This window comes from Hymenobacter sp. 102 (assembly GCF_049949205.1).
Classification (GTDB): Bacteria; Bacteroidota; Bacteroidia; order Cytophagales; family Hymenobacteraceae; genus Hymenobacter.
In genome coordinates, this window is the sequence record NZ_CP188172.1 from 3,730,936 (window position 1) to 3,788,312 (window position 57,377).

Sequence of the window (57,377 nt, forward strand, 5' to 3'; positions counted from 1 at the left end):
GGAGTTCCCGGCTCGTATTGGCGAGCTGATTGACAACTACCGCTTCCGCGACGCGCTGAACGAGCTGATGAACCTCTCGCGCCTTGGCAACAAGTACCTGGCCGATCAGGAGCCCTGGAAGCTCATCAAAACCGACGAGGCCCGCACCGGTACCGTGCTGCATGTGTCGCTGCAGCTGGCCGCCGCCCTCGTAACGCTGCTGGAGCCTTTCCTGCCCGAAGCCGCCGCCCGCCTGGGCCGGATGCTGAACACCGAGAAAGGCCCCTGGTCCCAGGCCGGCCGCCCCGATGCCCTGCCCGCCGGCCACCAGCTGGCCGAAGCCGCGCTGCTGTTCACCAAAATCGAGGACGCTACCGTGGAAGCCCAGGTGCAGAAGCTGCTCGACACCAAGAAAGCCAACGAGCTGGCCGCCGCCGTAGCCGCTCCCGCCAAGGACGACGTGAGCTTCGAGCAGTTCCAGCAGATGGACCTGCGCATCGGCACCATTGTGGCCGCCGAGAAGGTCGCCAAAACCAAAAAGCTGCTCAAACTCAGCGTAGACCTCGGTTTCGAGGAGCCCCGCACCATCGTCTCGGGCATTGCCGAGCACTTCCTGCCCGAGGCCCTCATCGGCCAGCAGGTGCAGGTGCTGCTCAACCTCGCCCCCCGCGAAATCAAAGGCATCCAAAGCCAGGGCATGCTCCTGATGGCCGAAAACGCCGACGGCGTGCTTAGCCTCATGCAGCCCAGCAGCCCCGTGCGCCCTGGTTCCGGCGTAGCGTAGGAAGCCTGTCATTGCGAGCGGAGCGAAGCAATCCTTCCTCCGCAACGTGCCAAGCTTGGAGTAAACAGAAAGCCCCTTGCGGACTAACGCAAGGGGCTTTCTGTTTGCAGATTAAAAAGGGTGTCAAATTCCAGCGGAGTTACATCAGTTAAACCCCAGTAAAGCATTTTAAAATTTGATACACTACCCCGTTTTAAGTATATCCGCGCTATACTTATTGGGTCAACCTGTTTCCCTTCTTTGATAGATAGTATGGGAACGACGTAACTGTTGTAAAGCACTTTTCTTTTAATGCTCCAATCAACAGTGTAGCTTTCGATAATGAACTTAGCCATAGCTAGGCCGAAACAGCACATGAGTTTATCCTTCGTCTCAAGGTCGATACTTTTCTTTCGGATACACTTTGCTACTTGTGTATAGCCGTTGGAGCAATCTTCAATGTTTCTGAAGGGAGTTTCTATCCCGGTAATTGCTGCTAAGGGACCCAAATAAAATGAGCTCTCATTCAGAAAATTTGGCATTTCTGAAGCGTAGTCCTCAATCCATTGCTTGAAAGCCATTGTGCAGCTGCTTAACTAGTTGTGATATAAAGGATATTATTTTACGTTCACCACGTTCATGGCCCGCTCTACGCCCAGCGCGCCAAATGCCAGCACCGCCTCGGCGGCTTTTTCCAGGCGGCTTTCCAAGTCGATTTGCTCGTCGGCGGAGAAGGGGCTAAGCACGTAATCCACCTGCCGGCCCTTCGAGAAGCTGGAGTCGATGCCGAAGCGCAGGCGGGCGTACTCGTCGGAACCCAGGGTTTCCTGGATGTGCTTAAGGCCGTTCTGGCCGCCGGCCGAGCCTTTAGCTTTCAGCCGCAGCTTACCGAAGGGCAGGGCTAGGTCGTCGGTGACGACCAGCATGTTTTCTTTGGTCAGCTTGAGCGTGCTCAGCCAGTGGGCCGCCGCTTTGCCGCTCAGGTTCATGTAGGTAGTGGGTTTCACCAGCACGTAGGTGTGGCCCTTGTGCTTGATTTCGGTGGTGAAGGCGTGGCGGCCCAGCTGCCAGGGCGCGGCGTCGTGCTTGCGGGCCAGGTAGTCGCCCACCATAAAGCCCACATTGTGGCGCGTATCGGCATATTCCGGCCCGATGTTGCCCAGGCACAGCACAAGAAACTTGCTCACGGATTTGTAGCGGATTAGAGTCGGATTTTTGCGGATTTGGTAGCCGAAAGATATTCAGCCCGCCGCAATCAAACAGCACGTAACGGATGCCCCGTGCCTATAAAAAAAGGCTGCCCTGCGAACAGGACAGCCTTTTTAATAAGATTATTCCAGAAAATCGTCCGCGAAATCCGTAGAAGTCCGACGCTGATCCGAAAAAATCCGTGAGCCTTATTTGTCAGCCTGCAGCTGGCCTTTGAGGGCACGCGGGATGGTAACGGTGGCAATGGGAGCCAAGGCGTTGGTGAGGATGGTGTAGCCTTTGGGCTCCACTTTGTTCACCTTGATGGATTTACCGAGGCCCAGGTCCGAAATGTCCACTTCCACGTAATCGGGCAGGTTTTCGGGGGTAGCCTTTACTTTGATTTTACGCAGCTTGCTAACCAGCTTGCCACCCGCCAGTACGCCCGGCGAAACGCCTACGTACTTCACAGGAACTTCCATCTTCACTTCTTTGCCATCCTGCAGCTCCAGGAAGTCAACGTGCAGCAGCATCTCGTTCACGGGGTGGAACTGGGCATCCTGCACGATGGCGCGACGGATGTCACCTTCAATGTTCAGCTCTACTACGTGCACCTCGGGGGTGTACAGCAGCTCGCGGAACAGGATGGCCGGAACGGAGAAGTGAACTTCGTCGGCACCGCCGTACAGTACGCAGGGAACGTACGAGTCGAGGCGGAGCGCCTTGGCGTCCTTCTTACCGAGATTCGCTCTTTTAAACCCTACAATCTCGAGGCTTTTCATAAACGTGTGCTTTTGAGGAAAAAAACGCTCACCTACAGCAGGCAAACGGGCCGCAAAGATAGGTAGATAATCCGGAAGTTTAAAAGTGCCTATTGAAGAATTTTATTCAAAGGTGGCTTATAGAGTGTGTTATATATATCAAACATATACCTTTGTGCTTGATGTTAATATACAAACACGTTTCTGTAAGAAATTAATATAAAACGCATGAATCAAAAAAAATATTAATTCGCATTTGAATAGATTATATGAGATAGATGTTTTACGCTTTCTAGCAGCTATATCAGTTGTTTTTTACCATTTTACATACAGGGCTTATCAATCAGATAATCTTAGTCCAATAAATTACCAATTTTTAGGAAAAATCACGCGATATGGATGGTTGGGTGTAGAATTATTTTTTGTTATTAGTGGGTATGTAGTGCTTATGTCAGCAGAGCGAAAAACTGTCAGACAGTTTTTTGTCTCTCGTATTGTTAGGCTATATCCGGCATTTTGGATTTCTTGCACTCTAACAGCTGTTATAGTCAAATTATTAGGTGCGCCAAAGCATATATCAGTGTTGCAGGTTCACTTGGCTGATTATCTTATTAATATGACAATGCTAGTTGATTTTTTGGGTAAAGGTGGACGAATAGATGCTGCTTATTGGTCATTAGCATACGAAATAGTATTTTACTTTTTGATAAGTATAATAATTGGATTTAGATTATTGAATAGATTGTCGTTGTTGCTAATGATTTGGTTGGCGTATGTGGCTTTCGTTGGTCCATCGCCAGAAATTCAAACATTGTTCACTAAGTTACTGATTCCGGATTATGCTCCATATTTTATTTCTGGAATGGTTTTCTATATGTTTCAGTATAAGAAAGACGCTGAGTGGAAATTGTGGACATTACTCACTATTAGTTTTGTATTGTGTCTAAGGAGTATGGTCTTTTACAAAGAAGAGCTAGAAAAGAGTTTTCATGATGAAAATGCTTTTTCTTTAAGTGTATTAATTGCTTTTTTGTGTCTAATATTTATAGTATTTTTTATAATAATTAACAGAAAATTCGTTCTTCCTGAAAGGAAATTAATTTCTATAGCTGGCGCGATAACGTATCCGCTTTATTTGATACATGGACACATAGGATATGTAATTTATCAGCACATAGGTGATTTAGTTGATAAGTATGTTTTGCTATTAATCATCGTAATTGCCTTTATTTTTGTTTCTTATATGATTCATATTTTGATAGAAAAGCCTCTTTCTAAGCCATTTCTACAGTTTATTAATAGATGTATAGATAAGTGGATTGTTGCTTAAGTTCATTGTGATTATACTAATTCATTTCAGGTGATGGATTGGTATGTGTCTGCTGTAGCATTGTACAATGATTATTCCGTAATTAGTTAGCGGCTCCCTCCATTTGCTGCTGTACTACTTGCTCGGCCTGCTGGCGGGCCTGCAGCTCCCGCAAATACCCCACGGCGGCGCGGAGGTGGTAGTCATAAGCCGCTTTGCGGGCGTAGTCGATGGCGCCAGGCAGGTCGCCATTTATTTCCTGGGCTACGGCTAAGTTATAGAAGGCGCGACCGGCTATGCGGGTATCAGTGCTGCGGGCGGCCTGCTGCCACATAGTAGCGGCCTGCGTCCAGTCGGTGGCCGCTACCCGCTGCTGAGCCTGGCGCATAAAGTCGTCTTTGCGGGCCCGGGTGTACAGGTCGCGGGATACGGCCACGTAGGAAGGTGCAATACGGCGGGCGTACTGGTCGCCCACTCGCAACGATACCTGCCGGATACAATCTTCGGGGGCGGGCAGGCCGGCCAGCGCGGCCTGATAAGTAGCCCCTTCACTGATCCAGTTGAGGCGGTCTTCCTGCTTAGCCTGGTCCACCACCGTACCCTGGGGGCCGTAGGTGCGGAAGCCGGTTACGACGCGCATGGCCATGTTCACCACCGTTACTTGCACTTTGCGGTCGGGCTTGTCCTTTTCCTTAATAGTGCGCTCTTCCTTTTTCTGTTCCAGCACCATGTCCGAGTCGAAGGCCTCCAGCACCACCAGGCCTTCTACCTGCGAGGTGCGGCACAGCTGCTGCACGTAATCTGGAGCCAGCGGAGGCAGGAAAAACTCCCGGGTGCGACCCTGTAGCTGCAGGTTGGCCGGCGTTACCCGGAAACGGGGACTGTTGCGCACCAGTGATTCACCCACGCTCATGATGCAGGCTTCAGTGCCGGCCCGGTCCACCATGGGGCCTTCGCCGGTGAACACGCCCTCCAGCACATCAAAAAACTTGTCGCGGCGGCTATCTGGCAGCACCCGGCTGGCCGTGGCGATGCGCTGCATATTGGAGGGCATGTGCACGGCCGCCGGGGCCAGGGCCTGCATATGTACCGTGGTGGTGCAGCTGCTGGCCACCAGCGCCAAGCCGAAGCAGGTAGCAGTAGAACAGAGTAAAGAGAGTTTCATAGCAGAAAAATAAAATGCGAAGAGAGGGAACCTTTTACAGCCCCCTCTCTTCAATACCGTGCCAAAGTGGGGCACAAGCCCGATATTCTAACGGTGTAGCCTACACGAACAGTGAGCTGATGGACTCGTGTGACACCACGTTGTGAATGGCCTGCGCAAACAGCGGAGCCAGCGAAATAACCTTGATTTTCGGATTTTGCTGCTTTAGCGGAATCGTATCCGTCACCACCAATTCTTCCAGTACCGAGTTCTGAATTCGCTCGTGGGCCGGCCCGCTCAGCACCGGGTGAGTAATAACGGCCCGTACCGACTTGGCCCCGCGCTCCATCAGCAGTTCAGCGGCTTTGCAAATGGTGCCCGCCGTGTCCACAATGTCATCCACCAGCACCACGTTCATGCCGGTCACGTCGCCAATCACTTGCATGGACGCAATTTCATTGGCCCGTAGACGCATTTTGTCGCACACCACAATTTCGGCCCCGAACTTCTTGGCGAAGGCCCGGGTACGCACCACGCCGCCCACGTCGGGCGAGGCAAAGATCAGGTTATCCAGGTTCAGGCTCTTGATGTAAGGAGCCGTTACGGTGGAGCCGTCGAGATGGTCCACCGGAATATCGTAGAAGCCCTGAATCTGGCCGGCGTGCAGGTCGCAGGTCATCAGGCGGTCGGCGCCCACGCTCTGAATCATGTTGGCCACCACTTTAGCCCCGATGCTCACGCGCGGCTTGTCTTTGCGGTCCTGGCGGGCGTAGCCCATGTAGGGCATCACTACATTTACCTTGTAGGCGGAAGCGCGCTTGGCGGCGTCCACCATCAGGGCCAGCTCCATCAGGTTTTCGGCCGGGGGGTTGGTGCTCTGAATCAGGAATACGGCGCAGCCCCGCACGCTTTCATTAAACGAGGGGCCCAGTTCCGTGTCGGCAAAGCGCTGAATGCTCAGGTCGCCGAGCTGCATTCCGTAGGCGGCGGCAATCTGCTCGCCCAGTTCGTGCGAAGCGTTACCCGCAAAAATTTTAACCTGCTGTGACATGAAAGGGGTGGAGTGAAAAAAGGAAAACAAAAATGTCATCCCAAGCAGCGTGAGGAACTTAGGTTAGCCGCTAACGGGTAACCCAGATTGCTCGCGCTGCGCAGGATGACAAGTAGTGAAAAAGCGAAAGGCGCCGACTCTTCCGGGGGAGGAAGAATCAGCGCCTTTCGCGTTGTGTGAAGTTGTCCGACCAGGGCTCGAACCTGGACTTTCTTGAATCAAAATCAAGCGTGTTGCCGGTTACACCATCGGACAATTTCCCGCTCGGCTGCCGGTGTAAGCGTGCCGTTTGGTTCTGCAAATGTACGGCGGCTTTTATTCCAGGCAAATTTCCGGGCAAAAATTTTTCTTGGCCAGGCGGGTCGGGTGGGGGTGAAAAGGTATTTTTAAACTGATTTTCAGGGGTTCAGATGCGTAAAAAAAAGTTGATGCAGTGGGCCGGGGAGGAGCCTTGGCAATGCCGGGATTAAGCCGTACTTTTGCGACCTGAAACGTTGAACCCATCCCCTTATATACCAAGAAATGGCGAATACCGGCAAAATCACCCAGGTTATCGGTCCCGTGGTGGACGTGAGCTTCGCGGGTGAAGGCTCCAAGCTTCCCAACATTCTCGACGCCCTCGAAGTCACGAAAGACAACGGCCAGGTGGTCGTGCTGGAAGTCCAGCAACACCTGGGCGAAGACCGGGTGCGCACCATCGCCATGGACTCGACCGAGGGCCTGACCCGCGGTGCCGCCGTACGTGACCTGGGCGCTCCGATGTCGATGCCCACGGGCGAAGGCATCAAAGGCCGTCTGTTCAACGTAATCGGCCAGGCCATCGACGGCATTCCCCAGCCCAAGAGCGACGGCGCGCTGCCGATTCACCGTCAGGCTCCGCCTTTCGAAGACCTCGCTACCTCGTCGGAGATTCTTTACACGGGTATCAAAGTAATTGACCTGCTCGCTCCGTATGTAAAGGGTGGCAAGATTGGTTTGTTCGGTGGTGCAGGCGTAGGCAAAACCGTACTCATCATGGAGCTGGTAAACAACATCGCCAAAGCCTACTCGGGTCTGTCGGTGTTTGCTGGCGTAGGTGAGCGTACCCGCGAAGGCAATGACCTGCTGCGCGAATTCATCGAGTCGGACATCATCAAGTACGGTGAGGAGTTCAAGCACTCGATGGAAGCCGGTGGCTGGGACCTGACCAAAGTGGACGAGACGGAACTGCTCAAGTCGCAGGCTACCCTCGTGTTCGGTCAGATGAACGAGCCCCCCGGAGCCCGTGCCCGCGTAGCCCTGTCGGGCCTCACGGTAGCCGAGAACTTCCGCGACGGCGACGGCACCGGTGCCGGCCGCGACATCCTGTTCTTCATCGACAACATCTTCCGCTTCACGCAGGCGGGCTCGGAAGTATCGGCTCTGCTAGGCCGGATGCCTTCGGCCGTAGGGTACCAGCCCACGCTGGCCACCGAAATGGGTGCCATGCAGGAGCGTATTACTTCGACCAAGCGTGGTTCCATCACGTCGGTACAGGCCGTATATGTACCGGCTGATGACTTGACTGACCCGGCTCCGTCGACGACGTTTGCCCACTTGGATGCTACCACCGTACTGAGCCGCAAAATCTCCGAGCTGGGTATCTACCCCGCCGTGGATCCGCTGGACTCGACTTCCCGCATTCTGTCGGTTGAAGTACTGGGTGAGGAGCACTACAACACTGCCCAGCGCGTGAAGGAGATTCTGCAGCGCTACAAAGAACTGCAGGACATCATCGCCATCCTGGGTATGGACGAACTCTCGGAAGAAGATAAGCTGACCGTAACGCGGGCCCGTCGGGTGCAGCGCTTCCTGTCGCAGCCCTTCCACGTAGCCGAGCAGTTCACCGGCCTGAAAGGCGTACTGGTTGACATCAAGGAAACCATCATCGGTTTCAACGCCATCATCGATGGTAAATACGACCACCTCCCCGAGGCGGCCTTCAACCTGGTAGGCAACATTGACGATGCCGTAGCCAAGGGCGAGAAGCTGATGGCGGACGCCAAGTAATTTCTTCTAATGTGAGGAATGTGCTGATGTGGGAAATGTGAATTCGCTCCGGCGGCACGCTCTCATCAGCACATTCAACACATTTTCACATTTCTCACATTAGAAAAGATGCATCTGGAAATCATCACGCCCGACCGCAAGGTATTTGAAGGGGAGGTTACATCGGCCCAGTTTCCGGGTGTAGATGGCCTGTTTGAAGTTTTGAGCAACCACGCCCCGCTGATTTCGGCTTTGAAAGCCGGCGAAGTGGTGCTGAACGGTGGCTCTACCCGCTTCGCCATCGAAGGCGGCGTGGTAGAAGTGCTGCGTAACAATGTAATTGTACTGGCAGAAGGCGCTTCGGCGTAATCTACACAGGAGCCATTGAGTAAAAGCCCCGCGTCTGCTTGTCAGGCGCGGGGCTTTTGTTTTGCTGGGAGGGCTTGTTGTAGCTTGCAGCTTCTGCGAGAGGCTGGTGTTGCTGGTCTGTCGTGCCACCTTATAGCGGCTGTTTACCCAACAATCCATGCACATCCACCCCAAAATCACCCCGATTTACCAGACCTCCGTTTTCAAGTTTGAAGACCTCAACGAACTGGAACTGTACTTCGGGGAGCCGGGCAGCCGCTACCTGTACTCGCGCAACGGCAACCCCAACTCCGATGAGCTGGCCGAGGCCGTGAACCGGCTGGAAAGCGGGGCTGGAGCTGTGGCTACCGGCTCGGGTATGGCGGCCATTTTCGCGGCTATTCTCACCTACTGCACCGCCGGCGACCATGTGCTGTGCGCGGCCGATATCTACGGCGGCTCGGCGGCCCTGCTGAACCAGGAACTGGGGCGCTTGGGCATATCGGTAACGTACGTACCCTTTGATGACCTGACCAGCAACCTGGGAGCGTACGTGCAACTCCGTACCCGCTTGCTGCTCTGTGAAACCATCAGCAACCCGCTGCTGCGCGTGGTGGACCTGCGGGCGGCGGCCGAAGCCACCCATGCTTTAGGCTTGAAGCTGGTGGTAGATAACACGTTTGCCTCCCCGGTGCTCACCAATCCGCTGACTTTCGGGGCCGATTTGGTGATGCACAGCGTAACCAAGTACCTGGCCGGCCATTCTGATGTTACGGCCGGAGCTGTGGTAGCCCGTACGGAAGAAGAAGCCGCCCGCCTGAAGCAAATCGGGACGCTGTTTGGGCTTACCCTAAGCCCCATGGAAAGCTGGCTGGCGGTACGGGGCCTCAAAACCCTGCGCCTGCGCATGAATGCCCACTGTTATAATGCCCAGGCAGTAGCCGAGCTGTTGGCCGAGCATCCGGTCGTGGGGGAGGTGTTTTATCCGGGTTTGCTTACGCACGCCCAGCACGAGCTGGCCAGTGAGCAGGGCGCGGGCCGGTTTGGCGGTATGGTGTCGTTCCGGCTGGCGGATGATTCGATGGAAGCAGTCAACCGGTTTATTCGCGCCAGTCAGCGGTTCCCGTTTGCGCCATCCCTGGCCGGGGTTGATTCCTCGTTGTCATATCCGGTAGGAACCTCGCACCGGGCCCTGACGGAGGAGCAGCGGCAGGAACTGGGTATTACAGCCGGACTGGTACGACTGTCGGTGGGGATTGAACCGGTGGCCGAACTGCTGACGGACCTGCAGCAGGCGCTGGATTAATGAATAACACCGCAAAAACCGCCTCCGGAATCATTCGGAGGCGGTTTTTGCATATACTACTCAGTATGGATTTTGTACTTTATAAACTGGCTGTGAAACCTTTTGTACTAATTAGGCTATTTACTCAGGTGTGTGTAGTGTTGCTATGGACGATGCAACGCGCTGTAAATCAGACTCAGTCATAGCTGAGCCAGACGGCAGGCACAGGCCGCGAGCAAACAGGTCGGCGCACACCTCACCACCGTACATAGGCGCGTCGGCAAACAACGGTTGCAGGTGCAGCGGCTTCCAGAGTGGGCGGCTTTCGATGTTGCGGGTTTCCAGGTGCAGGCGCAGCTGTTCGGGCGTAACGGCGGTTTCAGTGGGGTTGAGCAGCACGCAGCTCAGCCAGCGGTTGGAGTGCCCGGCTTTTGGTTCCTGAGGCCCAAGGGTGAGGCTGGGAATAGCGTGTAGATGCTCCTGGTACCAGGCATAAATCTCCCGCCGCTTTTTTACCCGGTCTGCCAGCAGCTCCATCTGACCCCGCCCGATGCCAGCCAGCAGGTTGCTCAGCCGGTAGTTGTAGCCCAGTTCGGAATGTTGGTAATGCGGAGCCGCGTCGCGGGCCTGGGTAGCCCAGAAACGGACTTTTTCGGCCCAGTCCGGGCGGTTGGTTACGAGGGCGCCGCCGCCGCTGGTGGTCAGGATTTTGTTGCCGTTGAAAGAGAAGACACCCACGTCGCCAAAGGTGCCCAGCGGCTGGCCCGCGTAACGGCTGCCCAGCGCTTCGGCGGCATCTTCCAGCACCGGTACGCCAAATTCAGCGGCTACGGCCAGCACTTCCCGCAGGCGGCAGGGCATGCCGTAGAGATGCACGATAATGAGGGCCCGGGGACGGCGGTTCTGCCGCTGCATGTCCTCCAGTGCTTCCCGGAGCCGCTCAGGGCAGATGTTCCAGGTTTCGGCCTCACTATCCACAAAAACCGGCCGGGCTCCGAGGTACAGAATGGGGTTAGCCGTGGCCACAAAGGTGAAGGAGGGGCATAATACCTCGTCCCCGGGGCCCACGCCCAGCAGCCGCAGTCCCAGGTGAATGGCGGCCGTACCCGAGGATAGCGCCACACAGTGCCCCGCGCCGGTAAACTCGCAGATGTCCCGCTCGAACCCATCCAGGTTAGGTCCCACGGGGGCAACCCAGTTGTCTTCAATGGCTTTGTGCAGGTAATTCAACTCATGCCGGCCGAGGTGAGGAGGGGAAAGGTACAACCGGTCGTAATCCTGACTGCGCATTGGCAAAAGGGGGTAGGAGAGGTAAGCGGGCTACCGGCAAGATGAGGAATTTGCGGGTAGCCTTGGCCGAAATTAGTCTGAAATCAGTGCGTACTGATGGTTTACATAGCCCGCGCCGGAACGCCCACGGCCGTGCAGCCGCCGGGCAAATCCCGCACCACCACAGCCCCAGCCCCCACGGTGGTACCGGCCCCCACCCGCACCTGGTTGATAACCGTAGCGTTGGTGCCCAGATACACCCCCGTTCCCAGATGCGCCTCGCCGCCAATGTTGGCGTGCGGCATCAGGGAGCAGAAATCTTCCAGTACGGCATCGTGCCCGATGGTGCAGCCCAGATTCAGCAGCACGTGTTGGCCCAGCGTAATATCACAAGTCAGGATGCAGCCCTGGCAGATGATGGAGCCCGCCCCGATGGTATTATGCTGATATGGGGCCAGCACCACGCCAGGGTGCACCAGCGTGGCAAACTGTAGCCGCGGCGAGGTCAGCCGGCCCGCAATGGCTTGTCGGCTGCGGCTGCTGCCCACGGCAATAACCACGTGCAATGGCTCGGGGGTGAGGTTCAGGTCGGCCACGGTGCCCCGGTACGGCACGCCGTGGATGCTGGGTTGGGCCGGAGCCCGGTCATCGTAGAAACCGGTAACCTCCCAGGTAGGCCGTTGCTCGTTGAGCTGCCGGATCAGCAGCAATACTTCCCGGCCTAGTCCACCGGCACCCACAATAGCCAGCGGACGAACGGCAATGGATACCTCAACGGCAGACGACATAGGGTAGATTTACAGCAGAGAAGAGGGGGGAGGCGTACCCCGGAAAGCCTCCATCGTAGCCTGACCAGGGGCCGCAATATCGTGCGCGCCCAGCACCCGGCCTACGGTGCGCAGCAAAATTCGCATATCCAGCCCAAACGACAGGTTATCGACGTACCATACGTCAAGGGCGAATTTCTGCTCCCAGCTGATGGCGTTGCGCCCGTTGATCTGGGCCCAGCCCGTAATGCCGGGGCGCACCGCGTGGCGGCGGGCCTGCTCCGGGGAGTACAGCGGCAGATATTGCGCCAGCAACGGGCGGGGGCCTACCAGGCTGATGTCGCCGCGCAGCACGTTCCAGAGCTGGGGTAGTTCATCTAGGGAACTGGCGCGCACCCAGCGGCCCAGGCGAGTAAGGCGGTCGGCATCGGGCAGTAGCTGGCCCTGGGCGTCGCGCCGGCTGGTCATGGTCTGGAGCTTGTAGAAGGTAAAGAGGTGCCCCTGCCGGCCTGGCCGCCGCTGTCGGAACAGCCAGCCGCCACCGTTCTGCCAGGCCAGCAGTGGAGCCAGCACTGCCAGCACCGGCAACGTCAGCAGCAGGGCTGGCGCGGCTACCAGCACATCCAGCAGGCGCTTACCCCGGCGGGCATACCAGGAAGTGGTGGTGAGAGTGGGCATCAGGTGAAACGGGGAACTTCAGACGGCAAGCTACATGCTGCGCGTTGTTTAGCGGGTGTACGAAACGATGATGACCACGTTTGTCGGTAAAAAAAGGCCGGTAGCATGTAGCTTGCAGCCTCTAGCCATCCATACCCATGCTCGTTTTTCCGAACGCCAAGCTCAATCTGGGCCTCTACATTACCAGTCAGCGGCCCGACGGTTTCCGCAACCTCGAATCGGTGTTTGTGCCGCTGCCGTGGACGGATGCGCTGGAGGTGCTGCCTGCGGTGGCCGGGGCCGAAACTGCGCTGGCCCTCACGGGTATTCCCATTCCCGGCGAGCCGGCTACCAACCTGTGTCTGCGGGCCTACGAGTTACTACGCGCCGATTTTCACCTGCCGCCCGTGCAGTTGCACCTGCACAAAGTAGTGCCCATCGGGGCTGGGCTGGGCGGGGGCTCCGGCGACGCCGCGTTTGCCCTGCGCGCCCTCAATGACCTGTTCGACCTGAAGCTGGATGCCGAGGCGCTGGAAAGCTACGCCCGCCGCCTGGGGTCCGACTGCGCCTTTTTCATCCGGAATAAGCCCGTATTTGCCTACGAGCGGGGCGACGTATTCGAGCAGATCAGCCTAAGCCTGACCGGCGTGGCCTGCAAAGTTATTTACCCCGGCCTGCATATCAGTACGGCCGAAGCGTACAGCCGCGTGCAACCCCGCACCCCGCGCCACGACCTGCGGGCGGCCATCAGCCAACCCCTGGAAACCTGGCGCGACATCATCAGCAACGACTTCGAGGAGGCCCTCACGCCGCATTATCCGGTGCTGGGCGAAATCAAGGCACAACTGTACGCGGCCGGCGCGGCCTACGCCAGCCTGTCGGGTTCCGGCTCGGCCGTGTTCGGGCTGTTCCCGGGGCTGGAAACCCCGCCGCATCTGTCGCTGCCGGTGGCGTATCAGGTGTGGGATGGGCGGTTGTAACGGTGGAATGGTGAGATAGTGAAATGGTGAGTTTGTTTTTCAATCCGCGCAGATGGCACGTCAAACTCACCATTTCACTATCTCACCATTTCACCGTTAGCCTACCAGTACATCGGCCGCCTCAGCTTTGCGCTGGCGGCGCTGGTTCCACTGGTCGAGTAAGGGGTGAATGAGTACGCTGGATAGGATAACCACGGTGCCCAGGTAAAAGCCCGTGGAGAGTTTTTCCTGCCCGAAACCGGGAATGCGCAACGTATACATCAGCACGGCCAGCACAATGCCGTATACGGGCTCTAGGTTGATGGTCAGGTTCACCACGAAGGCCGAAATGCGCTTCATGAGCTCTACGGAGGTGCTGAAGGCGTACACCGTGCACACGCCGGCCAACAGCAGCAGCCACAGCCAGTCGTAGCCGCTCAGGGCCAGCTGCACGCCGCGTCCTTCGGTGAAATACTGGCCGTAGATAGGCAGAAACAGCACAATACTCAGGCAGGCGCCGGCCATTTCGTACAGGGTTACCTGAAACGGCGTGTGGCGCTTCACCAGCTTGGAGTTGAATACGCTGAACAACGCCGACAGCCCCGCCGACAGTATTGCCACCAGCAGCCCCGCCAGTTGGTCCAGCTCCGCCTGCGACACCAGGTACAGTCCCACCATCGTCAGCAAGCCCAGCCCCACCTCGTAAAAGCGCACCCGCCGCCACAGCACCAGCGGCTCCAGCAAGGACGTCCACAGCGCCAGCGTCGCCAGCCCCGCCAGGCACACACTCACCGATGACAGCCGCGCAGCCAGGAAAAAGGTAATCCAGTGCGCGGCCACCAGCACACCCACGCCCAGCAGCTTGGCGGCTTCGCCCGCGGCCACGCGCCAGGGCTGCCGCCGCACCGCCAGTAACACACCCAGGCCCGTAGCGGCCAGCAACGTGCGCCAGAACACCAGCTCCACCGGCGGCACTGATATCAGCTTGCCCAGAATGGCCGTGAAGCCCCAGAGCAACACAATAAAATGCAGACGCAGATAATCTTTGAGCACGGAAGAAGTAATGTGTTGAATGTGGGAAATGTGCTGAATGTGGAAGTAAGTGGAGAGTAGAAACGTGGGGTCACTGACTGACTAGCCCAAGCGCATTCTTCACATTTACCCACATTTCCATCACATTCTTACTGAGGTACCACGCGGTAGAGCACGGCCCCGATGAGGGTGAAGACAATGCTGGGCACCCAGGCCGCCAGTAGGGGCGAAAGGGTCCCCACCGCCGCCAGGTTACGGCTCAGAATCACGAAGATGATGAACACGAAAGCCAGCACGAAACCCAGCGCAATCTGCCCGCCCACGCCGGCCCGGCTCTTGCGGGCGCTCATAATCACCCCGATGACGGTGAGAATGAACATGGCGTAGGGGTAGGCGTATCGCTCATACTTCTCGCTCAGGTACACCTGCGTATCGTCGGAGCCGCGGGCTATTTTTTGGTTGATGTAGCGGTTGAGCTCGGGTAGCGTCAGGGTTTCGGCCAAGCGGTACGTGCTGGCGAAATCCTTGGGATAGAGGTTCAGCACCGTGTCGCGGGCGGGCAGGGTTTGCAGCGTCTCCTTCTCGCCCCGGAACGTGCGGATGAGCTGGGGCGTGAGGTGCCAGGCCCGTTTGGTGGAGTCCCAGGTAATGGCCTCAGCCGTCATACGGCGCTTCAGCAACTGCCCGTCAATGGTTTCCAGCGCAAACTTGTAGCCCACGTTATTCACGTTGTCGTAGCTCTCCATAAAGGCGTAGCTCTGGGGCCCGATCTTGATGTGCACGTTGCGGCCGCTGAATCGGTACGGGTTCTTGATGTAGGCCTTCTCGAACTGCACCCGCGTCTTGTTGGCAATCGGAATCAGCCAGCCCGTCATGGCCATGGTGAGGGCTCCCAGAATGGCACTGCCCATGATGTAAGGCAGCAGAAACCGCTTGAAGCTGATGCCTGAGGCCAGAATAGCCACCACTTCGGTGCGCGCCGCCAGCTGAGCCGTCACAAACACCACCGCAATAAACACGGTGATGGGGGAGAGCAGGTTGGCGAAGTACGGAAACAGGTTCACGTAGTACTCCGACAGAATCTGCCAGGCGCCCAGGTTGTGCTGCAGAAAGTCGTCGTTCTTCTCCGTGAAGTCAATCACGCAGATAACCGACACGAGCAGCACTACCGCGAAGAAAAACGCAGTGAGGAACTTCTTGAGGATGTATTTATCGAGGAGGCGCACTTGGTTTTTAGTTTTTGGTTTTTGGTTTTTCGTGGCTGGGTTCCGAAAACGGCTGGGTCTGTAATCTATTGGCCCACACCAAAAACCACCAACAAAAAACCAAAAACCAACCTACAAACGGGTCATCACCTGCTTCACCATCCGGTCTTTCCACTCGCGGAAGGTGCCGGCCAGGATTTGCTGGCGGGCCTGCTTCACCAGCCACAGGTAGAAGGTGAGGTTGTGAATGGAAGCAATTTGCGGGCCCAGCATTTCCTTGCTGTGGAACAGGTGGCGCACGTAGCTGCGCGAGTAGAAGGTGCTCACGTAGCCGCCCAGTTCCTCGTCAATTGGCGCGAAATCGTCGGCCCACTTCTTGTTGGCAATGTTCATGATGCCCTGGGTGGTGAACAGCATGCCGTTGCGGGCGTTGCGGGTGGGCATCACACAGTCGAACATATCCACGCCCAGCGCAATGTTTTCGAGGATGTTGGCCGGCGTGCCCACGCCCATCAGGTAGCGGGGCTTATCCTTGGGCAGGATGCCGCACACCAGATCGGTCATTTCGTACATCATTTCCGCCGGCTCGCCCACGCTCAGCCCGCCAATGGCGTTGCCCTCGCGCTGCTGCTCGGCAATAAACTCCGCCGACTTCACCCGCAAATCCTTGAAGGTGGAGCCCTGCACAATCGGGAACAGCGTCTGGGAGTAGCCGTAGTGGCCCTCGGTGCTGTCGAAGCGCTGAATGCAGCGCTTCAGCCAGCGGTGCGTCATGTCCAGGGAGCGGGCGGCGTAGCTGTACTCGCAGGGCCAGGGCGTGCACTCGTCGAAGGCCATCATGATGTCGGCCCCGATGGTGCGCTGAATGTCCATCACGCCCTCCGGCGAGAACAGGTGCTGGGAGCCATCAATGTGGGAGCGAAACTTCACGCCCTCCTCCTTGATTTTGCGGGTGCCCGACAGCGAGTACACTTGGTATCCGCCCGAGTCGGTCAGAATCGGCCGGTCCCAGCCGTTGAACTTGTGCAGGCCGCCGGCTTTCTGCAGCACTTCCAGGCCAGGGCGCAGGTACAGGTGGTAGGTGTTGCCGAGGATAATCTGGGCGTTGATATCGTCTTTCAGGTCGCGCTGCTGCACGGCTTTCACGGTGCCGGCCGTGCCCACGGGCATAAAAATGGGCGTTTCAATGGCGCCGTGGTCGGTGTGCACCACGCCGGCGCGGGCGTTGCTGTGCGGGTCGTTGGCTACAAGGTCGAAGGTCATTCTCGGGAAGTCGGTTGCCAGTTGCCGGTTGCGGGTGATGAGTCGTCAAGGGTTCTGAGGAAGAACAGCCTGACAACCGGTAACGGGCAACGGGCATCTGATACAAGTACAAAGGTACTCGCCCCACCTCGAATGCCTACTTTTGCGCTCCGAAACACCCGCGCTACCTTGACTTTTCATCTTTCGCCCGCCCTGTGGGTGCTGCTGACCACTGTGCTGGTGCAGCTTATCTACGCGGCGTATTACTTTCTGCCCTTCGCCCGCCGACCCCCGGAGCCCACCACGGGCCCCGACAGCGAGCCTGTGTCGGTACTGGTGTGCGCCCACAATGAGCTGGACAATCTGCGCCGCCTGCTTCCCCTGATTCTGCAGCAGGATTATCCCGCTGGCTTTGAGCTAATCGTCATCGACGACCGGTCCGACGATGACACGTTCCTGTATGTGCAGCAGCTCACGCAGTACTATCCGCACGTGCGGCTGGTCACCGTTGCGCGCACGCCCGATGGTCTGGCCCCAAAAAAATATGCCCTCACGCTGGGCATCAAAACCGCCCGCAACCCGCGCTTGTTGTTCACGGATGCCGACTGTATCCCGGCCACTAATCAGTGGCTCAGATACATGCAGCGCGGCTTCAGCCGTCCGGCCGATGTAGTAGTGGGGTATTCGGCCTACGTGGAGGAATCGGGTTTTTTGAATAAATTAATCCGGTTTGAAACCTTGCTGTCGGGAGCACAGTATCTGTCCTTCGCATGGCGAGGCCAGCCTTACATGGGAGTAGGGCGCAACCTGGGGTACACCCGGCAGGTCTTTCAGCTAACCAAAGGATTTGCTTCTCACATCCGCAGCCTCTCCGGCGACGACGACCTGCTGGTGCAGGATGCCGTGCAGCAGGGGGCGCGGGTAGCCGTGGTGGCCGATTCGGGGGCGCACACCCTCAGTGAGCCTGCTACCACCTGGGCGGCTTGGTGGCGCCAGAAACGGCGGCACTTATCGGCCGGGCGTAGTTACCGCCTCGCTGATCGGGTGCGAATTGGGACCTTTATGGGGGCCAATCTGGTTTTTTATGGCACGGCAATCGGCCTGCTGTTTTCCCGCCCCAATTGGGTACCTTTGGCTACGGTATGCCTGCTACGCACCGTAGTTATCCTGCCGGTCTATCACCAGCTCGGCCGTCGGCTCAATGACCAGTTTCCGCCTCTGTGGCTACCGGTGCTCGACGCTGTGTATTTTTTTTATTATCTCGCTCTGGGAATCTCGCTGTTCCTCTACCGTACGCTCCGATGGAAGTAAACAATCAGGAAAAACAGTTCTCCGCCAAAGCCAAGCACGATTTCAAGCTGATTCGGGCCGCTGTGGAGAAGAACGACGGCAAGGCCTACGCCGAGCTGATGCAGATCTACAAGAAACCGGTGTATCACGTGGTACTGAAGATGGTGCGCAACCCCGACGACGCCGAGGACCTCACCATCGAAGCCTTCGCCAAGGCCTTCCGCAACCTGCACAAGTTCAACCCGGAGTTTGCCTTCAGCACCTGGTTGTTCCGCATCGCCACTAACAACTGCATCGACTTTATTCGCAAGAATAAGATCAAGACGATGTCGATTGACTCGGCCATCAAGATTGATAACGGCGACGAAATCACCATCGACTTCCGCGACCAGAACCTGAACCCGCAGGAGTCGGCCATCAAAAACCAGAAAATCGAAATCATGCAGCACGTGGTATCCCGGCTGCCCGATAAATACCAGCGCCTCGTTACGCTGCGCTATTTCGATGAGCTGAGCTACGAGGAAATTGCCCAGGAGCTGAAAGCCCCCCTCGGCACCGTGAAAGCCCAGCTACACCGCGCCCGTGAGCTGCTCTATGACATGGTGAAAAACAAGAAGGAAATCATCTAGTGAAAAAGCCCCGTCGCAAGTCGGGGCTTTTTTTGTGCCCGGTAGCGCGCAGCTCCGCTTCGCGCCACTGTGTTTACCTTTGTGCCACGATGAACCTGATCAACCACTACTTCCCGCACCTCGCTGACCACCAGCGCCAGCAGTTTCAGCAGCTCGACACCGAGTTCCGGAGCTGGAATGAGCGCCTCAACCTAATAGCCCGCACCGATGTGGACAACCTAGAAGAGCGCCATTTTCTGCACTCCCTGGGCATTGCTAAAGTAGTGGAGTTTGTACCCGGCTCTTCGGTACTGGACGTGGGTACGGGTGGCGGCTTACCAGGCCTGCCACTGGCCATTCTGTTTCCGGAAGCGAAGTTTCATCTGGTGGATAGTATCGGTAAGAAAATTCACGCCGTGCAGGAAATGGCCCACTCCCTGCAGCTCACTAACCTTACCGCCGAGCAAATCCGCGCCGAGCAGCTGCGTCCCAAATACGATTACATCGTGAGCCGCGCCGTGGCCCGCCTGGCTACCTTCCACACCTGGATTGCCCACCGCTACAAGCCCCGCCACGAAGCCGCTGCCAACAGTGGCCTCTACTATCTCAAAGGCGGCGACCTGACCGAGGAAATCCAGGAATCCGGCCTGAAAGCCACCGTCGTTGATCTGCCCGACTTCTTCCAAGAGCCGTTTTTTGAAACGAAGAAGGTGGTGGTAGTGCCCGCGTAAATAGCTGTCATTGCTTCGTTGTGCCTCCTCACAATGACGGATGGCTTCTAGCTTGGAGTTTCTGCCGTCAGGAACTCCACGGCCCGCCGCTCCGAGTAGTACGGCCCGTCTGGAGCACCTTCCCCAAACCCCACGTGGCCGCCATCGGCGGGCGTTTCCAAGAACAGGTAGGGACTTTGGGCGGCTACCTCGCGGGGGAAGCAGGAGGGGGGCAGAAACGGGTCGTTCTGGGCGTTTACCAGCAGCGTGGGAATGCGGATACCGCTGAGGTAGCGGCCGGAGCTGGCGTGCTCGTAGTATTCATCGGCCGACTTGAAGCCGTGCATGGGGGCCGTAAACCGGTCGTCGAACTGCGGGAAGTCCTGTAGCTCGTCGAGGTTGGTAAGATCAACCTGGCCGGGGAGCAGGGCCGCTTTCTGGCGCATCTTTTCCCGCAGGGTTTTCATGAAGCGGTTCAGGTAGATGCGGTTTTCCAGCCGGGCAATGTGGTGGGAGCTGGATTTCAGGTCGGTGGGCACCGAAAACACAGCCGCCCGCTGCACCTGCTTGGGCACCCGTGCAGGGTTTTCGCCCAGGTATTTCAGCGTGACGTTGCCGCCGGCCGAAAACCCGGTCAGAAACACGTGGCGGTAGCGCGTGGTGCCTAAGGCATACCGAATCACAAAATCCAGGTCGTCGGTGTCGCCGAGGTGGTAGGATCGGAGCAGGCGGTTCATTTCGCCGCTGCAGCTGCGGTAGTTCCAGGCCAGGGCATCGAGGCCGGCGTGGTTGAGGGCCCGCACCATGCCGCGCACGTAGGGCCGGCCGGCGTCGCCCTCCAGCCCGTGCGACACGATACCGAGCGTATCGGTGGGCCGCCCGGCGGGTTGGCGCGACCAGTCCAAGTCCAGAAAGTCGCCATCCTCGGTTTCTACCCGCTCGCGCTGGTAGTGCACATCCGGCACGGAGCGCCACAGGCTGGGCACAATGGTTTGCAGGTGGCCGTTAAATAGGTAAAACGGCGCGTGGTAGGGAGAGTCAGGAACGAGTGGCATGGCGGCAGACGGCTGGGAGTGGTAGTCAGAAAATGCCCGGCGGTAGCATGGAATAAGGTACGCAAAAACCAGCGCGGAAGAACATCGGTTGCGAAAAAGGTAGGCATGCCGAACAGAACTCTCTACGGCCGGGCCGGCTTTCCGCCGGAGGTTTGTTATTTCCAACCAAAGCCTTACCTTTGCACTCCTCAATTGAACTGAATTCGAGCAGAAGACCTTTTTCATATCCACATGGCAAACCACAAGTCGGCCCTCAAGCGCATCCGTTCCAACGAAGCCAAGCGCGTACTGAACCGTTACCAGGCTAAATCTACCCGCACCGCCGTTAAGAAACTGCGTGCTACCACCGACGCTTCGGCCGCTCAGGAGCTGCTGAAGAAAGTATCGTCGATGCTGGACCGTCTGGCCAAAAAGAACATCATTCACAAGAACAAAGCCGCCAACAACAAGTCGAAGCTGGCTAAGTTCGTGAAGTCGCTGGCTGCCTAAGTAGTCAACCGGCTTTCTGCTCTTTTATACAGAAAGGCCCTGAGCGCAAGCTCGGGGCCTTTTGCCGTTGATATAACCACACAGTAAAGAGGCTGCCGGTACTGTGCCGGTCCGGCGGCGACAAGCCGTGAAACAAGGGAAGCCGTATGCAGCCACAAAAAAGCCCGCACAACAGCTGTTGCGCGGGCTTTTTGTTTCCGGTGGAGCAGTGCTTACGCCACGCTTACCTTCACCATGTTGGTTTTGCCCTTCTCATTGATGGGCATTGAGGCCGTGTTGATGAACACGTCACCCTTGTTGAGGTGGCCGGTAGTGGTGAGGGCGTATTTGATATCCGACACGGTGCTGTCGGTGCTCACCATCCGGTCGTAGTAGAAGCCGCGCACGCCCCAGATCAGGCTTAGCGTAGTCAGGAGGGCGCGGTTATCGGTGAAGATGAAGATGTTGGCTTTGGGCCGGTATTTGGCAATCTGGAAGGCCGTGTAGCCGCGGTGCGTCATGCCGGTAATGGCTTTGGCACCCGTGTTCTTGGCCAAATGGCAAGCGGCCGACAGTACGCTGTCCACCATAAACGTGGGCGACTCGGGGGTGATAGGCCACCAGCGGTGGTAGAGCGACTCGCGGCGGGTTTCCACGCTCATAATCGTGCCCACCATCGAGCGGATTACCTCGGCGGGGTAAGCGCCCACGGCGGTTTCGGCGGAGAGCATCACGGCGTCGGCACCGTCGAGCACGGCGTTGGCCACGTCGGAAGTTTCGGCGCGGGTGGGGCGGGGGGCCGAAATCATGCTCTCCATCATCTGGGTAGCCACAATTACCGGCTTGCCAGCCTTGTTGCACTTCTCCACAATCATTTTCTGGGCCATCGGCACCTCTTCCATCTTCACCTCCACGCCCAGGTCGCCACGGGCTACCATCACGGCATCGGTGAGGGCAATGATTTCGTCGAGGTTCTTCAGGCCTTCGGGGGTCTCAATTTTGGCAATTACACGGGCCGTTTTGCCGCTTTCAGCAATCAGGCCTTTAATAAAGCGGATATCCTCGGCCCGGCGGGCAAACGACAGCGCAATCCAGTCCACGTCATTCTCCAGACCAAACTTCAGGTCCTCAATGTCCTTCTCCGTCATCGACGGGGCCGAAACTTCGGAATCGGGTAGGTTGATGCCTTTGCGGGGCTTCACGAGGCCGCCGTAGATTACTTCCACGTCCACCTCTTTGTCCCGGTCGGTGGCCAGCACGCGCAGCTCAATCTTGCCGTCGTCGATGAGGATCATATCGCCAGGCTTCACGTCGCGGGCCAGACCCAGGTAAATCGTGCTCAGGCGGGTAGCCGTGCTGATTTCCTTCTCGCCACACACCAGCTTGATTTTGTCGCCGGGCTTGATTTCCACGCCGCCGCCTTCTACCTCGCCGAGACGAATCTTGGGACCCTGCAAATCCTGCAGCAGGCCCACGTGCGTGCGCATGTCCTTGTTGAGGCGGCGCACCGTGTTGATTACCGAGAGGTGGTCTTCGTGGCTACCGTGCGAGAAGTTCAGGCGAAATACATCCACCCCTTCGCGCATGAGCATGCCCAGCTTCTCGTAGGTATTGGACGCGGGGCCCACGGTGGCAATTATCTTGGTTTTATTAAAATGCGGATGAGCTTCCATTGAGGTGTTGTATGGTCAAAAAATTGTGGCGTTGGGGAGAGGCTTGCGTAGTGCTGAGCATAACAAAGGACCTTATCACGCGGAAACAACTGTAAAACAGCTCATTTCCGCGTGGTAAGGTCCTTTGTTATATGTGGTCTGGCAAACTATTCAAAGCTTAAAAGAGCAGATTTTCTTTGAATTTAAGATCATTTGGATCTACCTGACTGACCAATTGAACTTCGGGCAGGGCTGAAAGCTGCGCGAGCAGCTCTTCCGGTGAATGGCTTACCATGCCAGCGCTAACCTGTAACAGGTAGTCGTATTCCTTAATATCAGGTGCCAGAAAGGGTTTCTTCAGGGGCGAAGGATCCACGGAGCGGTTGCGCAGCAGGCGCAGCGTGTAGTGCTCCGTGGCGTGCAGGTAGTTGCTGATGACGAGGCGGCCTTTGGTGAGCAGGTCATAAATGAGGTCCTGCTGCTTCACCAGGCGCAGGTGCAGCGCCCGGTTGAGGACCCAGGCCAGCGTGTGTTCCCGGCTGGACGAAACGAGCCCGAACAGGTCGAAGTCACAGTCGTACTCCACATCCAGCGTAAGGGTTTTCATAAGCGGGGCAAAGGAAAGGAAACGCAAAAATAGGCACCGTAGTACCCCGGCGAAACACCCCCGGCCATAATCTTGCACCGGGAAGATTACCGGGAGGAAGTTTGACAATGTTAGCGAAGATGGTGTTATTTGTGCCGAGTTTTCCTTAAACCCCCACGGAAATGTCTGAAATTGCAGAAAAAGTAAAAGCCATCATCATCGATAAACTCGGCGTAGAGGCTTCGGAAGTAACGCCGGAGGCTTCGTTCACCAACGACTTGGGCGCTGACTCGCTCGACACCGTTGAGCTGATCATGGAATTCGAAAAAGAATTCAACGTGTCTATCCCGGACGATCAGGCTGAGAACATCGGCACCGTGGGCCAGGCTATCAGCTACCTCGAAGAGCACGCTAAATAGTTGTTAGTGCTTAGTTGGTAGTGCTTAGTGCCTGGTTAGCTCTGGTGCAGCCTGAGCGCTATCAACTAAGCACTAACTACTACAGCTGCTTACCGGCCGGCCTGCCGCCGGCCGTTTTGCTTTTCTAGTGATTTCCTTTCTTTCGCTTCTCTGAGCCAGCCTATGTCTCTTCGGAGAGTTGTCGTGACCGGCCTGGGTGCCATTACCCCGCTGGGAAACACCGCCCCCGCTTATTGGGAGGGCCTGCAAGCCGGCGTGAGTGGGGCCGCCCCCATCACCCGTTTCGATGCCAGCAAGTTCAAGACTCGCTTCGCCTGCGAAGTGAAGAACTACAATCCGGATGCCTACTTCCCCACCAAGGAGGGCCGGAAAATGGACATTTTCACCCAGTTTGCCCTGATTGCCGCCGATGAGGCCATCAAGGATGCCAACCTGGAGGGAGTGGATAAAGACCGGGTAGGCGTTATCTGGGGTTCCGGTATCGGAGGCCTGACCTCCCTGCAGGCTGAGTGCATTGCCTTCGCCAATGGCGACGGCACGCCCCGCTTCAACCCGTTCTTCATTCCGAAGATGATTGCCGACAGCGCGTCGGGCAATATCTCCATCCGCCACAAATTCCGGGGTCCGAACTTCGTGACCACCTCGGCCTGCGCATCTTCCTCTGACTCCATCATCTCGGCCTTCAACTACATCCGCCTGAACATGGCCGATGTGGTCGTAACCGGGGGCTCGGAGGCGGCCATCACCGAATCGGGGGTGGGCGGCTTCAACGCCCTGAAGGCCATGAGCGAGCGGAACGATGCCCCCGAGCTGGCTTCCCGCCCCTACGATAAGGAGCGCGACGGCTTTGTGCTGGGTGAAGGCGCGGCCTCGCTGATTCTGGAGGAATACGAGCACGCCAAGGCCCGCGGCGCGAAAATCTACGCCGAGCTGATTGGCGGCGGGATGTCGGCCGATGCCTACCACATTACGGCCCCCGACCCCGAGGGCAACGGCGTAGTGCTGGTAATGCAGAATGCGTTGCGCGACGCTGGTATTTCGCCCGCCGATGTGGACTACATCAACACCCACGGCACCAGCACCCCGCTGGGCGATGGGGCCGAGGTGAAGGCCATTCAGAAGGTGTTCGGCGAGCACGCCTACAACCTGAACATCAGCTCCACCAAGAGCATGACGGGCCACCTGCTGGGCGGCGCGGGAGCCATTGAAGCCGTGGCCTGCATTCTGGCCATGCAGCACAACGTGGTGCCGCCCACCATCAACCACTTTACCGACGACCCGGAGCTGGACCCCAAGCTGAACTTCACGTTCAACAAGGCCCAGGCCCGCGAGGTGAATGTGGCCATGAGCAACACCTTCGGATTCGGCGGCCACAACACGTCCGTCATCTTCCGCAAAATCGAGTCGTAATGTGGAAAATGTGATTGAATGTGTGAAATGTGAAAAAGAGGGCTGATTCGCTGCTGCGTTCAGTCCGGTAAGTACATTTCGCACATTCAACACACTCAACCACATTTCTCACATTAACTACGATGCCAAAGCCCGGTCAGCCCCTGCCGCTATTCGGTTTTTTCCGCCGACTGCTGGGCCGTGACCGGGCTTTTCGGCAGGCTATTGCTACCCTCACGGGCCACACGCCCGACAACGTGCGCTTGTACCAGCTGGCCTTCACGCACTCCTCAGTGGTGCGCCAACAGGGCGAGCAAGCCCGCCACCAAAGCAATGAGCGGCTGGAGTTTCTCGGCGACGCGGTGCTGGGCACGGTGGTGGCCGAATACCTGTTCCGCAAATTCCCCTACGAGCAGGAGGGCTTCCTGACGGAGATGCGCAGCCGCATTGTGAACCGGGAAAGCCTCAACGGTATTGCCCTTAAAATCGGGCTCGACAAACTGGTGCAGCTGGATGCCGCCCAGGGCCGCGCTGCCCGCTCCCGCTCCGTGAACGGCAACGCTTTGGAGGCGCTGGTAGGGGCCGTGTATCTCGACCAGGGCTACAAAACGGCCCGCAAGTTTGTGCTCAGCCGCCTCATCAAGCCCTACGTGGACGTGAAGGCCATGACCCAGACGACCACCAACTTCAAGAGCAAGCTGATTGAGTGGGCCCAGCGCAACGGCAAAAATCTGCGCTACGACCTCACCGGCGAAGCCCGCCCCGGCGGCGTGATGGAGTTTTCGGCCACCGTAGTGGTGGATGAAAGCCCGGTGGCCGTAGGAATGGGGCTAAGTAAGAAGCAGGCCGAGCAATTGGCCGCCGAACGGGCTCTGGAGACGTTAGGAGTGTAAGAACACTGCGCCCTCTGCGAAACCACCGCGTCCTCTGCGGGCTACGTCGTTGGTACGAGGTGAGCCCGCAGAGGACGCAGTGGTTTCGCAGAGGGCGCAGTGGCAACCCAATCCGGGGAAATGGAGTTGTTTTGCAGAACGAACCTTTCCCCCGAACCCATGCGAATAGCCGGCGCCGCCCTCAACCAGATACCCTTCGACTGGACCCACAACCTGCGCACCATTCAGGAGGCCATTACCCAGGCCAAAGCAGCCGGAGTGGAACTGCTGTGCCTGCCGGAGTTGTGCCTGACCGGCTACGGCTGCGAGGACCTGTTTCTGAGCGACTGGCTGCCGGAGTCGGCGCTGGCGCACTTGCAGCAGATACGGCCCTGGACCGAGGGCATCTGCGTGGTGGTGGGGCTGCCGGTGCGGCTGAGCCACCGCACTTACAACACGGCCGCCGTGCTGCGCGACGGGCAGATTCTAGGCTTCGCGGCCAAGCAGTTTCTGGCCAATGATGGCGTGCATTATGAGCCCCGCTTTTTCCACCCTTGGCCGGCCGGCGAAACCACCACGGTGCAGTGGGAAGGGGAGGAGTGGACTTTGGGCGACCTGATTTTCGAGCACCAGGGCGTGAAGTTCGGGTTTGAAATCTGCGAGGATGCGTGGCGGCCTGATGACGTGCGGCCCGCCTGCCGCCTCGTGGGCCGGGTGGATCTGATTGTGAATCCCTCGGCCTCGCACTTCGCCATGAGTAAGACCGACGTGCGCTACCACTTGGTTACGGAGGCCTCGCGCAACTTCCGCTGCACCTACCTCTACGCCAACCTGCTGGGCAACGAGGCCGGCCGCATGATCTACGACGGCGAAATTCTGGTGGCCCGCAACGGCCATCTGCTGCTGCGCAACCAGCTCATGAGCTTCAAGGAAGTGGATATGGAGTGCGTGGACGTGGATTTCAGCCAGCCCCTGGAGCCGGCCGCCAACATCGTGCCCCTGCCCACGCCCGATGAGTACCGGGAGTTGAATCAGGCTCTGAGTCTGGCGCTGTTCGACTACCTGCGCAAGGCCCGCAGCCGGGGCTTCGTGCTCAGCCTCAGCGGCGGGGCCGACTCGGTGATGTGCGCCGTGGCCGTGGCCGAGCTGGTGCGCCTGGGTACTGCCGAGCTGGGTACCGCCGAGTTCATGCGCCGGGCCGGCTGCTTCACGGCCGAAGAAATCGAGCGGCTGGCCGGCCCCGTGGCCCCCGTACCCGACCATAATGCCCCTGGACCCCGGGATGCCTCGGCGTCGGAAGCAGACGAACAACAAAAAACCATCAACAAAAAACTAACCAACCGCCTGCTCACCTGCGCCTACCAGGGCACCGTCAACTCCTCCGACGACACGTTCAACTCGGCCAAGGAGCTGGCCGATTCCATTGGGGCCGTGTTTTACGACTGGACCATTGACGAGGAAGTGACCGGCTACGTGGGCAAGATTGAGCACGCCCTGGGCCGCGAGCTGACCTGGCAGACCGACGACCTGGCCCTGCAGAACATTCAGGCCCGGGTGCGGGCTCCCGGTATCTGGCTGCTGGCCAACGTGCAGAACTGCCTGCTGATGACGACCTCCAACCGCTCGGAGGCCAGTGTGGGCTACTGCACCATGGACGGCGACACGGCCGGCTCTATCTCGCCCATTGCGGGTGTGGACAAGGCCTTCGTGAAGCAGTGGCTGCGCTGGGCCGAGACGGAGCTGAACTACTCGGCCCTACACCACGTGAATGCTTTGCAGCCCACCGCCGAGCTGCGCCCCCTCGCAGACAAGCAGACCGACGAGCGGGACCTGATGCCCTATCCGCTGCTCAACCGCATTGAGCGGCTGGCCTTCTACGACCGACTCAGCCCCCGGCAGGTGCTGGCCACGCTGGTGCAGGAAGACGCTGCGGCGGACAAGGAGCAGCTCAAAACCTACGTCAAGCGCTTCTACTCACTCTGGAGCCGCAACCAGTGGAAGCGCGAGCGGTACGCCCCCGCCTTCCACCTCGACGACTACAACGTGGACCCGCGTTCCTGGCTGCGCTTCCCCATCCTGAGCGGCGGCTTCACCCAGGAGCTGAACGCGCTGTAAGCGTTGCCCTTTCTGTGATAGTACCTGTCATTCCGAGCGAAGCGAGGAATCGGGAGTTTGGGTCAGGTTGCTGCAACCGATTCGCCCAGATTCCTCGCTTTGCTCGGAATGACAGGCAGGATAGGCCGCGTGAGCGGGGATAGGTACCGGTTATGCCGCAAACCCTGTACTTTCGTAGCTCAACTCTGAACAGCAACGTGGCGGCAAGCAGTCTGACTCAACTATACCAGGAACGCCAGGCCTACCGGCTGCCGGTGTACTCGGCGCGGCAGGTGGCCCACCTGACGGGGCTGGCGGCTACCACCGTGCAAGCCTGGACGCGCGCCGACGATGCCCTGGTGCAGCCGGCCAGCGCCGAGGGACTGTCGTTTCTGAATTTGGTGGAGGTGCACGTGCTGGCCGCCATCCGGCACCAGCACGGTATTTCCTTGCAGCGGGTGCGCCACGCGGTGCAGTTTGTGCGCCAGGAGCTGCAGGCCGAGCACCCGCTGGCCCAGCACCAGTTTGAAACCGACGGCGTGGATTTGTTTGTGCGGGCCCTGGAAGATGAAAACCTGCTCATCAACGCCTCCCGCCGGGGCCAGATGACCATCCGCCAGCTGGTGGAAGCCTACCTGCGCCGCATTGAGCGGGCACCCGACGGATTTCCGCTGCGCCTGTTTCCGGTGTACGGCACCGGGTCAGGCTTCGCGCCGGAAGGTCTGCCCACCCTCATTGCCGTCGACCCCACCATTGCCTTCGGCCGGCCCGTGCTCACCGAAAACTACGTGCCCGTGGACGTGGTGGTGGGCCTGTACCGCGCCGGTGATTCGGTGCGCGCCATTGCCGAGGAATTCGGCCTGACTACCCGCGCCGTGGAAGAAGCAATTCGTTATGAGCTTGGAGCCGCAGCCTGATCCTCTGTTTTTTCTCGACCGCACCGTGGCCACGCCGCGGGTGCAGGCCGCCCTGCGCGAGCAGCAGACGGCCTTCGTGAGCCACGCCGACCTGTTCCGCCCCGAAACGCCCGATACCGAGTGGCTGCCGGCCGTTACGGCCCGGGGCCTGTGCGTGCTCACCCAAGAGCGGCGCATCCGCTACAACCCGCTGGAGCAGCAGGCCCTGTTGGCCAGTGGGGCGGGCACGTTCATCATCGTGGCCAAAGGCCTTACCAGCGCCGAGCTGGCGGCCTGCGTAGTGCGGGCACTGCCGGGCCTGCGCCGGTTTGCCAGCCGCACGCCCCGGCCGTTTCTGGCCAAAGTGTACGTGGATGGCAGCGTGCAGCGGCTGTCTTCTCCTTCCTAACCTGACCTTTTACTTTTCCTGCGTATGAGTCTGCTAAGTGCCATTCTTTGGAGTCCAAACCCTATTCTGGCCGAAATCGGGCCACTCACGCTGCGCTGGTACGGGCTGCTGTTCATGTCGGGCTTCGTGGTGGGTACCTTCATTCTGGGCCACGTGTACAAGTCCGAGAAGGTGTCGCCGCGCTGGGTCGATGTCATCACCATTTACGTGCTGCTGGGCACGGTACTGGGCGCGCGCCTGGGCCACGTGTTTTTCTACGACTGGGCCCAGTACAAGAACGACCTGCTGAGCATCTTCAAGATCTGGGAGGGCGGCTTGGCCTCGCACGGGGCTACCATCGGCATCATCCTGGCCGTGTGGCTGTTCAGCCGCAACAACAAGTTTGATGTGCTCTGGACCCTCGACCGGATTGTGCTGGTAGTGGCCGTGGGCGGCGCGCTCATCCGCATCGGCAACCTGATGAACTCCGAAATTGTGGGCCAGCCCACCACCGCGCCCTGGGCCTTCGTATTCCCCCGTGATACCGAGCACCTGCAGGAGCCGCGCCCCGACCAGCCCGTGCCGGCCGGCTCGGTAGCCGTGCAGCGCGTGCGCCAGCCCGATGGCAAGGTGGCCTACGAAACCCAGCCCGTAACGGGCAGCGTGGCCCCCGGCACCGAGGTAGCCGTGCCGCGCCACCCCACCCAGATCTACGAGTCGTTGTTCTGCGTGTTCCTGTTCGTGGTGCTGTACTCGATGTGGAACCGCACCAAGGAGCACACGCCCCGCGGGCAGCTGTTCGGGCTGTTTGTGGTGCTGCTGTTCACGTTCCGGATTACGGTGGAGTTCTTTAAGGAAGACCAGGTGGCCTTTGAGCAGGGCATGACCCTGAACATGGGCCAGTGGCTGAGCATCCCGCTGGTATTCATCGGCCTTTACGTGCTGTTCACGGCCCGTAACCGTCCCGGCCGCCCCCAGGATGCCCCCCGCGACCTGCACGAGCAGGAAGCGCGCGAAGCCGCGCTGGCCGCTGCCAAGCGGTAGTTTCAACGTATACACCGCGTATCATTCCGAGCGGAGCGAGGAATCTGGGGGAATCAGGTAAGGCTACTTACGCCGAAATTCAGATTCCTCGCTTCACTCGGGATGACAATCACGCAAAACGGCCCCGTGCTCAACCAGAGCACGGGGCCGTTTTGTGTTAGGGCGCAAGCTATAAAACCCGCGCAACCAACCTAGAAGCGGCGGTTTACGGCGTTAAGGTCCTCAAAAGCCGACTTGAGACGGGTAATGAAGGTTTCCTCGCCTTTACGCAGCCATACGCGGGGGTCGTAGTACTTCTTGTTGGGCGAGTCCTCGCCGGTGGGGTTACCAATCTGGCTCTGCAGGAAGCCTTCGTTTTTCTGGTAGTACCCGCGGATACCATCCCAGAACGCCCACTGCAGGTCGGTGTCAATGTTCATTTTGATGGCGCCGTAGCTGATAGCCTCGCGGATTTCCTCCTGCGACGAGCCCGAGCCGCCGTGGAACACGAAGTTGATGGGGCGCTCAGCTTCCAGCGCGTATTTCTCCTTCACGAAATCCTGGGAGTTTTTCAGGATAACGGGCTGCAGCTTCACGTTGCCGGGCTTGTACACGCCGTGCACGTTGCCGAAGGCGGCGGCAATGGTGAAGCGGGGGCTCACCTTGCTCAGCTCCTCGTAGGCGTAGGCCACTTCCGAGGGCTGGGTGTAGAGCTTGCTGGAATCCACGTCGGAGTTGTCCACGCCGTCTTCCTCGCCGCCGGTTACGCCCAGCTCAATTTCCAGCGTCATGCCGATTTTGGCCATGCGCGCCAGGTACTCTTTGCAGATGTCGATGTTCTCCTCGATGGGCTCCTCCGAGAGGTCGAGCATGTGGGAGGAGTACAGCGGCTGGCCGTGCTCGGCGTAGAATTTTTCGCCGGCTTCCAGCAGGCCGTCAATCCAGGGCAGCAGCTTTTTGGCGGCGTGGTCGGTGTGCAGAATTACGGGTACGCCATAGGCTTTAGCCATCAGGTGCACGTGCTGGGCACCCGAAATGCCGCCGGCAATGCTGGCCTGCTGCTTATCGTTGGCGAGGCCTTTGCCGGCGAAGAACTGGGCACCCCCGTTCGAGAACTGAATAATAACCGGCGAGTTCAGGTCGCGGGCGGCCTCCAGCACGGCATTTACCGTGTCGGTACCGGTTACGTTCACGGCGGGCAGCGCGTAACCATTGGCTTTGGCATGTTCGAAAAGCTGCTGCACTTCGTCGCCGTGCAGCACGCCGGCGCGCAGGCCGGTGAGAGTGGTTTGTTCAGCCATTTGCTGGAAGATGGTGGCGCAGGTCGGGGAAAGGCCGCACCGGGTTTTGGAATCGTAGGTCAAACATACTCAAAAGAAAAAGGTCCTGCCACATGCAAAAGCGGGCCCTTAGCGAATTTTCGCTAAGGGCCCGCCTGACGCTTCCATACGGCTTGCCTAACCGGCTTTTCAGCGGCTCGTCAATCAGAATGAATACGTATACAATGCGCCCTGCTCGTTGCTGATATAGAGCGTATTATTATCGGTGAAAACGGCCCCTTCCGTCTGGCCGGCCCCTTTCAAAGAAACCTGCCGGGGCGTGGCCTTGAGGATGTCTTCAAAGCTGTTGCCTTCCAGCACAAACATTTCCTGGCGGGCCAGCAGTACCAGGCGGCGGCCGTCGGGGCTGAGGGCGGCATCGGTTACCTGCCCGGGAATGGCGAGGCGGGTAACTTGCTGGGCAGTGTAGTTGCCGGGCTGGTCGGGCACGGCGTACACCTTGCTGGTTTGCTCCTGGGCGCGGTCCTTGCTGAACAGATACACTTTACCCGCGTGCCAGAGGGTGGCCTCGCAGTCGAAATTTCGCTCTTCCTTAGCGGGGGGGAAATCCTGCTGGTCAGGGTATTTCAGGTGAATTTCCTGGACCTGCTGCACATTGCTGGGGTTCAGGCGGTAAATCACTAGATCCTGCCGGTCATTGTTGTTATTGCCTACGTCGCCAATGTACACGTGGCCGTTAGTGTCGCGGGTAATGCTTTCCCAGTCGTGGCTTTTCACCGGAATATCCAGCTGGGCCAGGGTTTTGCCGGTGGTGCTGATTTTGTACAGAATAGGCTGAGTGCCGTCGTCGCCGTGGGTGAAGAAGGAGCCGGCCTCGCCGGTCAGGGCCAGGCCCGAGCTTTCGGGTACGCCGCTCATGCGGCCCACCTGCGTGAGCCCCGCAATATCGGCGGCTTTGTTGCCCTTTTTGCCTTTCTTCTTGCCCGACTTTTCCTGCTTGCCTTCCGGGTTTTTAGTTTGAGCCTCGGAGCAGCCGCTGAGTAAAGTGCCGGCTAAGGCGGCGGCAAAAAATAAGGTGCGCATGATGTAGCTGGTTATATGAAAAAGCCGTTGCGGGCTGCAACGGCAATTCAGGCTATACGCAAAGCGGGCCGCCAGGGTACATTGAGTGCGCCGCTAGCGAGCAGGAGGCAAGGAGGATTCCCGGATTAGCAACTCTGGCTGCAGCAGAATTCGGCGGGGGGAAAACGGGGTGGATGCCTGCTCACGCATTTCCAGAAATAAGCGCACTGCCGACTGACCCATCAATTCGCAACGCTGGTCGACGGTGGTAAGCATAGGTTCAGTGAAGGACGTAAACAGCTCGTTGCTGAAACCCGATAACGCCATTTGCTGCGGCACACGCAGCGCCCGGCGCTTCAGTTCCTGCAGCGCCCCCACCGCCGAGAAGTCACTGGCGGAAAACACGGCGTCGGGTGGGTTGGGGAGCTGGAGCAACTGCTGCATGCCCGCTACACCATCGTCCAGGGTCATGTCGGAGTGCAGAATCAACTCCGGCTCGATGGGTAGGCCACACTCCCGGAGGGCATCGAGGTAGCCCTGCTGGCGGTCCTTGTAAATATTAAGATGCTGGGGGCCGCCGAAATGGGCAATGCGGCGGCAGCCCTGGGCAATGAGGTGCTTGGTTGATTGGTAGCCCCCGGCCCGGTCGTCGAGCACCACGGCATTCACGTCCAGCCCGTCCAGAATCCGGTCAAAAAATACCAGCGGAATTTCCTGCTTGCGCACCTTCTCAAAATGCCGAAAGTCGCGGGTAGTGCGGGAAAGAGACACCAGAATACCTTCTACCTGTGCACTGAGCAGCGTTTCAATATTCTTCCGCTCGTGTACTACATCCTCGTTCGATTGGCAGATGAGCACATTGAAGCCCGCCTTGGTAGCTACCGTTTCAATGCCCTTGACAACCAGCGTAAAAAAGTGGCCGTCAATGTGGGGAACCATCACGCCCAGCAGATTACTACGGCCTTTGCGCAAGCCCGCAGCCATGTGGTTGGGCTGATAGTGCAGCTCCTGCGCCAGCTTCCACACCCGTTTTTTGGTGGTGTCACTGATGCTGGGGTGGTCGGACAGTGCCCGGGATACCGTAGAAACCGATATGCCCAACTGCGCGGCTAAATCGGTGATGGATGCTTTTGTGCGCGCCAAGCTATTCTGACTTTGAGAAGATTATCCTGAAAACTGAACAGGCAATATCCAAAAACCCTGCGCAAGAACTTGCACTGGTTGCGCAATTTCTTGCGCAGGGTTTGCGCAGACCCGCTTACGCTGGCAGGGGCTGTGGGGTATAGGAAGGGCCCTGGCAGCGGGGACCTTCCTTGGTCCACAGCAACTTATCAATGCAGAGTTGACGTTCCTTCATGCCTTCGTCCCAAGCATGGTACACCAAGTACTCGTGCTTGCCATCGGGGCTCATAACGTGCGAATGATGCCCGGGCCCGCGTACGTGCCCGGGCACAGCGGCCAGCACCCGGGGACCTTTGCCGCCGCCGGCCTCAGAGTAGGGGCCCATAATGCTGTCGGCTACGCAATAATCCACGCCATAACGCGGCGTAAGAAAGTTGGCGCCGCTGTAAAAGCAGTAATATTTACCGCCGTGCTTGCGCACAAAAGGTCCTTCCAGAGTGTGCCATTCCGGAAACGTCTGGCCGCCATACAGCGGCATGGTGCGGTCTTTCTCGAATACCGTCCAGTCGTGGCGGGCGCGCATTACGGTGCGGCTTTGCCCTGCCAGGCGGGTCATATCGAGCAGCTTATCCACTACCAAGCCAGTACCGGGACGGTAGCCGTTATCAGTGTCAATAAAGTCACGGGCGTAAAAGAGGTACCACTGGCCGTCGGTGTCCCGGAATGGGTGGGCATCAATGGTAAATTTGCTGCCGGGTACATCCAACACCGCCACTTGCGTGTAAGGGCCCTGAGGTGTTTGGCTGGCTGCCACGTGCAGGCGGTGCCCCACTGTGGCGGCAATGGCGCCTCCGCCCATGGAGTAATACATGTAGAAAGTCCCATTGTGGTAAACTACCTCCGGGGCCCAGAAATCAGCCCCCTCTGCGCCAGCCGGGGGGGTAAGGGCTCCACCAGCCGGTTTCCAATCTACCATGTTGGCAGAGGTGAGCAGGGTGAAAATGCGTCCGTCGGGGGTGCGGCCTTGCCCAGTAGTTCCGAAGGCATAGTAGCGGCCCTGGTGCTTAAGTACGAATGGGTCGGGGAATTGCCCGGCGTACACGGGATTCGTGTACGTGCGGGCGGCACGAGCCAAAGCAGTGTGCATGAGAGTCAGGGAAGCAAGGCCGGCGGAAGCCTGCTGCAGAAAGGAGCGGCGGGAGTGAGGCATTGTAATGAGTAGTGAAGAGTAAAGAAGGCGGATTGCGGAGGCCTTGGGTAAGGGGCAGCTGAACCAGGAAAACGTAAAGGCGTCCACGTTTCTGACCACCCAATGGCCGCAGAGGTACCCGTGTAAACCAGACTCATAGCTGCAGAAGAGCCGCTATTGCCTAGCAGCTACAGCTGGGCTGGCACTGGCAGGATGGACCAGTAACCCTGGCCTGAACCAATGATGAGTGTGCCGGCCTTTTGATAACCTGCTTTCCCGGCTGAAGGTGCAGCAGCAGATGAGTGAGTACTTCATCAGCAAGCGGTGGTAAGATGAGAAGAAATAAACAAACGTTTGCATAAATTAGGCAAAACGTTTTAGCTTGCAGAGCTTTACTAAGCCAGTGGCTGCAACTTGGCATCGGCGCACTGCCAGCTACGCCATCCGTGTGGTAGCGGCATACGCACGGGTTTAGGTGTGCACTATGTCAATTGGAGCTGCTGTGGCCAGCTATATGCGTGGTGACACAAGCCTTTTTAACTACCTGAGCATAGACAGGGGGCGATTTACCCGTGGATGAAGGTACGGGCTTACAGCCCAGCTGCACGGCAACAAGTTTTGCAAACGTTTGCAGAAATGTAGCTGCAAGTCCTTCCCTATGCTAGTAGCTTAAGCGGAGGCACAGGCGTAGAAATACTCAAACAGATTGTGTTCAACAGATACCAGTTTCTCCTAATGAACGGGCGGTTCTTGTTGCGGATGGTGTACCTGGTCTGGGCCTATGGCTTTGCCTCTTTTTCCTCACTGGAGGCTCAACCACGTGCACAGGCCACTTTTCAGAACCCGTTGCGCAACGATGGACCAGACCCTTGGGTAACCCGGCACGGAGGTTACTACTATTACACCAACACTACAGGCAGAAACCTGACACTCTGGAAAACCAGTGCCCTGAGCGACGTACGGAATGCGCCTGCCGCCGTGGTGTGGACGCCCCCGGCCAGTGGACCTAATTCCGCCGAACTATGGGCACCCGAACTGCACCGGTTGGATGGAAAATGGTACCTCTACTATACCGCCACCGATAAGGCCAGTCCCGGCGACAATACGCGCTACGTATTTGTGCTGGAAAATTCTGCCGCCGACCCGACAACTGGTACCTGGACCGATAAAGGCCGCATGAATACCAAGTACACTGGCCTTGATGGTTCCGTGTTTGAGCACGATGGGAAGCGGTATTTTCTATACTCGGCGTACGTAGGGGCCCAGAGTGTGCTGGCCATTGCGCCTCTATTGAACCCCTGGACATTGCAGGCTAATAAAGAAGTGATTATTGCCCGGCCTACGTTAAAGTGGGAGCAAGGCGGTGGCCGCCAGATTCTGGAAGGACCGGAATTTCTGCTGGGCCGCAGGGGGCAGTTGCTGGTGGTGTACTCGGCCAGTGCCTGCTGGGATGATAACTATTGCCTCGGAATGCTCACGGCCCCCAAAGGCGCCGACCCCTTACAGGCCCAATCTTGGACCAAAATGCCTACGCCCGTATTCAAGCCTTCGGCCCAAAATGGCGTGTGGGGTACCGGGCACAACTGCTTTACCACCTCCCCAGATGGCCGGGAAAACTGGCTGGTGTACCATGCCAAACCAGCCGCTGACGGCAAGTGCGCGGGCCGTAGCGCCCGTATGCAGCGGTTTGGCTGGAAGCCCGATGGCACACCCGACTTCGGCGTGCCGGTATCCTTGAGTCAGCCCCAGCCTAAACCCTCAGGCGAGTAATCCTGCCCGCTGCTAACAAACGCCCTTCTCACCTCACCTCACCTCACCTCACCTCACCTTTCCTTCCTTTCTGTTCTATGAAAAAACTGCTCTTTGCCTTGGTGCTGTTGGCTGCAACTACCACCGGTACACTTGCTCAAAAAACCAAAATCAAAACCAAGGGCGCGGCGGCATCCGCTGTCCAGGGGCAGCGCTGGACGGTAGAACAGGCCAACACATGGTACAAGCAGCACCGCTGGATGTCGGGGGCCAACTTCACGCCCAGCACGGCCATCAACCAGCTGGAAATGTGGCAGGCGGATACCTTCGACCCCGCTACTATCGACAAAGAGCTGGGGTGGGCTGAGGCAATTGGGTTTAATACCATGCGCGTATTCCTGCACAGCCTGGCCTGGCAGCAAGACCCCCAGGGCTTCAAAAAACGAGTAGGCGAGTACCTGACTATTGCTGATAAGCACCACATTCAAACGATGCTGGTGTTTTTTGATGACTGCTGGGACGAAACACCCAAACCCGGTAAGCAGCCGGCTCCTAAGCCCGGCATTCATAACTCGGGCTGGGTACAGGACCCCGGCGACCCTACTTCCCGCGACTCCGCCAGCTTTGTAAAGCTGAAACCCTACGTGCAGGACGTGCTGCGCAGCTTCGCTACTGATAAGCGCATTCTGCTGTGGGACCTGTATAATGAGCCCGGTAACAAGGGGGAGGGCAATGCCTCGTTGCCCCTGCTACGCAATGTATTTGCCTGGGCACGGGAGGTAAATCCCAGCCAGCCGCTCAGCGCGGGGCTTTGGAACTGGGGGTTGGTGGAGCTGAATACATTTCAGGCAATGAACTCCGATATCGTCACCTACCACAACTACGACGACGTACCCACGCATGAACGGGTAATTGAACTGCTCAAAACGCACAACCGGCCCCTCATCTGCACGGAGTACATGGCCCGGCCGCGCAACTCGCGCTTCGTCAACATCATGCCTTTGCTAAAGAAGTACAACATTGGAGCTATCAATTGGGGCCTGGTAGACGGCAAAACCAATACCAAATACCAATGGGATGTGCCTATTCAGGATGGTGGCGAGCCGGGCGAGTGGTTTCATGAGGTGTTCCGGAAAGACGGCACGGCCTACCACCAGGATGAGGCCGACTTCATTCGCAAAATGAACGGAAAATAGCGCTGCTGCCAGATGGCTCCACACTTGAACACTAGAGCTACTGCTTCCCCCTTCCGGCCAGTGCCCACACTGCAGGGCGCGGCAGCAACCATAGCCCCATCTGTCTTTTTGCTCTCATGAAATATTGCTACCCATTGGTGGTTGCCCTGCTGCTATCAGGCTGTGCCCGCGCGCCCCGGCAGCCTGCCTCCGCCGAAGCAGCTACTTTCACCAACCCGCTGCTGCCAGCCGGCGCCGACCCCTGGACCATTCACCACAACGGCTATTACTACTACACCCACACCACCGGCCGCAACATCACGCTCTGGAAAACTCCCTCGCTGAGCCAGTTGCGCACTGCTCCCAGCAAAGTAGTGTGGACGCCCCCAGCCGCCGGGCCCAACTCCCGCGAAATATGGGCCCCCGAACTGCACCGCATTCAGGGCAAGTGGTACCTCTACTACGCAGCCGATGCCGGCCGCAACCCCGAACACCGGCTTTGGGTGCTCGAAAACAGCGCCGCTGACCCCCTGGAAGGCACCTGGGAAGATAAAGGCCAGATAACCGATGCCACGAACAAATGGGCCATCGACGGTTCCGTGTTCGAAAACCGGGGGCAGCTGTATTTCATTTGGTCGGGGTGGGAGGGAGACCAGAATGGTCGTCAGGATATCTACCTGGCCCGCATGAAAAACCCCTGGACCATTGACGGGCCACGGGTGCGGGTATCAACTCCTACGTACACCTGGGAGCGGAATGGCGACCTGAACAACCCCAACGACCCGCCCCACGTGGATGTGAACGAAGGCCCCGAAGTGCTCCGCCACGCCGGCAAGCTCTACCTGATTTATTCGGCCAGTGGCTGCTGGACCGACACCTACGCCCTCGGTATGCTCACCGCCTCCGACAAGGCAGACCTGCTGCAGCCCAGCTCCTGGCAAAAGTCGCCGGAGCCCGTATTCCAGCAGAATGCGGCCAACAAAGTGTACGCACCCGGCCACAACAGCTTTTTTAAATCACCCGACGGGACGCAGGACTGGATTCTGTACCATGCCAACGATGAGCCCGGGCAAGGCTGTGGGCGCTTCCGAACGCCACGGGCCCAACTGTTTACCTGGAATGCCGATGGTACCCCCAATTTTGGAGTACCCGTGGCCGTAGGTCAGCCGCTGGCCCGCCCTTCGGGAGAGAAATAACAACGGTCCTTCGCCATAATCAAAAAAGCCCGTAGTGCTCAGCTACGGGCTTTTTGGTTGCGGCGAAGAGCTGTATTTCAGCGGGCTACTTTACCTGCACCACAAGTTACTGGCGGGCGGCTTTGTAGTGCGTGGTGGGCAGTTGGCGCAGGCGCTGGGCGGCGGCTTCGGGGGTGATGTCGCGCTGGGCGTTGCCGAGCAGCTCGTAGCCCACCATGAACTTGCGCACAGTGGCTGAGCGCAGCAGCGGGGGGTAGAAGTGCATATGCAAGTGCCAGGCCTCGTGCTCTTGGCCGTCGGTGGGGCGCTGGTGCAGGCCGGCGGAGTAGGGGAAGGAGGTCTGGAACAGGTTGTCGTAGCGGATGGTCAGCTGCTGGACCATGTCGGCCAGCGCATCTTTCTCCTCGTCCGTGAGTTGGGTCAGGTCCTGCACGTGGCGGCGGGGCAGCACCAGCGTCTCGAAGGGCCAGATGGCCCAGTAGGGCACCACCGTCACCCAGTGCGCGTTTGCCAGCACCACACGCTGCTGCTGCTCCAGCTCCAGGGCCAGGTAATCGGTGAGCAGGCTGCGGCCGTGCTGCTGAAAGTAGGTCTCTTGCTGCTGGGTTTCCTTGGCCGGCTCGCCCGGTACGGTGCGCTGGGCCCAGATCTGGCCGTGGGGGTGGGGGTTGGAGCAGCCCATCACCTGGCCCTTGTTCTCGAAGATCTGCACGTAGTTGATGTCCGGGCGGGCCCCCAGCTCCTGGAACTGCGCGGTCCACACGTCCACCACCCCGCGAATGGCCTCCGGGCTCATTTCGGGCAGGGTTAAATCGTGACGGGGCGAGAAGCAGATGACCCGGCCCACCCCCGATTCGGCCTCGGCCCGCAAGAGCCCGCCAATGTTGACCTCGCCCACGGGTGTATCGGAGAGCAGGGCGGCAAAGTCGTTGTCGAAGACGAAGGTGCCGGTGTAATCAGGGTTCACCTCACCGTTAGCGCGCACGTTGCCGGGGCAGAGGTAGCAGGTAGGGTCGTAGGCGGGGCGGGGGGCCTCGTCGGTGGCCTCCTGCTGGCCCTGCCAGGGGCGCTTGGAGCGGTGCGGGGAAACCAGCAGCCACTCGCCGGTGAGCGGGTTGTAGCGGCGGTGCGGGTGTTCGGTCAGGTCGAAAGCGGACATGCGGGCGGATGGTGACAAGTAATCGACGATAAAACGGGAGCACGTGAGCCGGAGGTCAGGCGCAACGCATGGTTGCAGTACCGTTGACCAGCAGACTCACGTGCCAAAAGCATCCTCCCTGCATAACCCGGCCCCTTTCCGGTCCCGCATTCCCACGTGCAAGAAGCAGAGAGGATGTAGGAAGTTACTGCAGCACCAAGGCTGGCACCACATCGACGCCGCTCACAATGGTTGTGCAGTACATTTCAAGGGGCAGGCCCAGCTGCTGCTGATACCGCGCGGCCATGTGTTGGCAAAACTCATCTACCGCTTCCGTCGCTACCAGGTTAATCGTGCAGCCCCCAAAGCCGCCGCCCATCATGCGGGAGCCAAATACACCGGGTAAGGAGCGCGCGGCCTCTACCAGCACATCCAATTCGGGGCAGCTTACTTCATATAAGTCTCGCAAGCCGGCGTGGGAGCCGTACATCTGCTGGCCAAAGGCGGGCAGATCGTGTTCTGCCAGGTACTTGCACGCGGCCTCCACCCGCAGGTTTTCCTCCACCACATAGCGGCAGCGGCGGTACAGCACGTCGCCTAATTCCTGCTGGTGAGCTTCTAGCTGCGTCAGGGTAGCATCGCGCAGGCTCAGGACTTGCGGGTAGTAGCGGCGCAGGATGGCTACCCCTTGCTCACACTCCTGACGACGGGTATTGTACTCGGAGCTGGCCAAGGAATGCTTGACACCGGAGTTGCACAGTACAATGCGGCAGGCATCCGTATCGAAGGGAAAATACGCGTATTCCAGGGAGCGACAGTCGAGGCGCACTACCTGGCCGGCTTTGCCAAACAGGCTGGCAAACTGATCCATAATACCGCATTGCACCCCCGCGTAAGCGTGCTCGGCCTGTTGGCTAAGGTGGGCCAGCTCCATGCGGCCCAGCCCGGCGTGCAGGAGGGTATTCAACGCCAGTGCGAGGCCACACTCCACAGCCGCCGATGATGAGAGGCCGGCCCCCATCGGCACGTTGCCGCCAAATACGCAGTCGAAGCCCGGCACAACGATGCCCCGCTGTTGAAACCCAGCTACTACCCCCTTCAGATAGTTCGCCCACAGTACAGAGCCGGGCTGCAGCTGTGCAAGGGCAAACTCCTGCCGTTCCTGCTTATCGTAGGAGTATAGCCGCACGGTATCAAGGCCGTTGAGAGCTACTGCGAAGTAGATTTCCTTATCGACGGCGGCGGGTAGCACGTAGCCGCCGTTGTAGTCTGTGTGTTCCCCGATCAGGTTTACGCGGCCCGGTGCCCGGACTAGCAGTGGCACAGATGAAAATATCTGTTGGAAAGCAGAAGCTACGGCGGAAGCTGACATAGACGTGGTAAATCAAGAAGCGGACGCACAAATGAAGCAAATTAGTGCAAACGTTTGCAAATTCATGTTCAACTATTTTTCTGTAACAGTTCAGCTTCGGCTCTCTGGCTGGGCAACCGGCGCACCCTTAAAACTGACTAGAACCTCAGCAGTAGTGAGTGACTCATTACTTTTAATATAAAAATATTTATTAGTGTTTCTTGACAAAGGGATAATAACTACTTAACCTTACGCAACAATTCGGTACAGAGGAGCAGGTATAGCTGTACTCACCTCCCGTTGCCTCCTCTTTTTATTCTTGGCGGCCTGGTAACACTTTGCTATCAGGCTTTTCTTCAGAACTGCTCTGCAAACGTTTGCAATGATAGATGAAATGCAAACGTTTGCTTCGAAGCAGAACAATTAAGTGTCCCACTGTACATCCTACCCAACTGCTCCTTTCCATGAAACGAATGGTACCCCACCCACACCACCTGTTGCTCCCGGCCCTGCTCGGGTGCTTGCCGCTGCTGGCCGCCGCTGCTCCTGAGGTTCCTGCCTCGCCCGCTACCACCACTGCCCGCGTTGCCGCCACCGTAACGGGCCGTATTACGGATGAAAAGGGGCAGGGAATGCCCGGGGTGACGGTGCTGGAAAAAGGCACGTCCAATGGCGTGACCACCGACAGTGACGGCCGCTACAGCCTCACGGTAGCCGACAATGCAACACTGGTTTTCTCCTTTGTTGGCTATACTACCCAGGAAGTGCCAGTAAACGGCCGCAGCACCGTGGATGTGCGCCTGGATGTGGATAGCAAGGTGTTGAACGACGTGGTAGTAGTAGGCTACCTGACGCAAAAGCGGGAGGATGTAACCGGCTCCGTAGCCAGCGTAAGCGGCCGGGACGCCCAAAAAGCCCCCGTGGCCACCATTGCCGAAGGCATTCAGGGGCGCTTGCCGGGTGTGCAGGTTGTCAACTCGGGCGTGCCGGGCCAGGCACCTTTGATAAACATTCGGGGCTTGGGCTCGTTAGGCGGCAGCAGCAGCCCCCTCTACATTATTGATGGGCTGTGGGTAGATAACATCCGGGACTTTAACACCGCCGATGCCGAGTCGATTCAGGTATTGAAGGATGGGGCTTCCCTGGCACCGTACGGTTCGCGCGGGGCCAACGGGGTGATTATCATTACCACCAAAAAGGGTAAATCGGGCACGCCGGCTATTAGCTTCAATGCCTACAGCGGGGTGCAGAAAATCAACAAGACCTACGACCTGATGAACGCCCAAGAATGGGCCGTTATCAACCGCCAGGCCTACGAAAATGCCGGGCGCCCGGTGCAGCCGTTTGTGGCCAACCCCAACGGGGTGGATACCGACTGGCAGAAAGAGCTGATTCGGACGGGGCGGGTAGAGGATTACAACCTGAGCTTCTCGGGCGGTGGCCCCAACTCCAATTTCCTGCTGTCGGGCGAGTATTTCAACCAGAAGGGCACCACCGTGGGCCCCAAGTTTGAGCGCTACAGCGTGCGTCTGAACTCGGGTTTTAACCGGGGCCGCCTGCGCGTGGGCGAGAACCTGCAGCTGGCCCGCACCAACTCCACGGCCATCAACGGGCTGCCCTTCCTGGATGTGCTGCGCATGCTGCCGGTTATTCCAGTGTATGATGCCGCTAACCCCGGTGGGTTCGGCTTCGGCAACAACAACGCCAGCACCTTCGGCACCAATCCCATTGCCCTGCAAAAACTGCTGAACAACACCTCCGAAAATACTCGGATTCAGGGCAACGTGTACGGGGAACTGGACATCTTCAGCTTCCTGCGCTACCGCCTCAACCTGGGCACCGAGTACCTGGCCTACCACGACCGGGAAAAGCGCCAGTACGGGCAGTGGCGCCAGAACGACCCCCTGAACCCCTCGTACTACGCCGAGAACCAGGGCAACCGCTTCTTCACGATGGTGGAGAACACCCTGTCCTTTGATAAAAGCTTCGGCCAGAACAACGTGACGGCCGTGGCCGGCTACACCGAGCAGCACCAAACCGACGACTTCACCCGGGGCCGCAACAACGACTACGGCACTGGCCCGGTGTACTACTGGGCCCTGGATGCCGGCAGCAGCGCCCCGCAGGTGGTAGGTTCTTCTTACACTTACAACAAACGCTCCTACCTGGGACAGATTACCTACGACTACGACCAGCGCTACCTGCTGACTGCGGCCATCCGCCGCGACGGTTCCTCGCGCTTCAGCCCCGAAAACCGCTACGGTACGTTCTACGCGGCTTCGGCCGGCTGGCGGATTTCTGAGGAAGATTTCTTCGCCAACCTCACCGATAAGGTAAGCAACCTGAAGCTGCGGGCCAGCTACGGGGTGCTGGGCAACGAGCAAATTGGCGGGCCCTACGGCGGTGCGTACCGCTGGCAGGGTGTAGTGAACCCCAACGTGAACTACCCGTTCGGGGGCGACAACACCCAGAATGGTAGCGTGCAAACTCAGCTGCCCAGCACCGATATAGCCTGGGAGGAGCGCCGCACGGCTAACTTCGGCTTTGATCTGGGGCTGCTGCAGGACCGCATCACGCTGTCGGCCGATTACTACCGCTCCGAAACGCGCAATGCCCTGGTAGACCCCGCCATTCCAATTGTGCTGGGCAACGCGGGTAGTAACCCGTACCAGCGCATTGGCCGTATTCAGAACCGGGGGCTGGAACTGGTAGTCGGCTACAACGAAAACCGCAGCGCCTTCAAATACAGTGTTACCGGCAACCTGACCACTATCAAGAATGAGGTAACGCGCCTGAGCAATACCGAGCGTCAGAACTTCTTTGTGGGTGGCCCCGGCGAATCGACCCGCACGGAGGTGGGCTACGAACTGGGCTCCTTCTACCTGTACCAGTTTGACGGTATTTTCCAGACCGGCGACAACATAGCCGGCAGCGCCCAGCCCAATGCCCAGCCCGGCGACGTACGTTACAAGGACATCAACAACGATGGCCAGATTACGGCCGCTGACCGCACGCATATCGGGCGGGTGTTTCCCAAAATCCAGTACGGCCTGAACCTGTCGGCCAGCTACAAGGGCGTCGATCTGTCGGCCTTCTTCCAGGGCGTGCAGGGCAACGATATTCTGAATACCGGCCGCTACTGGCTGGACCGTACCGACGACAACGGCAACTACCGCAAGGATTTCAGCCCCTGGACGCCTTCTAACCCCTCTACTACCACGCCCCGCGCCATTATTGCCGGTGGGGGCGGGCAGGCCGGCGAAGCCGCTATCAACAACTCCCGCCTCAACTCCTCGCGGTGGCTGGAAGACGGCTCCTACCTGCGCCTGAAAAACCTACAGATTGGCTATACGATTCCGAAAACCCTAACGGAGCGGGTGAAAGGCGTGGGCAGCCTGCGCGTGTATGTAACGGCGCAGAACCTGTTCACCGTGACCGACTACACCGGCTACGACCCCGAAGTGGTAAACGGCAACCTCTCCCGCGGCGTGGATGAGGGCAGCTACCCCAACCTGCGCACCGTGTCGCTGGGCCTGCAGCTGGGCTTGTAACAGCCACCGTTTCTTCCCCAACCTTCCCATCTGATATTCCCATGAAACTACATACACTGCGCTTTGCCGCTCTGGCCAGCAGCCTGCTGCTAACGACGGCCTGCGACAAGGATTTTCTCGACCAGGTTAACCCCAATCAGCCCACTACAGAGTCGTTCTGGAAAACGGAGGGCGACGCCATCAAGGGCATCAATGCCTGCTACAGCGGCCTGCAGCAGCTGGGTACGTACCGGCGCTGGCTGCACTTCGCCTACGATTTGCGCTCCGACGACAGCTTCAGCCAGAGCCCCTGGGGCGAGCTGGCCGACTTTACGCGCTTCGTGCAGGCCAACTACGATTTTGAGGTGTCGCAGAACCTGTGGCGGGACCATTACCGGGCCATCTGGCGTACCAACCAAGTGCTGGCCAACGTGCCCGGCATTCAGATGAGCGAAACCCTGAAAAAGCGGGTGCTGGCTGAAGCCAAATTCCTGCGGGCCCTGTATTACTACAACCTGGTTACGCTGTACGGCAACGTGCCGCTGGCCCTTACGCCCTCGGACCCCGCCAACCTGCCACCCCAAGTTACCGAGGCGCAGGTATGGGCCCAGATTGTGCAGGATCTGCAGGAAGCCAAGCCCGATTTGTCGGACACCTACGGCGGTAACGACACGGGCCGCGCTACCAAAGGAGCCGCTACCACGCTGCTAGGCAAAGCCTACATGCAGCAGCGGCAGTGGGCGCAGGCCTCGGCGCAGCTGGCCGAGGTTATCAGCTCGAACCGCTACCGGCTCACTACCAACTATACCGATAACTTCCGGCACACCACGGAAAACAACGCGGAATCCATCTTTGAAGTCCAGTTTTCGGATGCGAAGCTGGGCGGCAACGACGGCGACGACGCTACCTCCTCGGAAGGCGGCCAACGCTCCCAGTTCTGGGGCGTGCCCGGCGCTGGCTTTGTGGATGGAGAGGTGCGGCCCTGGGTGGTAAACGAGTTTCTGCAGGAGCCCACTACCACCGGGGCCCGCGACCCACGCCTGGCGGCTACCGTGTTTTACAACCGCCGCCAGTTTACCACTACGCTGCCCGTTGATGGCGACACGCTGGTGTACGGCACTGGCTTTCTGCGCCGCTTCCGGGGCAATGCCCGCGACCTGAGCCGGGTGTACTGGCGCAAGTACCAAACCGACTACTACCGCACGTTCGAGAATTTCGACTCGCCCATCAACCACCGGGTGATGCGCTACGCCGATGTGCTGCTATTGCAGGCCGAAGCCCTTAACGAGCAAGGCCAGACCAGCGCTGCTGTACCGCTCATCAACCAGGTACGCAGCCGGGCCGGGCTGGCGCCGCTCACGCCGGGCAGCTTCACGCAGGTAACCTTGCGCACCCAGCTGATGCACGAGCGGGTAACGGAGCTGACGGGCGAAGGCCAGCGGTTTTTTGACCTGAAGCGCTGGGGTCTGCTGGATAACCAAGCGAGCATTGACCAGCTGAAAACCCGGGACTCCGACTTTAATAACTTCCGCTTGAACCGTTCCCGGTTGCTGCCCATTCCGCAGACGGAAATTGACCTGGCCCGCTATCAGCAGAACCCTGGCTGGTAACCACCACGTGAGCATCTGAAAATAGAGCCGTTCCGGCCTTGTGTCGGAGCGGCTCTTCTTTGCTGGAAGTGGTACATTAACTCCCAGCGTATGTCTGCCCTTTTGCGAGTATCTTATAGCTGCTAGCCATCCTTTTGGTTTTCCTTTCCCGCCTTCCGCTCTACTCATGACCTGGTATTCCGCCCGATTTCTGCCCCTGGCCCTGCTCTGGCTCACGCTGTCCTGTAACAGTGGTTCCTCGCCTGCACCCGCACCGCCTACTCCGCCGCCACCCACTACCCCCACCGCCACCACGTTTACCAACCCGCTGCTGGGCGTGGGGCCCGATCCTTGGGTGTACCGCAAGGACAATATGTACTACTACATGAGCACGACCGGCGGCAATATCGTTATCCGCAAAACGGCCAAAATAACGGAACTGGCTTCGGCGGTAAGCACGGTGGTATGGACGCCCCAGCAAGCCGGCATCAACCAGCGCGACCTGTGGGCTCCGGAGCTACACTTCTTTGATGGGAAGTGGTACATCTACTATTCTGCCGACCCCTTCTGCTGCGCGGGCCACCGCGTGCACGTGCTGGAAAACGCAGCAGCTGACCCTACCACCGGCACCTGGACTTACCGGGGCCGCATTGCCAACCCGAACTCCGACCTGTGGGCCATTGACGGCACGGTGCTGGAGCAGAATGGCAAGCGGTACCTGATCTGGTCGGGCCACGAGGTGGAAGGCAGCGGGACGCAGCGGCTATACATTTCGGAAATGAGCAACCCCTGGACGCTGGTAGGCCCGCGCGTGGAGCTCTCGCGCCCCGAGTACGACTGGGAAACCATTGGCGAACCGGACGTGAACGAGGGGCCGGAAATTCTGAAGCACGGCGGCAAGACCTTCCTGGTGTACTCGGCCAGCCACTGCAGCACCGATGACTACTCCTTAGGCATGCTCACGGCCAGCAGCACCGCCGACCCCATGCAGCTTAGTTCCTGGACGAAATCAACCAAACCCGTTTTCACCAAGAATACGGCGGGTCAGGCGTACGGCCCCGGCCACAACGGCTTCTTTAAGTCGCCGGATGGTACCGAGGACTGGATTATCTACCACGCCAACCCGCTAATCGGCCAGGGGTGCGGTGATAACCGGAGTCCCCGCATTCAGAAATTCACGTGGAAAGCCGACGGTACGCCCGATTTCGGCACGCCCGTAGCCCTGGGCACCAAGCTGACCAAGCCCTCCGGCGAATGAGCCCGGCCGGCCTTTCCGTTCACCTCCTTCCGCGTATCGTGCATTTCTCTCTGCTCCGCCGGGTTGCCGGTTTTACCAGTTTTCTGAGCCTGGGCCTGCTGGCTGCCTGCCACCAGCCCGCCGCCACCACCCGCGCGAGTGACGCGGGCCGCCCCAACAACCCGGCAGCTGCCGCTGCAACGGTGCCAGCTGTCGGGGCTAACCCCATCCTGCCCGGCGACTTTCCCGACCCCTCCGTGGTGAAGGTGGGCACTACCTATTGGGCCACCGCTACCAGCTCCAACTGGGGCCCCGCGTTTCCGCTGCTGCGCTCCACCAACCTGGGCAGTTGGGAATTGGTAGGGCACGTGTTTCCCGATAAGCTGCCCGCCTGGGCCGATTACTACTTCTGGGCCCCCGAAATCAGTCAGGAAGGCAAGAAAACCTACGTGTACTACACCGCGCACAAGCGGGGTGGCAACCTGGCCGTGGGCGTTGCCAGCGCCGACCGGCCCGAAGGCCCTTACACGGACCACGGCCCCCTGGTAGGCCAGCCTGATGGCTCCATTGATGGGTTCCCGATGCGCGACGAGAAAGGGCAGTTGTATCTTATCTGGAAAGAAGATGGGAATAGCATCAACCAGCCCACGCCCATCTGGGCCCAGCCCATCAACGAAAGCCGCACGGCGTTGATAGGGGAGAAGCGGGAGCTGTTTCGCAACGACCCTGCTACCTGGGAAGGCAACTTGGTAGAGGGGGTGGCCATGGTGCAGCACGGGGGCTACTTCTATGCTTTTTATGCCGGTGCCGGATGCTGCGGCTCGGGCTGTACGTATGCTACCGGCGTGGCTCGGGCCAAAAGCCTGCTGGGACCTTGGGAAAAATACGCCCATAATCCTGTGCTCACCTCCAACGATGCCTGGAAATGCCCCGGCCACGGGACGGTGGTTGAGCACCAGGGCCGCTCGTTTCTGCTGCACCACGCCTACGCAACCAATAGTCAGCAATATGTGGGCCGGCAAGGCGTGTTGAGCGAGTTTACCTGGACGGCCGATGGCTGGCCCGAGTTCCGGGGCGGGAGTACGCCTGTGGCGCCCACTGCACCTGTCGCGCAGTCATTCACCGATGAATTTAGTAGCCAGAAGCTGCAGCCGGTGTGGCAGTGGCCCGTGGAGCAGCGCCCCACGGTAACGTTACGGGGTGGGCAGCTGTACCTGCAAGCCCGACCCGACCACGCGGGGGCCGCGCTGGGCCATAGCACCACTGCCCCCAACTACACGGCTACTACCACCTTGCTCACCCCGGCGAGCCTGCCGGCGGGCAGCCACGCCGGGCTGGCCGCCCACGGCGACCCTGACAACGTGCTGGCCATAGTAGCCGGCGGCAATAAGGTAATGGTAGTGCAGGTTCAGAAGGGCCAATCCACTACGTTAGGGGAAGCGCCCTTGCCGGCTGCTAAAGCAGTGCAGTTCCGGGTACAGGCCCGGCAGGGCAATAAGTTTACGTTTGCCTGGAGCTCCGACAACGGCACTACCTGGCAGTCGTTGCCTGCCGGGGGCACTGCAGTAGATGGCAGCTTCCTGCCACCCTGGGACCGAGGCGTGCGGGTAGGAGTGCTGGCCCACGGCCCCGCCTCGGCTACGGCCGTGTTTGAGCGGTTTGCGCTGACGGACACGCTTTGATATTCCCAACCAAAGGGTTCCTGATTTCCTTCTCTTCCTTTTCATTCGCAGTATTTTATGACGTTTCCTGTGTACCGGAGTCTTGTGCTGGCTGGACTGGCCCTGTCGGCTTGTTCCTCGCCCTCTACTCCCGCTGGCCAATCTGAGGCCCCTTCTTCCTCTGCTTCTTCCGATTCTGTGGCTATGAAACCAACTGCCAGCTCGTTCGGTCGCCTGCCCGACGGCACGGACGTACAACTCTACACGCTCACCAACGCCCACGGGCTCAAAGCCACCATCAGCACCTACGGCGGCACCGTCACCAGCCTGCTGGTGCCTGATAAAGCAGGGCAGCTCGGCGACGTGGTGCTGGGCTTCGACAGCCTGGCCGGCTACCAGAGCCCCGAATACCGGAAATCCGGTCCTTACTTCGGGGCCCTGATCGGGCGCTACGGCAACCGCATTGCCAAGGGCCGCTTCACGCTCGACGGCAAAGAGTACACGCTGGCCACCAACAACGGCCCCAACCACCTGCACGGGGGCCTGAAAGGGTTTGACAAAGTAGTGTGGCAGGCCCAGCCCGGCTCCTCGGCCCAGGGGCAGACGCTCACGCTCCGCTACCGCAGCAAGGACGGCGAGGAAGGCTACCCCGGCACCCTGCAGGTGACGGTGGTCTACACGCTGACCCCGGACGATGCGCTGCAGATTGACTACGCGGCCACCACTGATAAGGCCACGCCCGTGAACCTCACGAACCACAGCTACTTCAACCTGGGCGCCGGAGCCGATGTGCTGGGCCACGAGGTGACCCTCCCGGCTGACCGCTACACGGTGGTGGATGCTAGTCTGATTCCGACCGGGGAGCTGCGCCCGGTAAAGGGCACGCCTTTCGACTTCACCTCAGCCCACGCCATTGGGGAGCGGATAGCCCAGGTGCCCGGCGGCTACGACCACAACTGGGTACTCACCCAGACCGACGGCCTGCACGAGGCGGCCACGGTGTACGAGTCCACCACGGGCCGCACCATGACGGTGCGCACCACCGAGCCGGGCGTGCAGTTCTACACCGGCAACTTTCTGGACGGCAGCCTGAAGGGCAAGGGCGGCAAGGTGTACGGCAAGCACGCGGGCTTTTGCCTGGAAACCCAGCACTTCCCCGATTCGCCCAACCAGCCCGCCTTCCCCAGCCCCATCCTGCAGCCCGGCCAGACGCTGCGCTCCACCACCAGCTACACCTTCGGCGTGCGCAAGTAAGCCATACGGGCTGTTGCGGGCTCATCAATCAGCCGTACCTTGCTTACTACGCGTTCAACCCCCCTTGCATGAATTCACTTAACGCACTTGACCTGGCGGTCTTCCTGTTTTACCTGGTGGGCGTGTCCTGCTACGGCTACTACATCTACCGGCGGAAACAAAGCTCCCAACTCTCCACCAAAGACTACTTTCTGGCCGAAGGTTCGCTCACGTGGTGGGCTATTGGGGCCAGCATGATTGCCTCCAATATTTCGGCCGAGCAGTTCATTGGAGCTTCCGGAGCGGGGTTTACGCAGGGCTTGGCCGTGGCTGCCTACGAGTGGGTAGCGGCACTGGTGCTGGTATTTGTGGCCGTGTATTTCATGCCCATTTACCTGCGGCAGAAGATTTACACGATGCCGCAGTTTCTGGAGCAGCGCTACAATGCCACGCTCAGCCTGATCATGAGTATTTTCTGGCTGTTTCTGTACGTGCTGGTCAACCTCACGGTGATTCTGTACCTGGGGGCGCTGGCCATCAACAACCTGGTGGGCAGCCCCGACGGTAGTTCCTTTCACCTGATTCTGATTGGCCTGGCCGTGTTTGCGCTCTTCATCACGCTGGGCGGCATGAAAGTGGTGGGCTACACCGACGTGGTGCAGGTGACCGTGCTGCTGCTGGGCGGGCTGGCTACCAGCTACCTGGCTTTGGTGCTGGTAAGTCAGAAGTTTGGCCTCGGCAACAGTGCTCTGGCTGGTTTCCAGCAGCTGCTGCATTCCGCCGATGACCATTTTCACATGATTTTCGCCAAGCCCACGCCCAACTCCAGCCAGGAATACATCAGCAAGTATCTGGCCTTGCCGGGCTTGGCCATGTATGCCGGTGGGCAGTGGGTAGCCAACCTCAATTACTGGGGCTGCAACCAGTACATTACCCAGCGCGCCCTGGGGGCCGATTTGAACACGGCCCGCACCGGTATCCTGTTTGCGGCTTTGCTCAAGCTGATTATGCCGCTGGTAGTAGTGCTGCCCGGTATTGCGGCCTATGTACTGCACCAGCAGGGCGCGTTGCAGCAGGAAATGAGTGCCGGCGGCTCGCTCAACCCCGACAACGCCTACTCGGCCATTCTCACTTTCCTGCCCAACGGCCTCAAAGGCCTGAGCTTGGCGGCTCTCACGGCGGCCATTGTGGCCTCCCTGGCCGGCAAGGCTAACTCCATCTCCACCATTTTCACCCTCGATATCTACAAGCGTTACCTGGATAAAGAGGCGGACGAACAGAAGCTGGTGCGCGTGGGCCGCCTGACCATTCTGCTGGCAATGGTGCTGGCTGTGGCCTTCACCTGGAAAGATTTGCTGGGCATCAGCGGGGCCGGGGGCTTCACGTACGTGCAGAAATACACGGGCTATATCTCGCCCGGCATTGTGGCCGTATTCCTGCTGGGTATGTTCTGGAAGCGGACTACGGCCACTGCGGCCGTAATTGGCGTACTGGCGGGTTTCGGCTTCTCTCTGCTGTTCAATGACTTTGCACCCCGCTTGTTTGGCAATGAAACGCTGCTGTATTCGGCTTTCCCCAACGCGAATGGCGTGTACGAGGTGCCCTTCTTGGTGAGCATGGGCTGGTCGTTTTTCCTGACGGCCCTGCTGATGATAGTGGTCAGCCTGGCCGGGCCGGCCATCAACCCCAACGCCATTTCCCTGCCCACCGGTCTGTTCCGCACCACGCCCAAGCAGCAGGCCCTTATTGTGCTGATTGTGCTGCTGATTTCGGCTCTGTACATTAAATTTTGGTAGTAAGTAACGTGTCATTGCAAGCCGACGGCGATGCACTCCTTCCTGTTCGGAGGTAGAAGCCTTGAAAAAATGAAAAGCCCCTGACGCCTAATTCTGGCGTCAGGGGCTTTTGCGTAAGCCAACCTTGCTCGCTTGGAGAAGGAAAGATTACTTCGTCGTGCCTCCTCGCAATGACACTCGCTCACTCACGGTACCGGGTCGTGGCCGTGGCTGCCCCAGGGGTGGCAGCGGCCGATGCGGCGCAGGGCCAGCCAGCCGCCGCGCCATGGGCCGTACTTGGTGACGGCCTGCACGGCGTAGGCCGAGCAGGTAGGCGTATAGCGGCAGCTGGGTGGCTTCAGGGGCGAAATCAGGTGGCGGTACACCCAGAGCAGGCCCAGCACCAGTTGGCGGAACAGGTAGGTCATAACGCAGGCAAAGGTCGGGAAAGATGAGAACAGCGGGGTTAAGGGAGGAGTTTCCAGTGAAGCGCGGCGGTGGTACCGTTGAGCCCGAACGAATCGGGTAGTTGCGTACCTTCGCCGCAAAACCACTCATCCACCCCAACTACTATGCAAAAACAACACTGGGCCAAGGTGCTGCTGCTTACCCTGCTGCTACCTCTGGCCGCCCGCGCCGATGAAGGCATGTGGCTGCCCCTGTTTGTGAAGCGCCTCAACCAGGCCGACATGCAGAAGAAAGGCCTCAAGCTCACGGCCGAGGAAATCTACGACGTCAACAATGCCTCGCTGAAAGACGCCGTGGTGCAGCTGGGCGGCTTCTGCACCGGCGAGTTCGTGAGCAGCCAGGGTTTGCTCCTCACCAACCACCACTGCGGCTACGACGCCATTCAGAGCCATAGCACCCCCGAAAACAACATTCTGCAGAACGGCTTCTACGCCGCCAGCAAGGCGGAGGAGAAGAAGAACCCCGGCCTGTTCGTGGATATTCTGGTGCGCATGGAAGACGTAACCGGTAAGGTGCTGGAAGGCATTACACCGGCTACTTCCGAGCAGGAGCGGATGGCCACTATTCAGAAGCGGCAGAAGGAAATGGCCGATAACGCCAAGGAAAACGGCAAATACGTAGCCTACGTGCGCGACATGTTCGGGGGCAACGAGTACTACCTGTTCATTTACCAGCGCTTTGGTGATGTGCGCCTGGTAGGCGCGCCACCGGAAGCCGTGGGCAAGTTCGGGGGCGACACCGACAACTGGATGTGGCCCCGCCACACCGGCGACTTCTCCATGTTTCGGGTGTACGCCGACAAGAACAACCAGCCCACCGCCGGCCCTCAGGAGGGCAACGTGCCCTACGTGCCGAAAAAACATCTGCCCGTGGCCCTGCAGGGCGTGAATGAAGGTGATTTTGCCATGGTATTCGGCTTTCCCGGCCGTACTCAGCGTTTCCTGCCCGCTGCCGGCCTGCAGCTGACCCTCGACCAGAGCAACCCCGCCCGCATCAAACTGCGCGACACCCGCCTGAAGCTGTGGAAAGAGGATATGGACCAGGATGCGGCTCTGCGCCTGAAATACGCCTCCAAATATGCCAACATTGCCAACTACTGGAAGTATTTCATCGGCCAGAACGAAGGCATGAAGCGGTTGAAAACCGTGGATGCCAAGAAGGCGGAGGAAAAAGCCCTCATGGAGTGGATTGCCCAGGACCCCACCCGGGCTCAGCAGTACGGTGAGGCCCTGAACACCATCAACCAGAGCTACGCCGGCATCCGCCAGTACAACCTCAGCAGCCAGTACGTAAACGAAGCCGCTTTCGGCACCGAAATCGTGACCCTGGCCGCCCGCATGGTGCCCCTGGCTACTGCGCTGAAAGCCGGCGACAAAGCCGGAATCGATAAGGCGGTAGCCGACCTGAAAGAGCCCGTAGCCGACTACTTCAAAGACTACAGCGCCCCCACTGATAAGAAGGTGTTTGCGGCCCTGATGAACCTGTACATGCAGGACGTGCCCAAAGACCAGCAGCCCGACGTGTTCCAGACGGTGCAGAAACAGTACGGCGGCTCCATGCAGAAATACGCCGACTACGTGTTCAGCAACTCCTTCCTAACCTCGGAAGCCAAGGTAAACGCCTTCCTGGCCGCGCCCACGCTAGCCAAGCTGGAAGCTGACCCCGGCTACAAAACCTACCAGTCGGTGTACTCCAACTACGTGCAGAACATCCTGCCCAAGCTGCAGGGCCTGCAGGCCGGCCTGGGCCGCGCCAACCGTTTGTACGTGGCCGCCCTGCGCGAGAAAAACAGCCAGAAGGTATACTCGCCCGATGCCAACTCCACTATCCGCCTGAGCTACGGCACCGTGCGCCCCTACAAAGGCCGCGACGCCGTGGAGTACGACTACAAAACCACTGCCCAGGGTATTCTGGAGAAGGAAGATGCCACCAACCCCGAGTTTGTGGTGCCCCAAAAAGAGCTGGAACTGCTCAAAATGAAGGATTATGGCCGCTTCGCCGATAAGCAGGGCAACCTGCCCGTAGCCTTCATCACCGATAACGACATCACCGGCGGCAACTCCGGCTCCCCCGTTATCAACGGCCGCGGCGAGCTGATTGGCCTGGCCTTCGATGGCAACTGGGAGGCCATGACCGGCGACCTGGCCTACGACCCTGACCTGAAGCGCTGCATCAACGCCGACATCCGCTACGTGCTCTGGTGCATTGAGAAGCTGGGTGGTGCCAAGCACATCGTGGATGAAATGACGCTGGTCAACGGTGCTCCCAACCCCGGCGTGGGCCCCGCCACCGCCACCGGTGCCGATATGAGCGACGTGGAGAAGATGAAGGTGAAAACTGATAAAGGCGGTAAAACCAAAATCAAGCGCAAGAAGGACGCTGCCATGCTGTAGGACTGCGCGGGTTAGCCCGGATGCCAACCGCAAAAAGCCCCGGTACCAGATGGTGCCGGGGCTTTTTGCGGTTGGCATCCGGGCTACGTGAGCAGTATAGTAACAGCTCGTCATGCTTCGCCTCCGGCTTTGGATAAGGAACCGTGGTACCGCAGGAATCTTTTTGTTCCCGAACTCAGCGCCGTTGTACGGTTCAGCTGAAGTAGCTATTTTCCAGCAATAGAAACCGTTATCCTTCTCTATGCTGAAAATCTACCTGTTATCAGGGGTGCTTATGGTATTTGCTACTACTGCCTACGCCCAGGGCAACGGCCCCGGCCTGTGGGGTGCCCGCGCGGCCGGGCTGGGGCACATCGGGAGTGTGCTGGAAAACGACGGCTGGGCCGGCGCGGCCAACGCGGCGGCGCTGGGCAGTCTGACGCGGCCCGCGGTGGGCGTGGGGGCCGAAAACCGCTACTTGTTACCGGCGCTGAATACGGCTTCGTTGATGGTGACCGTGCCCATCGGCTACCGGTCGGGGCAGCCGGTTGCTCCCGTTGCGGGCGTAGCCGCGGCGGTGGCGGCGGCCGAGGCCCCGCGCTACGGCGTGGTGGGCTTCACGGCCCACCGGTTCGGGAGCAAGCTGTACTCGGAGCAGCGGCTGGGGCTGGGCTACGGTTATCAGCTGGGCACGGTGCGGGTAGGAGCGCGGGTGGAAGTGCTGCAAACCAGCTTTGAGGGGCTCGGGAGCCGGCGCGTGGTGGCCGCCTCCCTGGGCGGGCAGGCCGATATCATCCCGCGCAAGCTCACCTTCGGGGCCACGCTCTACAACCTCAACCAAGCCCGCCTCTACGAGTACCAGCAGGAACGCCTGCCCACCGTGCTGCGGGCCGGACTGGCGTGGCGCGCCTCCGAAAAAGTGCTGCTGCTGGCCGAAACCGAGAAGGACGTGGAGCAGGATGCCGACTTCAAGGCCGGGCTGGAGTACCAGCCAGTGCCGATGCTGGTCGTGCGGGCCGGGCTGTCAACGCTCATGCAGCAGCTTACCGGCGGGGTAGGGCTGAAGGCCGGGCAGTTTCAGGTGGATTACGCCGCCGCCTGGCACGAGGCCCTGGGCCTGAGTCAGCAGCTGAGCGTGGCCTACGTGTGGGCCAAACCGCAGCCCCAGCCATGAGCCGCCGTGTAGTTGTGGCCGGAGTGCTGCTGCTCGCGGCCACCGTGGCCCGGGCCCAGGAGTACCCGCGCCCCGCCGTGCCCGACCTTGACCGGCTCACGCAGGAGCTGTTCGCCGAAATTCAGACCGACCAGGTGCCCTACGAGGACCTCTACGAAACCCTGCTGCAATACTACCAGACCCCGCTCAACCTCAACACGGCCACCCGTGAGGAGCTGCGCGGCCTGCTGCTGCTCTCCGAAACCCAGATTACCAACCTGCTGGAGCACCGGCAGCGCAACGGCGCGCTGCTGAGCCTGTATGAGCTGCAGGGTGTTCAGGGCATTGATTTGCGCACTATCTATCGAGTGGCCCCCTTCGTGTCGGTGCTGACTACGGACCCTAACGCCGCCCGCGGACCGCTGTGGCGGCGCATCTGGCAGGAAGACAATAACGCCCTGTTCGTGCGCTACCAGCGGACGCTGCAGGGCCGTCCCGGCTACCTGCCGCCCGATACCACTAGTACCGGCGCCCCCGCCTCCCGCTACCTGGGCTCCCCCGATAAGCTGCTGGTGCGCTACCGCGTGAGCCACAGCAAGGATTTCAGCCTGGGCCTCACGGCCGAAAAGGATGCCGGCGAGCAATTTACCTGGGACCCGAAAACCCGCCGCTACGGGGCCG

The 57,377-nt window shown here is 59.1% G+C and carries 50 protein-coding genes and 1 tRNA gene (2 of these 51 only partly in view); 29 read left to right on the forward strand and 22 right to left on the reverse strand.

The window, feature by feature from the left end:
• A protein-coding gene (gene metG, locus ACN19L_RS16075; RefSeq protein WP_426490489.1) for a methionine--tRNA ligase crosses the window boundary here: on the forward strand, positions 1-763 show its end. It extends 1,283 nt beyond the left edge of the window; the window shows 763 of its 2,046 coding nt (coding positions 1,284-2,046); its start codon lies off the left edge, out of view; it ends in the stop codon at positions 761-763.
• Between the two features lie 83 nt (positions 764-846).
• Here metG and ACN19L_RS16080 read toward each other — a convergent pair whose 3' ends face one another.
• The 3 genes from ACN19L_RS16080 to ACN19L_RS16090 all read right to left on the reverse strand — a co-directional run bounded on the left by ACN19L_RS16080 (position 847) and on the right by ACN19L_RS16090 (position 2,712).
• Positions 847-1,323 (reverse strand): hypothetical protein, encoded by a 477-nt coding sequence (locus tag ACN19L_RS16080; protein WP_426490490.1) that lies wholly within the window; start codon positions 1,321-1,323, stop codon positions 847-849.
• 36 nt (positions 1,324-1,359) lie between these two features.
• Positions 1,360-1,929 carry an aminoacyl-tRNA hydrolase gene (gene pth, locus ACN19L_RS16085; RefSeq protein WP_426490491.1) on the reverse strand — a complete coding sequence of 190 codons (570 nt, stop codon included), beginning with the start codon at positions 1,927-1,929 and terminating at the stop codon, positions 1,360-1,362.
• Positions 1,930-2,139: 210 nt separating this feature from the next.
• Positions 2,140-2,712, reverse strand: a complete 573-nt coding sequence (locus ACN19L_RS16090) for a 50S ribosomal protein L25/general stress protein Ctc (RefSeq protein ID WP_426490492.1) — start codon at positions 2,710-2,712, stop codon at positions 2,140-2,142.
• Positions 2,713-2,947: 235 nt separating this feature from the next.
• Between ACN19L_RS16090 and ACN19L_RS16095 the strand changes: the two genes are divergently transcribed.
• Positions 2,948-4,021: an acyltransferase family protein gene (locus tag ACN19L_RS16095; RefSeq protein WP_426490493.1), complete on the forward strand. Its 1,074-nt coding sequence runs from the start codon at positions 2,948-2,950 to the stop codon at positions 4,019-4,021.
• Between the two features lie 82 nt (positions 4,022-4,103).
• Here the strand turns inward: ACN19L_RS16095 and ACN19L_RS16100 are convergent, their stop codons facing one another.
• From ACN19L_RS16100 to ACN19L_RS16110, 3 genes are all read right to left on the reverse strand, one after another.
• Complete coding sequence (locus ACN19L_RS16100) at positions 4,104-5,165, reverse strand: DUF6340 family protein (RefSeq protein ID WP_426490494.1); 1,062 nt, start codon at positions 5,163-5,165, stop codon at positions 4,104-4,106.
• A 100-nt stretch (positions 5,166-5,265) separates the two neighbouring features.
• Positions 5,266-6,195 (reverse strand): ribose-phosphate pyrophosphokinase, encoded by a 930-nt coding sequence (locus tag ACN19L_RS16105; RefSeq protein WP_426490495.1) that lies wholly within the window; start codon positions 6,193-6,195, stop codon positions 5,266-5,268.
• A 182-nt stretch (positions 6,196-6,377) separates the two neighbouring features.
• Positions 6,378-6,450, reverse strand: a tRNA-Gln gene (locus ACN19L_RS16110).
• Positions 6,451-6,717: 267 nt separating this feature from the next.
• Here ACN19L_RS16110 and atpD point away from each other — a divergent pair.
• From atpD to ACN19L_RS16125, 3 genes are all read left to right on the forward strand, one after another.
• Positions 6,718-8,223 carry a F0F1 ATP synthase subunit beta gene (atpD, locus tag ACN19L_RS16115; RefSeq protein WP_426490496.1) on the forward strand — a complete coding sequence of 502 codons (1,506 nt, stop codon included), beginning with the start codon at positions 6,718-6,720 and terminating at the stop codon, positions 8,221-8,223.
• A gap of 108 nt (positions 8,224-8,331) precedes the next feature.
• Complete coding sequence (atpC, locus tag ACN19L_RS16120; protein ID WP_426490497.1) at positions 8,332-8,571, forward strand: ATP synthase F1 subunit epsilon; 240 nt, start codon at positions 8,332-8,334, stop codon at positions 8,569-8,571.
• Between the two features lie 157 nt (positions 8,572-8,728).
• Positions 8,729-9,856, forward strand: a complete 1,128-nt coding sequence (locus tag ACN19L_RS16125) for a trans-sulfuration enzyme family protein (protein ID WP_426490498.1) — start codon at positions 8,729-8,731, stop codon at positions 9,854-9,856.
• A gap of 120 nt (positions 9,857-9,976) precedes the next feature.
• Here the strand turns inward: ACN19L_RS16125 and ACN19L_RS16130 are convergent, their stop codons facing one another.
• The 3 genes from ACN19L_RS16130 to ACN19L_RS16140 form a co-directional block, all read right to left on the reverse strand.
• Positions 9,977-11,125 carry a DegT/DnrJ/EryC1/StrS family aminotransferase gene (locus ACN19L_RS16130; protein WP_426490499.1) on the reverse strand — a complete coding sequence of 383 codons (1,149 nt, stop codon included), beginning with the start codon at positions 11,123-11,125 and terminating at the stop codon, positions 9,977-9,979.
• Positions 11,126-11,226: 101 nt separating this feature from the next.
• On the reverse strand, positions 11,227-11,892 hold the full coding sequence (locus ACN19L_RS16135) for an acetyltransferase (RefSeq protein ID WP_426490500.1): 666 nt from the start codon (positions 11,890-11,892) through the stop codon (positions 11,227-11,229).
• 9 nt (positions 11,893-11,901) lie between these two features.
• Entirely contained in the window at positions 11,902-12,549 is a 648-nt protein-coding gene (locus ACN19L_RS16140) for a sugar transferase (protein WP_426490501.1), read from the reverse strand.
• A 137-nt stretch (positions 12,550-12,686) separates the two neighbouring features.
• Between ACN19L_RS16140 and ispE the strand changes: the two genes are divergently transcribed.
• Entirely contained in the window at positions 12,687-13,508 is an 822-nt protein-coding gene (gene ispE, locus ACN19L_RS16145) for a 4-(cytidine 5'-diphospho)-2-C-methyl-D-erythritol kinase (RefSeq protein ID WP_426490502.1), read from the forward strand.
• A gap of 96 nt (positions 13,509-13,604) precedes the next feature.
• Here the strand turns inward: ispE and ACN19L_RS16150 are convergent, their stop codons facing one another.
• From ACN19L_RS16150 to tgt, 3 genes are all read right to left on the reverse strand, one after another.
• Entirely contained in the window at positions 13,605-14,540 is a 936-nt protein-coding gene (locus tag ACN19L_RS16150; protein WP_426490503.1) for a DMT family transporter, read from the reverse strand.
• Between the two features lie 128 nt (positions 14,541-14,668).
• Complete coding sequence (locus ACN19L_RS16155) at positions 14,669-15,745, reverse strand: LptF/LptG family permease (protein ID WP_426490504.1); 1,077 nt, start codon at positions 15,743-15,745, stop codon at positions 14,669-14,671.
• A 111-nt stretch (positions 15,746-15,856) separates the two neighbouring features.
• Positions 15,857-16,987, reverse strand: a complete 1,131-nt coding sequence (tgt, locus tag ACN19L_RS16160; protein ID WP_426490505.1) for a tRNA guanosine(34) transglycosylase Tgt — start codon at positions 16,985-16,987, stop codon at positions 15,857-15,859.
• A gap of 168 nt (positions 16,988-17,155) precedes the next feature.
• On the opposite strand from tgt, the gene ACN19L_RS16165 reads away from it, so the two are divergent.
• From ACN19L_RS16165 to rsmG, 3 genes are all read left to right on the forward strand, one after another.
• Complete coding sequence (locus ACN19L_RS16165; RefSeq protein WP_426490506.1) at positions 17,156-18,277, forward strand: glycosyltransferase; 1,122 nt, start codon at positions 17,156-17,158, stop codon at positions 18,275-18,277.
• The gene (locus tag ACN19L_RS16170; RefSeq protein ID WP_125420219.1) at positions 18,268-18,885 is read left to right on the forward strand and encodes an RNA polymerase sigma factor; all 618 of its coding nucleotides are present in this window, start codon (positions 18,268-18,270) and stop codon (positions 18,883-18,885) included. The genes ACN19L_RS16165 and ACN19L_RS16170 overlap by 10 nt, the downstream gene beginning before the upstream one ends.
• A gap of 89 nt (positions 18,886-18,974) precedes the next feature.
• Positions 18,975-19,595 (forward strand): 16S rRNA (guanine(527)-N(7))-methyltransferase RsmG, encoded by a 621-nt coding sequence (gene rsmG / locus ACN19L_RS16175; RefSeq protein ID WP_426490507.1) that lies wholly within the window; start codon positions 18,975-18,977, stop codon positions 19,593-19,595.
• 47 nt (positions 19,596-19,642) lie between these two features.
• Here the strand turns inward: rsmG and ACN19L_RS16180 are convergent, their stop codons facing one another.
• On the reverse strand, positions 19,643-20,629 hold the full coding sequence (locus ACN19L_RS16180) for a YheT family hydrolase (RefSeq protein ID WP_426490508.1): 987 nt from the start codon (positions 20,627-20,629) through the stop codon (positions 19,643-19,645).
• A 231-nt stretch (positions 20,630-20,860) separates the two neighbouring features.
• Here ACN19L_RS16180 and rpsT point away from each other — a divergent pair, with 231 nt between their 5' ends.
• Complete coding sequence (gene rpsT, locus ACN19L_RS16185; RefSeq protein ID WP_044013973.1) at positions 20,861-21,118, forward strand: 30S ribosomal protein S20; 258 nt, start codon at positions 20,861-20,863, stop codon at positions 21,116-21,118.
• Between the two features lie 212 nt (positions 21,119-21,330).
• Here rpsT and pyk read toward each other — a convergent pair whose 3' ends face one another.
• Together pyk and ACN19L_RS16195 are read right to left on the reverse strand one after the other, a co-directional pair.
• Positions 21,331-22,770 carry a pyruvate kinase gene (pyk, locus tag ACN19L_RS16190; protein ID WP_426490509.1) on the reverse strand — a complete coding sequence of 480 codons (1,440 nt, stop codon included), beginning with the start codon at positions 22,768-22,770 and terminating at the stop codon, positions 21,331-21,333.
• 157 nt (positions 22,771-22,927) lie between these two features.
• Positions 22,928-23,356, reverse strand: coding sequence for an IPExxxVDY family protein (locus ACN19L_RS16195; protein WP_426490510.1), 429 nt, complete (start codon positions 23,354-23,356; stop codon positions 22,928-22,930).
• Between the two features lie 161 nt (positions 23,357-23,517).
• Between ACN19L_RS16195 and ACN19L_RS16200 the strand changes: the two genes are divergently transcribed.
• The 7 genes from ACN19L_RS16200 (at position 23,518) to lgt (ending at position 30,437) form a co-directional block, all read left to right on the forward strand.
• Positions 23,518-23,754, forward strand: a complete 237-nt coding sequence (locus ACN19L_RS16200; RefSeq protein ID WP_019948606.1) for an acyl carrier protein — start codon at positions 23,518-23,520, stop codon at positions 23,752-23,754.
• Between the two features lie 162 nt (positions 23,755-23,916).
• A complete protein-coding gene (gene fabF / locus ACN19L_RS16205; protein ID WP_426490511.1) occupies positions 23,917-25,164 on the forward strand; it encodes a beta-ketoacyl-ACP synthase II in 1,248 nt (415 codons plus the stop codon).
• 122 nt (positions 25,165-25,286) lie between these two features.
• Entirely contained in the window at positions 25,287-26,036 is a 750-nt protein-coding gene (gene rnc / locus ACN19L_RS16210) for a ribonuclease III (RefSeq protein WP_426490512.1), read from the forward strand.
• Positions 26,037-26,195: 159 nt separating this feature from the next.
• Positions 26,196-28,130 carry an NAD(+) synthase gene (gene nadE, locus ACN19L_RS16215; protein ID WP_426490513.1) on the forward strand — a complete coding sequence of 645 codons (1,935 nt, stop codon included), beginning with the start codon at positions 26,196-26,198 and terminating at the stop codon, positions 28,128-28,130.
• A 152-nt stretch (positions 28,131-28,282) separates the two neighbouring features.
• Entirely contained in the window at positions 28,283-29,026 is a 744-nt protein-coding gene (locus ACN19L_RS16220; RefSeq protein ID WP_426490514.1) for a DUF433 domain-containing protein, read from the forward strand.
• Positions 29,004-29,414 carry a hypothetical protein gene (locus tag ACN19L_RS16225; RefSeq protein WP_426490515.1) on the forward strand — a complete coding sequence of 137 codons (411 nt, stop codon included), beginning with the start codon at positions 29,004-29,006 and terminating at the stop codon, positions 29,412-29,414. The genes ACN19L_RS16220 and ACN19L_RS16225 overlap by 23 nt, the downstream gene beginning before the upstream one ends.
• A 24-nt stretch (positions 29,415-29,438) precedes the next feature.
• Positions 29,439-30,437: a prolipoprotein diacylglyceryl transferase gene (gene lgt, locus ACN19L_RS16230; RefSeq protein WP_426490516.1), complete on the forward strand. Its 999-nt coding sequence runs from the start codon at positions 29,439-29,441 to the stop codon at positions 30,435-30,437.
• Between the two features lie 191 nt (positions 30,438-30,628).
• Here lgt and fbaA read toward each other — a convergent pair whose 3' ends face one another.
• The 4 genes from fbaA to ACN19L_RS16250 form a co-directional block, all read right to left on the reverse strand.
• Complete coding sequence (fbaA, locus tag ACN19L_RS16235; protein WP_426490517.1) at positions 30,629-31,717, reverse strand: class II fructose-bisphosphate aldolase; 1,089 nt, start codon at positions 31,715-31,717, stop codon at positions 30,629-30,631.
• A 183-nt stretch (positions 31,718-31,900) separates the two neighbouring features.
• The gene (locus tag ACN19L_RS16240; protein ID WP_426490518.1) at positions 31,901-32,779 is read right to left on the reverse strand and encodes a hypothetical protein; all 879 of its coding nucleotides are present in this window, start codon (positions 32,777-32,779) and stop codon (positions 31,901-31,903) included.
• Between the two features lie 93 nt (positions 32,780-32,872).
• Positions 32,873-33,901 (reverse strand): LacI family DNA-binding transcriptional regulator, encoded by a 1,029-nt coding sequence (locus tag ACN19L_RS16245; protein ID WP_226271044.1) that lies wholly within the window; start codon positions 33,899-33,901, stop codon positions 32,873-32,875.
• Between the two features lie 115 nt (positions 33,902-34,016).
• A complete protein-coding gene (locus ACN19L_RS16250; RefSeq protein ID WP_426490519.1) occupies positions 34,017-35,090 on the reverse strand; it encodes a glycoside hydrolase family 43 protein in 1,074 nt (357 codons plus the stop codon).
• Between the two features lie 714 nt (positions 35,091-35,804).
• Here ACN19L_RS16250 and ACN19L_RS16255 point away from each other — a divergent pair.
• The 3 genes from ACN19L_RS16255 (at position 35,805) to ACN19L_RS16265 (ending at position 39,189) form a co-directional block, all read left to right on the forward strand.
• On the forward strand, positions 35,805-36,839 hold the full coding sequence (locus ACN19L_RS16255; RefSeq protein WP_426490520.1) for a glycoside hydrolase family 43 protein: 1,035 nt from the start codon (positions 35,805-35,807) through the stop codon (positions 36,837-36,839).
• 77 nt (positions 36,840-36,916) lie between these two features.
• Positions 36,917-38,014, forward strand: a complete 1,098-nt coding sequence (locus ACN19L_RS16260) for a 1,4-beta-xylanase (protein ID WP_426490521.1) — start codon at positions 36,917-36,919, stop codon at positions 38,012-38,014.
• A gap of 116 nt (positions 38,015-38,130) precedes the next feature.
• Entirely contained in the window at positions 38,131-39,189 is a 1,059-nt protein-coding gene (locus ACN19L_RS16265) for a family 43 glycosylhydrolase (protein WP_426490522.1), read from the forward strand.
• A gap of 106 nt (positions 39,190-39,295) precedes the next feature.
• Here the strand turns inward: ACN19L_RS16265 and ACN19L_RS16270 are convergent, their stop codons facing one another.
• A complete protein-coding gene (locus ACN19L_RS16270; RefSeq protein ID WP_426490523.1) occupies positions 39,296-40,348 on the reverse strand; it encodes a UDP-glucose--hexose-1-phosphate uridylyltransferase in 1,053 nt (350 codons plus the stop codon).
• A 184-nt stretch (positions 40,349-40,532) separates the two neighbouring features.
• Positions 40,533-41,699: a galactokinase gene (galK, locus tag ACN19L_RS16275; protein WP_426490524.1), complete on the reverse strand. Its 1,167-nt coding sequence runs from the start codon at positions 41,697-41,699 to the stop codon at positions 40,533-40,535.
• Positions 41,700-42,142: 443 nt separating this feature from the next.
• On the opposite strand from galK, the gene ACN19L_RS16280 reads away from it, so the two are divergent.
• The 6 genes from ACN19L_RS16280 (at position 42,143) to ACN19L_RS16305 (ending at position 52,724) form a co-directional block, all read left to right on the forward strand.
• Positions 42,143-45,229 carry a SusC/RagA family TonB-linked outer membrane protein gene (locus tag ACN19L_RS16280; protein ID WP_426490525.1) on the forward strand — a complete coding sequence of 1,029 codons (3,087 nt, stop codon included), beginning with the start codon at positions 42,143-42,145 and terminating at the stop codon, positions 45,227-45,229.
• A gap of 41 nt (positions 45,230-45,270) precedes the next feature.
• Positions 45,271-46,818, forward strand: coding sequence for a RagB/SusD family nutrient uptake outer membrane protein (locus ACN19L_RS16285; RefSeq protein ID WP_426490526.1), 1,548 nt, complete (start codon positions 45,271-45,273; stop codon positions 46,816-46,818).
• Between the two features lie 166 nt (positions 46,819-46,984).
• Positions 46,985-48,055 (forward strand): glycoside hydrolase family 43 protein, encoded by a 1,071-nt coding sequence (locus ACN19L_RS16290; protein WP_426490527.1) that lies wholly within the window; start codon positions 46,985-46,987, stop codon positions 48,053-48,055.
• Positions 48,056-48,093: 38 nt separating this feature from the next.
• Entirely contained in the window at positions 48,094-49,716 is a 1,623-nt protein-coding gene (locus tag ACN19L_RS16295) for a family 43 glycosylhydrolase (protein WP_426490528.1), read from the forward strand.
• A 183-nt stretch (positions 49,717-49,899) separates the two neighbouring features.
• On the forward strand, positions 49,900-50,949 hold the full coding sequence (locus ACN19L_RS16300; RefSeq protein ID WP_426490529.1) for an aldose epimerase family protein: 1,050 nt from the start codon (positions 49,900-49,902) through the stop codon (positions 50,947-50,949).
• Positions 50,950-51,017: 68 nt separating this feature from the next.
• Entirely contained in the window at positions 51,018-52,724 is a 1,707-nt protein-coding gene (locus tag ACN19L_RS16305) for a sodium:solute symporter family transporter (RefSeq protein ID WP_426490530.1), read from the forward strand.
• Positions 52,725-52,909: 185 nt separating this feature from the next.
• Here the strand turns inward: ACN19L_RS16305 and yidD are convergent, their stop codons facing one another.
• Positions 52,910-53,131 carry a membrane protein insertion efficiency factor YidD gene (yidD, locus tag ACN19L_RS16310; protein WP_226271031.1) on the reverse strand — a complete coding sequence of 74 codons (222 nt, stop codon included), beginning with the start codon at positions 53,129-53,131 and terminating at the stop codon, positions 52,910-52,912.
• Positions 53,132-53,275: 144 nt separating this feature from the next.
• Here yidD and ACN19L_RS16315 point away from each other — a divergent pair, with 144 nt between their 5' ends.
• The 3 genes from ACN19L_RS16315 to ACN19L_RS16325 all read left to right on the forward strand — a co-directional run.
• Positions 53,276-55,564: a S46 family peptidase gene (locus ACN19L_RS16315; RefSeq protein WP_426490531.1), complete on the forward strand. Its 2,289-nt coding sequence runs from the start codon at positions 53,276-53,278 to the stop codon at positions 55,562-55,564.
• A 241-nt stretch (positions 55,565-55,805) separates the two neighbouring features.
• Positions 55,806-56,717 carry a hypothetical protein gene (locus tag ACN19L_RS16320; RefSeq protein ID WP_426490532.1) on the forward strand — a complete coding sequence of 304 codons (912 nt, stop codon included), beginning with the start codon at positions 55,806-55,808 and terminating at the stop codon, positions 56,715-56,717.
• Positions 56,714-57,377: the start of a helix-hairpin-helix domain-containing protein gene (locus tag ACN19L_RS16325; protein ID WP_426490533.1), read on the forward strand. 1,442 nt of this gene lie beyond the right edge of the window; the window shows 664 of its 2,106 coding nt (coding positions 1-664); the start codon lies at positions 56,714-56,716; its stop codon lies beyond the right edge, outside the window. The genes ACN19L_RS16320 and ACN19L_RS16325 overlap by 4 nt, the downstream gene beginning before the upstream one ends.

Excerpts from the sequence above, each read along its gene's own strand:
- tgt (WP_426490505.1), bottom strand. The coding sequence starts at position 16,987 with ATGACCTTCGACCTTGTAGCCAACGACCCGCACAGCAACGCCCGCGCC.
- ACN19L_RS16080 (WP_426490490.1), bottom strand. The coding sequence starts at position 1,323 with ATGGCTTTCAAGCAATGGATTGAGGACTACGCTTCAGAAATGCCAAAT.
- atpC (WP_426490497.1), top strand. The coding sequence starts at position 8,332 with ATGCATCTGGAAATCATCACGCCCGACCGCAAGGTATTTGAAGGGGAG.
- ACN19L_RS16320 (WP_426490532.1), top strand. The coding sequence starts at position 55,806 with ATGCTGAAAATCTACCTGTTATCAGGGGTGCTTATGGTATTTGCTACT.
- ACN19L_RS16300 (WP_426490529.1), top strand. The coding sequence starts at position 49,900 with ATGAAACCAACTGCCAGCTCGTTCGGTCGCCTGCCCGACGGCACGGAC.
- nadE (WP_426490513.1), top strand. The coding sequence starts at position 26,196 with ATGCGAATAGCCGGCGCCGCCCTCAACCAGATACCCTTCGACTGGACC.
- lgt (WP_426490516.1), top strand. The coding sequence starts at position 29,439 with ATGAGTCTGCTAAGTGCCATTCTTTGGAGTCCAAACCCTATTCTGGCC.
- ACN19L_RS16250 (WP_426490519.1), bottom strand. The coding sequence starts at position 35,090 with ATGCCTCACTCCCGCCGCTCCTTTCTGCAGCAGGCTTCCGCCGGCCTT.
- ACN19L_RS16290 (WP_426490527.1), top strand. The coding sequence starts at position 46,985 with ATGACCTGGTATTCCGCCCGATTTCTGCCCCTGGCCCTGCTCTGGCTC.
- atpD (WP_426490496.1), top strand. The coding sequence starts at position 6,718 with ATGGCGAATACCGGCAAAATCACCCAGGTTATCGGTCCCGTGGTGGAC.
- ACN19L_RS16270 (WP_426490523.1), bottom strand. The coding sequence starts at position 40,348 with ATGTCCGCTTTCGACCTGACCGAACACCCGCACCGCCGCTACAACCCG.
- ACN19L_RS16100 (WP_426490494.1), bottom strand. The coding sequence starts at position 5,165 with ATGAAACTCTCTTTACTCTGTTCTACTGCTACCTGCTTCGGCTTGGCG.
- ACN19L_RS16125 (WP_426490498.1), top strand. The coding sequence starts at position 8,729 with ATGCACATCCACCCCAAAATCACCCCGATTTACCAGACCTCCGTTTTC.
- ispE (WP_426490502.1), top strand. The coding sequence starts at position 12,687 with ATGCTCGTTTTTCCGAACGCCAAGCTCAATCTGGGCCTCTACATTACC.
- ACN19L_RS16135 (WP_426490500.1), bottom strand. The coding sequence starts at position 11,892 with ATGTCGTCTGCCGTTGAGGTATCCATTGCCGTTCGTCCGCTGGCTATT.
- ACN19L_RS16305 (WP_426490530.1), top strand. The coding sequence starts at position 51,018 with ATGAATTCACTTAACGCACTTGACCTGGCGGTCTTCCTGTTTTACCTG.
- ACN19L_RS16315 (WP_426490531.1), top strand. The coding sequence starts at position 53,276 with ATGCAAAAACAACACTGGGCCAAGGTGCTGCTGCTTACCCTGCTGCTA.
- ACN19L_RS16255 (WP_426490520.1), top strand. The coding sequence starts at position 35,805 with ATGAACGGGCGGTTCTTGTTGCGGATGGTGTACCTGGTCTGGGCCTAT.
- ACN19L_RS16170 (WP_125420219.1), top strand. The coding sequence starts at position 18,268 with ATGGAAGTAAACAATCAGGAAAAACAGTTCTCCGCCAAAGCCAAGCAC.
- ACN19L_RS16280 (WP_426490525.1), top strand. The coding sequence starts at position 42,143 with ATGAAACGAATGGTACCCCACCCACACCACCTGTTGCTCCCGGCCCTG.
- ACN19L_RS16260 (WP_426490521.1), top strand. The coding sequence starts at position 36,917 with ATGAAAAAACTGCTCTTTGCCTTGGTGCTGTTGGCTGCAACTACCACC.
- rsmG (WP_426490507.1), top strand. The coding sequence starts at position 18,975 with ATGAACCTGATCAACCACTACTTCCCGCACCTCGCTGACCACCAGCGC.
- ACN19L_RS16140 (WP_426490501.1), bottom strand. The coding sequence starts at position 12,549 with ATGCCCACTCTCACCACCACTTCCTGGTATGCCCGCCGGGGTAAGCGC.
- ACN19L_RS16200 (WP_019948606.1), top strand. The coding sequence starts at position 23,518 with ATGTCTGAAATTGCAGAAAAAGTAAAAGCCATCATCATCGATAAACTC.
- pyk (WP_426490509.1), bottom strand. The coding sequence starts at position 22,770 with ATGGAAGCTCATCCGCATTTTAATAAAACCAAGATAATTGCCACCGTG.
- yidD (WP_226271031.1), bottom strand. The coding sequence starts at position 53,131 with ATGACCTACCTGTTCCGCCAACTGGTGCTGGGCCTGCTCTGGGTGTAC.
- rnc (WP_426490512.1), top strand. The coding sequence starts at position 25,287 with ATGCCAAAGCCCGGTCAGCCCCTGCCGCTATTCGGTTTTTTCCGCCGA.
- fabF (WP_426490511.1), top strand. The coding sequence starts at position 23,917 with ATGTCTCTTCGGAGAGTTGTCGTGACCGGCCTGGGTGCCATTACCCCG.
- ACN19L_RS16130 (WP_426490499.1), bottom strand. The coding sequence starts at position 11,125 with ATGCGCAGTCAGGATTACGACCGGTTGTACCTTTCCCCTCCTCACCTC.
- ACN19L_RS16240 (WP_426490518.1), bottom strand. The coding sequence starts at position 32,779 with ATGCGCACCTTATTTTTTGCCGCCGCCTTAGCCGGCACTTTACTCAGC.
- ACN19L_RS16265 (WP_426490522.1), top strand. The coding sequence starts at position 38,131 with ATGAAATATTGCTACCCATTGGTGGTTGCCCTGCTGCTATCAGGCTGT.
- ACN19L_RS16105 (WP_426490495.1), bottom strand. The coding sequence starts at position 6,195 with ATGTCACAGCAGGTTAAAATTTTTGCGGGTAACGCTTCGCACGAACTG.
- ACN19L_RS16180 (WP_426490508.1), bottom strand. The coding sequence starts at position 20,629 with ATGCCACTCGTTCCTGACTCTCCCTACCACGCGCCGTTTTACCTATTT.
- ACN19L_RS16225 (WP_426490515.1), top strand. The coding sequence starts at position 29,004 with ATGAGCTTGGAGCCGCAGCCTGATCCTCTGTTTTTTCTCGACCGCACC.
- fbaA (WP_426490517.1), bottom strand. The coding sequence starts at position 31,717 with ATGGCTGAACAAACCACTCTCACCGGCCTGCGCGCCGGCGTGCTGCAC.
- rpsT (WP_044013973.1), top strand. The coding sequence starts at position 20,861 with ATGGCAAACCACAAGTCGGCCCTCAAGCGCATCCGTTCCAACGAAGCC.
- ACN19L_RS16220 (WP_426490514.1), top strand. The coding sequence starts at position 28,283 with ATGCCGCAAACCCTGTACTTTCGTAGCTCAACTCTGAACAGCAACGTG.
- ACN19L_RS16285 (WP_426490526.1), top strand. The coding sequence starts at position 45,271 with ATGAAACTACATACACTGCGCTTTGCCGCTCTGGCCAGCAGCCTGCTG.
- ACN19L_RS16195 (WP_426490510.1), bottom strand. The coding sequence starts at position 23,356 with ATGAAAACCCTTACGCTGGATGTGGAGTACGACTGTGACTTCGACCTG.
- ACN19L_RS16090 (WP_426490492.1), bottom strand. The coding sequence starts at position 2,712 with ATGAAAAGCCTCGAGATTGTAGGGTTTAAAAGAGCGAATCTCGGTAAG.
- galK (WP_426490524.1), bottom strand. The coding sequence starts at position 41,699 with ATGTCAGCTTCCGCCGTAGCTTCTGCTTTCCAACAGATATTTTCATCT.